At 48.7% G+C, this 57671-nt stretch carries 53 protein-coding genes (2 of these 53 cut by a window edge); 41 read left to right on the top strand and 12 right to left on the bottom strand.

What is annotated here, in order from left to right; translation table 11 throughout:
- Positions 1-238, bottom strand: partial view of a helix-turn-helix domain-containing protein gene (locus AC0YNZ_RS19615; RefSeq protein ID WP_475828257.1) — the start only. The gene continues 1016 nt to the left of window position 1, outside the view; the window shows 238 of its 1254 coding nt (coding positions 1-238); it begins with the start codon at positions 236-238; its stop codon lies beyond the left edge, outside the window.
- 124 nt (positions 239-362) lie between these two features.
- Here AC0YNZ_RS19615 and AC0YNZ_RS19610 point away from each other — a divergent pair, with 124 nt between their 5' ends.
- The 3 genes from AC0YNZ_RS19610 to AC0YNZ_RS19600 all read left to right on the top strand — a co-directional run bounded on the left by AC0YNZ_RS19610 (position 363) and on the right by AC0YNZ_RS19600 (position 4313).
- Positions 363-2636 carry a beta-glucosidase gene (locus tag AC0YNZ_RS19610; protein WP_475828208.1) on the top strand — a complete coding sequence of 758 codons (2274 nt, stop codon included), beginning with the start codon at positions 363-365 and terminating at the stop codon, positions 2634-2636.
- Between the two features lie 16 nt (positions 2637-2652).
- Entirely contained in the window at positions 2653-3990 is a 1338-nt protein-coding gene (locus AC0YNZ_RS19605) for an MFS transporter (protein ID WP_475828207.1), read from the top strand.
- 62 nt (positions 3991-4052) lie between these two features.
- Positions 4053-4313 carry an HPr family phosphocarrier protein gene (locus AC0YNZ_RS19600; protein WP_475828206.1) on the top strand — a complete coding sequence of 87 codons (261 nt, stop codon included), beginning with the start codon at positions 4053-4055 and terminating at the stop codon, positions 4311-4313.
- Between the two features lie 136 nt (positions 4314-4449).
- Here the strand turns inward: AC0YNZ_RS19600 and AC0YNZ_RS19595 are convergent, their stop codons facing one another.
- Both AC0YNZ_RS19595 and AC0YNZ_RS19590 read right to left on the bottom strand, forming a co-directional pair.
- Complete coding sequence (locus AC0YNZ_RS19595; RefSeq protein ID WP_475828205.1) at positions 4450-5619, bottom strand: Gfo/Idh/MocA family protein; 1170 nt, start codon at positions 5617-5619, stop codon at positions 4450-4452.
- A gap of 105 nt (positions 5620-5724) precedes the next feature.
- Positions 5725-5868 carry a hypothetical protein gene (locus tag AC0YNZ_RS19590; RefSeq protein WP_475828204.1) on the bottom strand — a complete coding sequence of 48 codons (144 nt, stop codon included), beginning with the start codon at positions 5866-5868 and terminating at the stop codon, positions 5725-5727.
- A 241-nt stretch (positions 5869-6109) separates the two neighbouring features.
- On the opposite strand from AC0YNZ_RS19590, the gene nikA reads away from it, so the two are divergent.
- From nikA to AC0YNZ_RS19530, 12 genes are all read left to right on the top strand, one after another.
- The gene (gene nikA / locus AC0YNZ_RS19585; protein ID WP_475828203.1) at positions 6110-7726 is read left to right on the top strand and encodes a nickel ABC transporter substrate-binding protein; all 1617 of its coding nucleotides are present in this window, start codon (positions 6110-6112) and stop codon (positions 7724-7726) included.
- 19 nt (positions 7727-7745) lie between these two features.
- Positions 7746-8690, top strand: a complete 945-nt coding sequence (gene nikB, locus AC0YNZ_RS19580) for a nickel ABC transporter permease subunit NikB (RefSeq protein WP_475828202.1) — start codon at positions 7746-7748, stop codon at positions 8688-8690.
- A complete protein-coding gene (nikC, locus tag AC0YNZ_RS19575; RefSeq protein ID WP_475828201.1) occupies positions 8687-9520 on the top strand; it encodes a nickel ABC transporter permease subunit NikC in 834 nt (277 codons plus the stop codon). Before nikB ends, nikC begins: the two co-directional genes overlap by 4 nt.
- 15 nt (positions 9521-9535) lie before the next feature.
- Entirely contained in the window at positions 9536-10369 is an 834-nt protein-coding gene (gene nikD / locus AC0YNZ_RS19570; protein WP_475828200.1) for a nickel import ATP-binding protein NikD, read from the top strand.
- The gene (gene cntE / locus AC0YNZ_RS19565) at positions 10366-11571 is read left to right on the top strand and encodes a staphylopine family metallophore export MFS transporter CntE (protein WP_475828199.1); all 1206 of its coding nucleotides are present in this window, start codon (positions 10366-10368) and stop codon (positions 11569-11571) included. The genes nikD and cntE overlap by 4 nt, the downstream gene beginning before the upstream one ends.
- Complete coding sequence (gene nikE, locus AC0YNZ_RS19560) at positions 11568-12386, top strand: nickel import ATP-binding protein NikE (protein WP_475828198.1); 819 nt, start codon at positions 11568-11570, stop codon at positions 12384-12386. The genes cntE and nikE overlap by 4 nt, the downstream gene beginning before the upstream one ends.
- A gap of 202 nt (positions 12387-12588) precedes the next feature.
- The gene (locus tag AC0YNZ_RS19555; RefSeq protein WP_475828197.1) at positions 12589-12768 is read left to right on the top strand and encodes a small acid-soluble spore protein H; all 180 of its coding nucleotides are present in this window, start codon (positions 12589-12591) and stop codon (positions 12766-12768) included.
- Positions 12769-12778: 10 nt separating this feature from the next.
- Positions 12779-13231 (top strand): DUF421 domain-containing protein, encoded by a 453-nt coding sequence (locus tag AC0YNZ_RS19550; RefSeq protein WP_475828196.1) that lies wholly within the window; start codon positions 12779-12781, stop codon positions 13229-13231.
- 253 nt (positions 13232-13484) lie between these two features.
- On the top strand, positions 13485-14297 hold the full coding sequence (locus tag AC0YNZ_RS19545) for a putative bifunctional diguanylate cyclase/phosphodiesterase (RefSeq protein ID WP_475828195.1): 813 nt from the start codon (positions 13485-13487) through the stop codon (positions 14295-14297).
- 34 nt (positions 14298-14331) lie between these two features.
- Positions 14332-16470 (top strand): methyl-accepting chemotaxis protein, encoded by a 2139-nt coding sequence (locus tag AC0YNZ_RS19540; RefSeq protein WP_475828194.1) that lies wholly within the window; start codon positions 14332-14334, stop codon positions 16468-16470.
- 258 nt (positions 16471-16728) lie between these two features.
- Complete coding sequence (locus AC0YNZ_RS19535) at positions 16729-17406, top strand: peptide-methionine (S)-S-oxide reductase MsrA (protein WP_475828193.1); 678 nt, start codon at positions 16729-16731, stop codon at positions 17404-17406.
- A 106-nt stretch (positions 17407-17512) separates the two neighbouring features.
- Complete coding sequence (locus AC0YNZ_RS19530) at positions 17513-18433, top strand: aldo/keto reductase (protein WP_475828192.1); 921 nt, start codon at positions 17513-17515, stop codon at positions 18431-18433.
- 99 nt (positions 18434-18532) lie between these two features.
- Here AC0YNZ_RS19530 and hflX read toward each other — a convergent pair whose 3' ends face one another.
- Positions 18533-19798, bottom strand: a complete 1266-nt coding sequence (gene hflX / locus AC0YNZ_RS19525; RefSeq protein ID WP_475828191.1) for a GTPase HflX — start codon at positions 19796-19798, stop codon at positions 18533-18535.
- Positions 19799-20592: 794 nt separating this feature from the next.
- On the opposite strand from hflX, the gene AC0YNZ_RS19520 reads away from it, so the two are divergent.
- The 8 genes from AC0YNZ_RS19520 to garR all read left to right on the top strand — a co-directional run bounded on the left by AC0YNZ_RS19520 (position 20593) and on the right by garR (position 31428).
- Positions 20593-22965, top strand: a complete 2373-nt coding sequence (locus AC0YNZ_RS19520) for a helix-turn-helix domain-containing protein (protein WP_475828256.1) — start codon at positions 20593-20595, stop codon at positions 22963-22965.
- Positions 22966-23268: 303 nt separating this feature from the next.
- Positions 23269-24897, top strand: a complete 1629-nt coding sequence (locus tag AC0YNZ_RS19515; RefSeq protein ID WP_475828190.1) for an extracellular solute-binding protein — start codon at positions 23269-23271, stop codon at positions 24895-24897.
- Positions 24898-24963: 66 nt separating this feature from the next.
- A complete protein-coding gene (locus AC0YNZ_RS19510; protein ID WP_475828189.1) occupies positions 24964-25926 on the top strand; it encodes an ABC transporter permease in 963 nt (320 codons plus the stop codon).
- An 18-nt stretch (positions 25927-25944) separates the two neighbouring features.
- Entirely contained in the window at positions 25945-26826 is an 882-nt protein-coding gene (locus AC0YNZ_RS19505) for a carbohydrate ABC transporter permease (RefSeq protein ID WP_475828188.1), read from the top strand.
- 126 nt (positions 26827-26952) lie between these two features.
- Positions 26953-28116 carry a glycoside hydrolase family 88 protein gene (locus tag AC0YNZ_RS19500; protein WP_475828187.1) on the top strand — a complete coding sequence of 388 codons (1164 nt, stop codon included), beginning with the start codon at positions 26953-26955 and terminating at the stop codon, positions 28114-28116.
- A gap of 110 nt (positions 28117-28226) precedes the next feature.
- Complete coding sequence (gene gudD, locus AC0YNZ_RS19495; protein WP_475828186.1) at positions 28227-29582, top strand: glucarate dehydratase; 1356 nt, start codon at positions 28227-28229, stop codon at positions 29580-29582.
- A gap of 38 nt (positions 29583-29620) precedes the next feature.
- Positions 29621-30520 (top strand): dihydrodipicolinate synthase family protein, encoded by a 900-nt coding sequence (locus AC0YNZ_RS19490; RefSeq protein ID WP_475828185.1) that lies wholly within the window; start codon positions 29621-29623, stop codon positions 30518-30520.
- On the top strand, positions 30451-31428 hold the full coding sequence (gene garR / locus AC0YNZ_RS19485; protein WP_475828184.1) for a 2-hydroxy-3-oxopropionate reductase: 978 nt from the start codon (positions 30451-30453) through the stop codon (positions 31426-31428). The genes AC0YNZ_RS19490 and garR overlap by 70 nt, the downstream gene beginning before the upstream one ends.
- 89 nt (positions 31429-31517) lie before the next feature.
- Here the strand turns inward: garR and AC0YNZ_RS19480 are convergent, their stop codons facing one another.
- The 3 genes from AC0YNZ_RS19480 to AC0YNZ_RS19470 form a co-directional block, all read right to left on the bottom strand.
- Positions 31518-33023, bottom strand: a complete 1506-nt coding sequence (locus AC0YNZ_RS19480; RefSeq protein WP_475828183.1) for an S-layer homology domain-containing protein — start codon at positions 33021-33023, stop codon at positions 31518-31520.
- Positions 33024-33160: 137 nt separating this feature from the next.
- Positions 33161-33853, bottom strand: a complete 693-nt coding sequence (locus AC0YNZ_RS19475) for a response regulator transcription factor (RefSeq protein WP_475828182.1) — start codon at positions 33851-33853, stop codon at positions 33161-33163.
- 6 nt (positions 33854-33859) lie between these two features.
- The gene (locus tag AC0YNZ_RS19470) at positions 33860-35335 is read right to left on the bottom strand and encodes a sensor histidine kinase (protein ID WP_475828181.1); all 1476 of its coding nucleotides are present in this window, start codon (positions 35333-35335) and stop codon (positions 33860-33862) included.
- 245 nt (positions 35336-35580) lie between these two features.
- On the opposite strand from AC0YNZ_RS19470, the gene AC0YNZ_RS19465 reads away from it, so the two are divergent.
- Positions 35581-36804, top strand: a complete 1224-nt coding sequence (locus AC0YNZ_RS19465; RefSeq protein WP_475828180.1) for an amidohydrolase — start codon at positions 35581-35583, stop codon at positions 36802-36804.
- Positions 36805-36861: 57 nt separating this feature from the next.
- Here AC0YNZ_RS19465 and AC0YNZ_RS19460 read toward each other — a convergent pair whose 3' ends face one another.
- Positions 36862-39792, bottom strand: a complete 2931-nt coding sequence (locus AC0YNZ_RS19460; protein WP_475828179.1) for a DEAD/DEAH box helicase — start codon at positions 39790-39792, stop codon at positions 36862-36864.
- A complete protein-coding gene (locus AC0YNZ_RS19455; protein WP_475828178.1) occupies positions 39789-41003 on the bottom strand; it encodes an SWIM zinc finger family protein in 1215 nt (404 codons plus the stop codon). The genes AC0YNZ_RS19460 and AC0YNZ_RS19455 overlap by 4 nt, the downstream gene beginning before the upstream one ends.
- Before the next feature lie 176 nt (positions 41004-41179).
- On the opposite strand from AC0YNZ_RS19455, the gene AC0YNZ_RS19450 reads away from it, so the two are divergent.
- The 14 genes from AC0YNZ_RS19450 (at position 41180) to AC0YNZ_RS19385 (ending at position 52701) form a co-directional block, all read left to right on the top strand.
- A complete protein-coding gene (locus AC0YNZ_RS19450) occupies positions 41180-41497 on the top strand; it encodes a thioredoxin family protein (RefSeq protein WP_110770912.1) in 318 nt (105 codons plus the stop codon).
- 171 nt (positions 41498-41668) lie between these two features.
- Complete coding sequence (locus AC0YNZ_RS19445; RefSeq protein ID WP_475828177.1) at positions 41669-42934, top strand: ATP-binding protein; 1266 nt, start codon at positions 41669-41671, stop codon at positions 42932-42934.
- Positions 42935-43258: 324 nt separating this feature from the next.
- The gene (locus tag AC0YNZ_RS19440) at positions 43259-43894 is read left to right on the top strand and encodes an FMN-dependent NADH-azoreductase (protein ID WP_475828176.1); all 636 of its coding nucleotides are present in this window, start codon (positions 43259-43261) and stop codon (positions 43892-43894) included.
- Between the two features lie 281 nt (positions 43895-44175).
- On the top strand, positions 44176-44964 hold the full coding sequence (locus AC0YNZ_RS19435; RefSeq protein ID WP_475828175.1) for a DeoR/GlpR family DNA-binding transcription regulator: 789 nt from the start codon (positions 44176-44178) through the stop codon (positions 44962-44964).
- A complete protein-coding gene (gene pfkB / locus AC0YNZ_RS19430) occupies positions 44961-45905 on the top strand; it encodes a 1-phosphofructokinase (RefSeq protein WP_475828174.1) in 945 nt (314 codons plus the stop codon). The genes AC0YNZ_RS19435 and pfkB overlap by 4 nt, the downstream gene beginning before the upstream one ends.
- Positions 45906-45942: 37 nt before the next feature.
- Entirely contained in the window at positions 45943-47328 is a 1386-nt protein-coding gene (locus AC0YNZ_RS19425; RefSeq protein WP_475828173.1) for a PTS fructose transporter subunit IIC, read from the top strand.
- A gap of 80 nt (positions 47329-47408) precedes the next feature.
- Positions 47409-47864 carry a PTS sugar transporter subunit IIA gene (locus AC0YNZ_RS19420; protein ID WP_475828172.1) on the top strand — a complete coding sequence of 152 codons (456 nt, stop codon included), beginning with the start codon at positions 47409-47411 and terminating at the stop codon, positions 47862-47864.
- A gap of 19 nt (positions 47865-47883) precedes the next feature.
- Positions 47884-48156, top strand: a complete 273-nt coding sequence (locus tag AC0YNZ_RS19415; RefSeq protein WP_475828171.1) for an HPr family phosphocarrier protein — start codon at positions 47884-47886, stop codon at positions 48154-48156.
- A 38-nt stretch (positions 48157-48194) separates the two neighbouring features.
- The gene (gene ptsP, locus AC0YNZ_RS19410; protein ID WP_475828170.1) at positions 48195-49937 is read left to right on the top strand and encodes a phosphoenolpyruvate--protein phosphotransferase; all 1743 of its coding nucleotides are present in this window, start codon (positions 48195-48197) and stop codon (positions 49935-49937) included.
- 161 nt (positions 49938-50098) lie between these two features.
- Positions 50099-50329, top strand: a complete 231-nt coding sequence (locus AC0YNZ_RS19405) for a DNA-binding protein (RefSeq protein WP_475828169.1) — start codon at positions 50099-50101, stop codon at positions 50327-50329.
- A gap of 146 nt (positions 50330-50475) precedes the next feature.
- The gene (locus AC0YNZ_RS19400; protein WP_475828168.1) at positions 50476-50736 is read left to right on the top strand and encodes a hypothetical protein; all 261 of its coding nucleotides are present in this window, start codon (positions 50476-50478) and stop codon (positions 50734-50736) included.
- A gap of 100 nt (positions 50737-50836) precedes the next feature.
- A complete protein-coding gene (locus AC0YNZ_RS19395) occupies positions 50837-51145 on the top strand; it encodes a hypothetical protein (protein WP_475828167.1) in 309 nt (102 codons plus the stop codon).
- Positions 51081-51854, top strand: a complete 774-nt coding sequence (locus tag AC0YNZ_RS19390; RefSeq protein WP_475828166.1) for a Ger(x)C family spore germination C-terminal domain-containing protein — start codon at positions 51081-51083, stop codon at positions 51852-51854. Before AC0YNZ_RS19395 ends, AC0YNZ_RS19390 begins: the two co-directional genes overlap by 65 nt.
- A 175-nt stretch (positions 51855-52029) precedes the next feature.
- The gene (locus AC0YNZ_RS19385) at positions 52030-52701 is read left to right on the top strand and encodes a polysaccharide deacetylase family protein (RefSeq protein WP_475828165.1); all 672 of its coding nucleotides are present in this window, start codon (positions 52030-52032) and stop codon (positions 52699-52701) included.
- A 99-nt stretch (positions 52702-52800) separates the two neighbouring features.
- On the opposite strand, the gene AC0YNZ_RS19380 is transcribed toward AC0YNZ_RS19385, so the two are convergent.
- Both AC0YNZ_RS19380 and AC0YNZ_RS19375 read right to left on the bottom strand, forming a co-directional pair.
- Positions 52801-53811: a GtrA family protein gene (locus tag AC0YNZ_RS19380; RefSeq protein WP_475828164.1), complete on the bottom strand. Its 1011-nt coding sequence runs from the start codon at positions 53809-53811 to the stop codon at positions 52801-52803.
- Between the two features lie 38 nt (positions 53812-53849).
- Positions 53850-54797 (bottom strand): phosphodiester glycosidase family protein, encoded by a 948-nt coding sequence (locus tag AC0YNZ_RS19375; RefSeq protein WP_475828163.1) that lies wholly within the window; start codon positions 54795-54797, stop codon positions 53850-53852.
- A 271-nt stretch (positions 54798-55068) separates the two neighbouring features.
- On the opposite strand from AC0YNZ_RS19375, the gene AC0YNZ_RS19370 reads away from it, so the two are divergent.
- The 3 genes from AC0YNZ_RS19370 (at position 55069) to AC0YNZ_RS19360 (ending at position 57438) form a co-directional block, all read left to right on the top strand.
- Positions 55069-55458 carry a hypothetical protein gene (locus tag AC0YNZ_RS19370; protein WP_475828162.1) on the top strand — a complete coding sequence of 130 codons (390 nt, stop codon included), beginning with the start codon at positions 55069-55071 and terminating at the stop codon, positions 55456-55458.
- 131 nt (positions 55459-55589) lie between these two features.
- A complete protein-coding gene (locus AC0YNZ_RS19365) occupies positions 55590-56015 on the top strand; it encodes a MerR family transcriptional regulator (protein ID WP_475828161.1) in 426 nt (141 codons plus the stop codon).
- A 4-nt stretch (positions 56016-56019) separates the two neighbouring features.
- On the top strand, positions 56020-57438 hold the full coding sequence (locus AC0YNZ_RS19360) for a DHA2 family efflux MFS transporter permease subunit (protein ID WP_475828160.1): 1419 nt from the start codon (positions 56020-56022) through the stop codon (positions 57436-57438).
- Positions 57439-57480: 42 nt separating this feature from the next.
- On the opposite strand, the gene AC0YNZ_RS19355 is transcribed toward AC0YNZ_RS19360, so the two are convergent.
- On the bottom strand, positions 57481-57671 hold the 3' portion of the coding sequence (locus AC0YNZ_RS19355; RefSeq protein ID WP_475828159.1) for a hypothetical protein. Its footprint extends 184 nt past the window's final position; only the last 191 of its 375 coding nucleotides appear in the window; its start codon lies beyond the right edge, outside the window — the gene reads right to left on this strand; its stop codon occupies positions 57481-57483.

Below are 57671 nucleotides of genomic sequence, written 5' to 3'. Positions count from 1 at the left end.
CGAAATTTTCTAAATGATTGGTGGAGCGAATGATAGGAACATGATGATGATGTGCATCGCCGATCAGCGCACGCATCAGCTCTTCATAATCGGAAAATAACGGGCTTGTTTGAAAGGCTGACGACAATTGAATGCCGATTTCATGGTTGGGTTTCACATATATCACGGGAATTTGAATGCTTTCAAAAATGAGCTTGCAGATGTATTCAAATTCTTCTTTAGAAGCCAGTGAGGCCACGACCAAATGTCACCACCTAAGATAAGTACAAGTTTTCTTAAAATAATACCATAACCAGGCTCTTTTGTGCATTATGATGTTGTTATTAAACGATGGAAATAAATCATGCAGGAGGAATACAAGGATGAAACGCGATATTCAAGCACTTATTTCCCAAATGACGCTGGAAGAGAAGGCAGGTATGTGCTCAGGACTTGATTTTTGGCATTTAAAAGGGGTGGAGCGTCTCGGCATTCCATCGGTTATGGTAACGGACGGACCGCACGGGCTGCGCAAGCAAAGAGCGGACGCCGACCATTTGGGACTATTCGACAGCGTTCCCGCAACCTGTTTCCCGTCGGCCGCGGGACTTGCCTGTTCCTGGGACCGGGAGTTGATCGGTAAGGTTGGCGTCGCATTAGGTGAGGAATGCCAAACGGAAGATGTGGCGGTGCTGCTCGGACCAGGAGCGAACATTAAGCGTTCGCCGCTTTGCGGAAGAAACTTTGAGTATTTCTCGGAAGATCCTTATCAGTCCTCGGAAATGGCAGCAAGTCATATTCAAGGGGTGCAAAGCCAAGGGGTCGGAACGTCGCTGAAGCACTTTGCGGTCAACAATCAAGAGCATCGTCGCATGTCGGTTGACGCGGTTGTAGATGAGCGCACACTGCGGGAGATTTACCTGGCGAGCTTTGAAGGTGCGGTGAAAAAAGCGCAGCCTTGGACGGTGATGTGTTCTTATAACCGGGTGAATGGAACCTATGCATCTGAAAACGAATTGCTGCTGACCGATATTTTGAAAAACGAATGGGGTCATGAAGGATTTGTTGTTTCCGATTGGGGCGCTGTCAATGAAAGAGCTGACGCTCTTGCAGCCGGTCTGGAACTCGAGATGCCCGCAAGCAACGGCGATGGGGAACAGAAAGTGATCGAAGCTGTAAAAAACGGAGACCTGTCTGTAGAAGCGCTGGACAAAGCGGTAGAACGACTGCTCAACATTATTTTCATGGCTGTCGATCAGAAGAAAGAACATGCTTCCTATGACAAGGAGGCCCATCACTTTCTGGCCAGAGAAGTTGCGCGTGAAAGCATGGTGCTCTTGAAGAACGAAAATGGCATCCTGCCGCTCAAGAAGGAAAGCAAAATCGCCGTTATCGGTGCTTTTGCCCAAAAACCGAGATATCAGGGCGGCGGAAGCTCCCACATTGTGCCGACGAAGCTGGATATTCCAATAGATGAAATCAAGGCGCTAGCCACAGACTCAGCAGCGGTTGCTTATGCAGAGGGGTACCGGCTGGAAAACGACGCAATTGACGAAGCGCTGCTTGAGGAAGCGAAGCGGGCGGCAAGTGAAGCTCAGGTGGCGGTCATTTTCGCAGGACTCCCGGATCGTTACGAATCGGAAGGATATGACCGGACCCATCTTCATCTGCCGGAAAATCAAAGTAAGCTGATCGAGGCAATAGCTGAAGTACAAAGCCATATTGTTGTCGTTCTGCTCAATGGTTCCGCTGTGGAAATGCCATGGATCGGTAAAGTAAGCGGCGTGCTGGAAGGTTATTTGGGCGGACAGGCGGTTGGCGGGGCAATTGCTGATCTGTTGTACGGAGAATCGAATCCGTGCGGAAAGCTTGCCGAGACGTTTCCAGTTCAGCTGAGCGATAATCCGTCTTATCTGTTCTTCCCAGGCGAAGGCGACCGGGTTGAATACAGAGAGGGCATTTACGTAGGATACAGATACTATGATGCTAAGAAGGTGAATCCGTTATTCCCGTTCGGGTACGGACTGAGCTATACATCGTTCGAATATACGGGCATGAAGATCGATAAGAAGGAAATCAAAGATACAGATACGGTAAATGTCCATGTAACCGTTAAAAACACCGGCACACGCGCGGGCAAAGAAATTGTCCAGCTATATGTCAAAGATGTCGAGAGCGGGGTTGCCCGTCCTGAAAAAGAACTGAAAGGTTTTGCGAAGGTAGAGCTGCAGCCTAATGAAGAACAAACGGTTACATTCGTTCTGGATAAACGTTCCTTTGCTTACTATAACACCGAACTAAAAGACTGGCATGTTGAAAGTGGGGATTTCGCGGTTCTGATCGGCAAATCGTCGCAGGACATCGTATTGCAGGACACCCTGTATGTTCAATCGACAGTCGCTCTGAAACGCACGTACAATCGGAACACCACACTTGGGGACTTGCTCAGCGATCCGGCAAGCGCGCCAAAGGTGCAGCTTTTACTAAAGCAATTTCAGGAAGCGAGCGGAATGGTAGCATCCCCGGAAGATGACCACGCTGATATGATGGCTGCCATGATGCAGTATATGCCTTTGCGGGGCATCGCCGCCTTCAGCGGCGGAGCGGTTACAGAACAGATGATAAACGAGTTTTTAAAGCAGCTAGACATACAATAGGCAGGGAGAAAAGACGATGAACGCAATTAAGCTCAGATTTAAGGAGAAGCTTGGATATGGCTCTGGGGATTTTGCAAGTAACTTGGTTTGGACTGCAGCATCTGCCTTTCTGACGTTTTTCTATACCGACATTGTTGGTCTATCGGCTGCTGCGGTAGGCACCTTGCTGTTAATAGCCCGCGTTTTCGATGGCGTAGTCGATATCGGAGTCGGGGCACTTGTCGACAAGACTAAAAGCAAATACGGAAAAGCCCGGCCGTGGCTGCTTTGGTTGTCGATACCGTTCGGAATTGCCGGCATTCTATTGTTTTTATCGCCGAATCTTGGGACGACAGGCGCTTTGATTTATGCCTATGTGACCTATTTGCTAATGAACGTCATTTATTCCGGAATTAATGTTCCTTACGGCGTTCTAAATTCACTCATTACGCAGGATCCGTACGAAAGATCGCTACTTAACATATTCCGGATGGTCATGGCCCTGACGGGGGCCGTTGCCGTTACCTTCTTTACTATGCCTTTGGTAGGCGCGTTCGGGGGCGGGAAAACCGGTTGGGCCTTGACGTTTACCGTCTTTGGTGTATTATCTTCGATTCTGTTTATGATTACCTTCATGACGACGAAAGAGAGGGTAAAACCATCGGTCGTTCAAAAAGATATTCCGCTTGGCAGAAGTGTGAAAGCATTATTTAGAAACAAGTTCTGGGCTATGATGGTCGGATTTATGCTGATTACTTATATTGGTAACACGGTAAGCAGCGCAGTGAATGTATATTATGCGCAATATTTGCTTAAGGATGCTGCTTTGGTGGGAATTCTCGGTTTAATCAGTCTGGCTCCTCTGCTTCTCGGATTATTCTTTGTAGCTCCGATCATCAAAAAATTCGGAAAACGGAACGCATCGTTCGGAGGGCTTATCGTTACGATTCTTGGTTCGTTATTTTTGCTAGTGGATCATACTAATTTAACGATTATTTTGATTGGAACGGTTATTAAAGCGTTAGGAACGGTTCCTCTTGCCGCAACTATGTTTGCTATGCTGGCCGACACGGTGGATTACGGGGAATGGAAGACGGGGATGCGCACGGAGGGCTTGGTCTACAGCGCAGGCAGTTTCGGGGCCAAAGCCGGCAGCGGCTTAGGAGCGGCGCTTGTCGGTTGGCTGCTCGCTTGGGGAGGCTATGTTGGCGGACAAGCTACGATCAGTGATTCGGCACAGTCATCGATTGTATTTATGTTTATCTACCTTCCGATAATCGTATCCGTAATACAGTTGATTATTTTGTGGTTCTACACGCTGGATAAACAGTATCCGCAAATCATTAAAGAGCTTAACGAGGTTAAGAATATGTAGTCATAGAGTGGCGATCGACTATAAAGGTACGAGATAGGGACAATGCGGATTGGAGGAAAAAAATGAATACAAAAAAGGTCATCATGCAAAGCGATGGTTTCCAAGTGCTCCTTGCCAAGAAGTTTAGCAATACAGCGGCTTTATTCGAATCGGAAATTCGGGTCCACTGGGTGGAAAAGAATATTATTTCGGATGGTAAAAGTATATTGGGACTGATGGCGCTGGAGTTAAAGAAAGGAACGGCTATCATGCTGATGGCCGAAGGCTCTGATGAGGAACGCGCCGTTGAGGAATTGGCTAGTATAATAGAAACTGGCATATAAACGTATAGCGGTGAATTGTGGTTTTGCATATCCACAGTTCGCCTCCGCCATTTAAAGGGCTGTCTCAAAAGGTCAAAAACCTGAGAGATAGCCCTTTTTTGTTTTTGAATTTCTGCATAAAAGTTAAACGATAACATTAAGTTGAGAGCGCTTCTACTTTTACCCATTTGTTCGTAACGTGACTTTCCCATATCGCATCGACGATGCACATCGACCGGTGCCCGTCTTCGAACGTCGCAAACGGTGCCTGATCCTTGTTCGGATCCTTGCCGTCGCGTATGAACGAATAAAAGTTCAGCATCATATTTTTTAGTGCGTCCGGCCATCCTTCATTATGACCTCCGGGATGATGAATGCATCCGCGCACTTCTTCCGTGAACAAACACGGGTCCGCGAGCAGAATTTCGTTTGCTCTGTCCCGATGCCCGATCCAGAGCTTCTCCGGCTCCTCTTGATTCCAAAAGGCGGATTGCCTGCTGCCGTTCAGCTCGAAGCTGAGACGGTTTTTGCGGCCGGCGCTCACTTGGGAAACCGTAAAGACGCCTTTCGCACCGTCATCGAACCGGATAAGCACCGTTGCAAAATCTTCAGTGTCGACCGGTAGATGCTCATACGCCTGAATGCTGCTAGTGTCAGCTCCAAACGTGTGGGGCGTTCGGGTCGCTTTCTTTCTGAGAGGATAGGCCGTCGTCAGGTCGGCGAATACTTCGGAAATTATTTTTCCGGTTACGTATTGAACCGTATCACACCAGTGGGACCCGATATCGGCAACCGCGCGCGTCTTGCCTCCCAGCTTGGAATCCAGCCGCCAGCTGTAGTCTGTATCGTACAGCAGCCAGTCCTGCAAGTAGCTTCCGTGAACGAGATTTATGATACCGAATTCATCTTTCCGGATCAGGCTGGCCAGCTGCTTTACGATAGGAAATTGCCGGTAGTTAAAGTTAACCCCGTGAACGATTCCGCATTCCTTCGCAAGCTTCAACAATTCCGCCGACTCTGCGCTGTTCATGGCAAGAGGCTTCTCGGATAAGACATGCTTGCCGGCTAAGATGATATCCTTGTTGATTTGAAAATGAGTATGGTTAGGCGTGCAAATATGAACGGCTTGGATAGTTGGATTGTCCAGCATCTCTTTGTAATCCCCATAATAGTTCGGTACATTCAAGGCTGCGGCTTTCTTTTCGGCATTTTCCCGGGTTCTCTCGGCTATAGCTACGACCTCTACAAATCCGAGCCGTCGAATGGCTTCGATATGCGCCGGGCCGATAAAACCGTTTCCAATAACACCTACTTTAATTTTATTCATCGGAATCGCTCCTTTTATTCCCTTCCGTCGTCAACCAGACTATTTCTGTTTATGCTGATTGTTGCGGAACGTTATACTTTCTCCGTTAATGCCTCCGTACATTTTTTATCCGATTGGAAGAAGAGTATTTCGCCTAAGTCTTCCAATCGCCAGCTCATTTTCCTTTAACGAGAAAGCGTTTTCTTTTCTTATTAAACGTTTTCCATGTCCGATAAAACCTACATATAATATATTTTGTTCGATGGTCACTTTCTCCTCCTCTTTGTTATGTACCGGAAAAAATTTTTCTGGAGCTCATCCGGCAGTGTGAATAATTGCAATCCTATTTAAATGAAGTGCTCTAAAATCATCTGTAAATATGCCGTGAATACGCTGACTACTTGCTCAAATGGTACTCATTTAGTTGACAGGAGGGACATTTTACTGTATCCTTCTGAAAGACAGTGATAATCATTATCACTAACAGGTTCGAGAGGGGAAAACTATTCAAATGTTTGCATCAAGAGTCAAGACGCTGCTTCTTATGTTGCTTATCCTAACTACTGCACTAGTGGGTTGTTCCACAAAGAATACGGAAGAGAATTCCGAAACAGAAACGGGCAAAGCTGAGAAAACGATTACTGTATCATGGCCAAGAGATATTGGGCCGATGAACCCGCATGTTTACAATCCTTCACAATTGATAGCGCAATCGATGATTTACGAGCCGTTGGTCAGCTACAAAGACGGAGGCAAGCTTGAGTCTCATTTGGCAGAATCGTGGACCATATCGGAGGACGGTAAAGAATATACCTTTAAGCTCCGCCAAAATATAAAGTTTTCGGACGGAACAGCTTTTAACGCTGCGATTGTCAAAAAGAACTTCGATGCCGTTATGAAAAACTTCGAGAATCATAGCTGGCTTGGTTTTATCAGTGTTCTCGACAAGACCGAGGCAGTAGACGAGTTTACGTTTAAACTAACATTGAAACAGCCTTATTACCCGACCTTGCAGGAGTTGTCGGTCGTCCGTCCTGTGCGCATTCTGGGTGAAGCCGGATTCCCGGATGACGGAGACACGTCCAAAGGCGTGAAGCAGCCGGTCGGGACTGGGCCATGGATGCTGACGGATTACAAAACTGATGAATACGCGGAGTTTTCCCGTAATCCGAATTACTGGGGAGAACAACCGAAAGTCGATAAGATCGTCATCAAAATTATTCCGGACGGAGAGACGCGCGTGCTCGCCTTTGAGAAAGGGGAGCTGGACATCATCTACGGAGAAGGCATCATCAGCATGGATGCATATAAGCAGTTGGAAGCCTCCGGAGAATATGAAACCCGTGTCTCTGAGCCTGTCGCAACTAGACAATTGGTGTTGAATACGACAAATGCGGCTCTTTCGGACCTGTTGGTGCGCCAGGCTCTGCAGCATGGTTTTAACAAACAGGCGATGGTTGAAGGCGTTACATTAGGCTTGGAAGAGAAGGCGGACAGCCTCTTGTCCCAAAACTTCCCTTATGCCCAAACTAGCGCAACACCGGTCGAATACGACGTGGAGAAAGCGAAAGCTTATTTGGAGGAAGCGGGCTGGAAGCTGCCGGACGGTAAAACGGTTCGGGAGAAGGACGGCAAGCCGCTGGAGCTGGAATTGATCTATGAAAAGGCGGAACAAATTCAAAAACCGATGGCGGAAACGCTGCAAGCCGAATGGGCTGCGATCGGCGTTAAGCTGAATATTACCGGTCTTGAGCTCACTGAACAAATCAAACGGTTCCGTGCAAACGACTTTGATTTGTACTTCTTTAGCAACTATGGCGCACCGTATGATCCGCACTCGTTCATTCACATCGTTGCCGAGAAAGGTTTTGGCATTTCGGATGCGCTGTCGAAGCTGCCAATGAAGCAGGAGCTGGATCAGCAAGTGCAGGATGCCCTTCTCTCAACGGATGAGAACAAGCGAAAGGAACTATACAATGCCATCCAGACGACACTGCATGAGCAGGCTGCGCTGCTGCCGATCTCTTATATTAAGAAGACGGTCGTCTATAATAAAAACGTAAGCGGCTTTGAGTTCCCGGCGAATCGGGACGACAATCCATTCTCTAGTATCGACATCGAACAGTAAAACGCAGGGGAGGCTTAACATGGGCAGCTATATTGGGAAACGGCTTCTCGCCGTCATACCTATTTTTCTCTTTGCCACGCTTCTCACGTTTTTACTGATCCATGTCTCGCCGGTCGACCCCGCAGAAGCTTATTTGACTGCGGCGCATATCCAACCGACCGACGAGCTGCTCGCTCAGAAAAGACATGAATTCGGCTTAGACCAGCCGCTGCTTGTTCAATATGCCCAAACCCTAATGAAGATGTGCCGACTTGATTTCGGCACATCTTATGTTTCTAATGAACCGGTTTGGCAGGAAGTCGTTCTCCGGATGCCGGCAACGATTCAGCTCGCATTCAGCAGCATTTGTCTGGCCATACTTATCAGCGTACCGGTTGGTTTTTTGGCGGCGGTGTATAAAAATAGCGTATTCGATCATCTGAGCCGGCTGCTTGCTTATTTTGGCGCTTCCATACCGCAGTTTTGGCTCGGATATTTATTGATATTTTTCTTTTCCGTCAAGCTCGATCTGTTTCCTGTGCAAGGAAGAGGTTCTTTGGCGCATCTCGTCCTTCCGTCGATAACGCTCGCGTTGGGATTGATTGCCATTTATTCCCGTTTACTGCGCACCAGCGTTCTGGAACAATTGCAGGAGCCGTATGTGTTATACGCCAGGACGAGAGGCATTAAAGAGAAGCTGCTTATGAGCAAGCATGTGCTGAAAATCGCGATTTCGCCGATGCTTACCGGTCTCGGCATGAATTTGGGCAAATTGCTTGCGGGGACGATCATTGTGGAGGAGGTTTTTTCTTGGCCGGGCTTTGGACGTTACTTTATCGAAGCAATCTTTAATCGGGATATTCCGGTCATCCAAAGCTATGTGTTCCTCGCCGCTTGTCTGTTTATCGTATGCAACCTGATCGTGGATCTCTTGCAAATGTACATGGATCCCCGAATTTCCTGGAAAGGAAGAACCGACCATTGATCGCGAGTATACGGACCGGCCTTAAAAGTCAGAAGACCGTAGCGGTATGCTCGGTCATTTTATTCGTTCTTTTTTCACTTACCATTTTGGCTCCGTGGATCTCTCCGCACGACCCGGTTGAAGTGAATTTGGCGCTCAAGCTGCAGTCTCCAACGTGGGAATATCCGCTCGGCACCGACCATTTGGGACGCTGCAACCTGTCTCGCCTTTTACACGGCGCCCGGGTTTCTTTAGGCTTTGCGTCATTGATTTTTATCTCATCTTTATTGATCGGCTTGCTGATCGGTACTTTTTCCGGTTACAAAGGCGGTGTAATTGACCTTGTGCTGATGCGTTTTTGCGAAGGGGTGATGGCATTTCCGTCTCTTGTGCTTATTCTTGGACTTGTCGGTATATTCGGTCCCGGACTCCCGCAGGTCGTTTTGGCCATGGTGTTGGTGCAGTGGGTGTATTATGCCCGTATGTTCCGCGGCATGGTTCTCGGCTTGAAGGAACGGAATTTTATTACTGCCGCCAGAATAAGCGGATCATCGCAATGGACGATCATCAGACGCCATTTGATCCCTAACGTGCTTCCTCCAATCATCGTGATGGGAACGCTGGAAATAGGATGGGCGATCATGGACATCGCCGCCATGTCGTTTCTTGGACTCGGCATTCAGCCGCCAGCGCCGGAGTGGGGCTCGATGATCCACGAAGGAAAATCATATATACGAAGCAATCCCGAATTAATGCTGTACCCGGGAATCATGATTCTTATAGTTGTCATTACATTTAATGTATTGGGCGAAGCTTTGTCGGACCGGTTCGGCGTAAAACGACGTTTTTGAAAAGGAATGAGGCCATTGATTATAGATCCACGATATGTTTTGCAGGTGAGCGGCCTACACGTAACGGTAAATACGGCTCAGGGGAAGATTTCTCTGGTTCAGGATATCAATTTCGAGTTGAAGCCGGGTTGCGTGCTCGGGCTTGTAGGAGAAAGCGGCAGCGGAAAAACGATTACCAGTCTGTCTCTGCTGCAGCTTCTGGACCGTAAAAAAACCATCGTGGAAGGCAGCATCCGGTTAAACGGCCGTGAGCTGAACGGTCTGAGAGCGGATACGATGAGGAGCATTCGCGGGAAAGAGATCGCCCTCATCATGCAGAATCCGATGAATGCCTTCACTCCCGTTATTAAGATCGGCGACCAATTCATTGAAACGATCCGTACGCATACCGCGCTCACCAAAAAACAAGCGTATGAGCTGGCAGTGGCCTCTTTGCACGATGTGAATTTGCCTGATCCTGCAGGAATCATGAAGCAGTACCCGTTTCAACTGAGCGGGGGGATGCTGCAGCGGGTTATGATTGCCATTACCATATGCCTTCGGCCATCCGTCATTATTGCCGATGAGCCGACCACCGCTCTGGATGTGACCAACCAATTGCAGGTTCTGCGGCAGCTGGAGCGCATCCGTTCGGAATACGGCACATCCATTTTATTGATTTCCCATGATTTAGGGGTAATAGCGGAAATGGCTGACGAGGTTGCCGTTATGCAGCATGGCCGGATAGTCGAAAAAGCGGATGTCTACCAGCTGTTCGATCATCCGCAGCATGAGTATACGAAAAAACTGCTGAATGCCAGACCTGTATTACAAATCAACCAGCCGGCTAAGGAGTTTGTCAAGTCATGAATGCCATAAGACCGCCGGAGACGGTTTTGCAGGACCGTCCCTTTGGACCGAAAGCGATACAGATTTACCTCGTTGCGATATTATTTTATACGACCAGCCATATCCTTCTGATTCTGCTTCCGCTGAGCTCGCACAAGCTGGGAGCAAGCCCGGCGCAGATCGGTCTAATTATGGGCGCCTATATGTTTACTTCGATGTTCTTACGGCCTGTTGCCGGTAAAATAGTCGACAAGTTCGGGACAAAACGGATTTTTGCCGCGGCGCTGATACTAAATGCGCTTGTCGTATCCTTGTACCTTTTTCAAGAGCTGTGGGTATTCGCTCTGCTCCGAATATTGCAGGGCGTGATCCTTTCCTTCTTTTCCATGGTGTCGCATCTCATGATCATTGAAGTTTTGCCCACGAAAGCCCGCGGGCAAGGCTTATCCCTTTTCTCGCTTTCATCGATGCTGCCTTACACTTACGGCCCTTTTCTCGCTCTGTATTTTGCGGATAAGGTACCTATGACGTATATTTTTATAGGGTTGATCCCGCTCAGCTTGATGACGCTCCTCATCGGAATGAATCTAAGATTGCCTGAGCTTCGCAGGCAGGGAAATTTGCAAACGGACAATCTTCACGACAGCCGTGATACCTATAAAGGGTGGAAAGACCGGAAACTGCTGCTTCCTTCATTAATCATGCTTCTAGCTTCGGCAATCATAGGAACGGTGGCGGCCTTTCTTCCGCTTTATCTGGAGAAGCGCGGACTGCCTTTTGCCGGATTGTATTTCTTGACCGAAACCGCGGTTCTTATAACCTTGCGCTTCTTCGGCAGAAAAATGATTCCGACAGACGGACGGTTCCCTTTTAAAATAGTCTTTATGCTTATATTTCTCATGACAACGGCTGCCTTTTTGGTTCGGATGGCCGAATCGCTGCCGGTTGTGCTGCTAGCCGCCGTTTGCAACGGGATTGCCTTGTCGATGCTGTATCCGACACTGCTCACTTATGTTTCGTTTATCATACCGGAACGGTTTAGAGGCAGAGGAATCGGTCTGTTCATTGCTGCCGCCGACTTTGGAACATCCGTAGGTATTTGGGGACTGAGCCTGGTGGCGAGCTCGTACTCATACGAAGTTATGTTTTCCTGCTGTATCGTCATTGGAGCGGCTGCCCTGCTGCTTATCCTATTTTTTAAGAAACCGGGGGTGAGCAAGTGAGTTTGCTGCAGGTGAAGAACGTTACTCATGGATACGGCGCAACCAATCTGTTCAGAAAGGCGAAGCGGGCAACCGTTCTAGCCGATATTTCCCTCACCATTGAACATGGCCAGTGCCTGGGGCTTCTCGGAACGAGCGGAGCAGGGAAGAGCACGCTTGGCAAGGTGATCCTGGGTTTGGAAAAACCGCAGAAGGGGCAGATTCTTTTCCAAGGAATCGATCTCTATGACACGAACGCAGCTACCCGGAGAGGGCTTCGCCGCGATCTGCAAGTTGTGTTTCAAGATTGCTATTCTTCCGTAAATCCGCGAATGACCACTGAGCAAATTATCGGGGAGCCGCTGCAAAATTACGAGAGCCTGTCCCCTAACGAGCAGAAGCGAACGATAGGAGAGCTGCTGGAGACAGTCGGGCTGAGCCCGGAAGATATGAGGAAGTACCCTCATCAATTTAGCGGAGGGCAGCTGCAAAGGATCAATATCGCGAGAGCGATCGCCTTAAAACCGAAGCTGCTTGTATTGGACGAGGCGGTTAGCAGTTTGGACATGGTGACTCAAGCCAATATATTGACCTTGTTAAAAGACTTAAAGTCGACATTCGGCCTATCTTACCTGTTTATCACGCATGATATTAAGGCTGCATACACCATTTCCGATGCTTTAGCCGTCATGGAAAAAGGGGAATTGGCTGCACATTGCGAGGATAAGATACAGTTTTTACAGCTGCCGCACCCGAGCGTACAGAGGCTGGTGCAGTCGATTCTTTCGGAGCACCCGCGTTCTCGTTCCCTCTCACATCAAATCAAAGGCAGCTGAGCCTTTAACATTAGTGCCAATTCAAAAGCAGATTGTAAATAATTCATGCGCATATCCCGAGCCCAGCCTCACGCAAGGCTGAGCAATGTCCGGTAAATGGACGCCCCCCACAGAATAGTGTTGGGGGCTTTGTTGTTTAAGAGGAATATTTTCATGAAAATTGTGTAGAATACGGGTTGAATAAACAAAGGGAGGAAATGAAATGAACAAACAAAGAGCACAAGAAATCGCAGAATCTCCGGTAATGGCTAATGTAACTTACGAAGGAAACGCTATCTATATTCAGCATGTCGACCATGATAAAGAAACAGCGAGGATTTATCCCCTTCATGATGCGGAGCAAGAGCTTGAGGTGCCCATACATAGCCTGATAGAACATTAGGCCAAGTGGTATGGATTATGTATTCTCGGTTCTAAGAGCGATTGGGTTGTTCGCGGTTGGATTAGCAGCTTTTCGGATCATGGGAAACCAAACGGTGGGGAGATTAACGGATTTTGATCTCGTCGTCGTGATAGCGATTGGAGCGATAATTGGTGACGGATTAGCTGATCCCGAACTAAATCCTTTCATTCTTATTGCAGCCATTGCCGGGCTGGTGCTGATGCAATTACTAGCCAGCGTGCTTGCCATGAAGAGCAATTTTATAGAAAAATTAGTAATCGGCAGCCCAATCAAGCTGATCGAAAACGGAAAAATTCTGATGAGCGGGCTGCGTAGGGCGAGAATTACGAAAAACAATTTAGATCAGGAATTGCGTGTTAAAGGCTTAACGAGCTTTGAACAGATTGAACAAGCATTTATGGAACCGAACGGAAAGCTTAGTGTCATTGAAAAAACCAACTAATGAAAGGACACCGATCTCATGATCGGTGTCCTTTTCAAGTGGATCCTGTTATTTATCGATGACTTCGGGTACGGTTCAGTTTAACTGCCGCAACGATCAGGTTTTTCAAATTGCCGTTTTTTCATGTTTTACAATAGTTGACATAAGAAAAGGTGCGTGCTAGAATTTAAAACCTAGTTATCAAATAGGAATTATATACTATTATTAGTTATTTGGAATCACTTTATGGATCGGTATAGAAAAGAAGGTGGAAATGATTATAAGTACGCCCATTGTTCCATGCGATTTGGAAAAAAATTTGGAGAGAGCGATCGAATCGGATCAGATGAGTCTCTACTATCAGCCGCAAATCGATATAAACAATCAGCAGATTGTAGGCGTCGAAGCGCTGGTGCGCTGGATTCATCCGGAATGGGGGGGGGTACCGCCATCTTCCTTCATCCCAATAGCCGAAGAGAACGGGCTTATCGTTCAGCTTGGTTTATGGGTTTTGCGTGAAGGGTGTATGGCAAACCATCGCTTTACGGCACTTGGGCTCCCGCCGCTGCCCGTCTCCATCAACGTATCGCCGATACAGTTGAACAGTCCGGTATTTCTAAGCGACTTGTATCGCATCATCAAAGAGACGAAAGTGAACACCCGGCTGCTTGAGCTCGAAATTACCGAGTCAGCGGCAATTGAGCGGGTTAACGTAATCAGCCGCAAGCTTCGTGAGGTTCGGGAGATGGGAATTAGAGTGGCCATTGACGATTTTGGCGCCGGATTAAGCAATTATCACCGGCTGCGCCAGCTGCCAGTCGATCGGCTAAAGATTGACAGGTCGTTTATCCGGGACATTCATACCGACCATAATCAGCGCTTTATAGTATCAGCTATTATTCGGCTTGCAAAAAGAAGCGGTATGGATGTTATCGTTGAAGGCGTCGAACTAGCCGCACAGGAGAGGGCGCTGCTGGAAATCGGCTGCTGCTATGCCCAAGGGTTCCGTTACGGGCATCCGATGACGCGATCGCAATGGGCAGAGTATTATTCCCGTCATCTCGGGCTGAATTTGTATTCCCTTTAACTTATTGGACATGTGAGGGAGATTGGTGAACGTTATGAAACGATTTATTTTTCCGATACGATGGTGGCGGTCAATCGGATCGGACACTTTAAGGCCGGGGATCTTATTGTTAAACCAATTATCCTTTCTGGGTAAGTTTGTGTTAATTGGTATTGTAGTGCTCGTTCCATTGCTCGTGTTGGCCGGCCAATCCGTGATCGACTCCCGTACGTCGTTATCTGAAGTTCGGAATCAGATCGACGGCTTAGCGGCCGTTCGCACATCCGGCGAGCTGCTGCGCCTGCTGGAATTACATCGGACGCTTCAAGAAAGCGCCCGTATAAACCCTTCGGATGCTGAGCGCTGGAAGGCTGTTGAAACCGAAGCGGATCGTGAGATCAAAGCGCTTGGAAAGTACCTGACAGTGAAAGGTGGAGAGAAATCACTGCAGGAGATAGGGAGCGGCATTTTGAGCCGCTGGAACCAATTAAAGGCGCAAGGGCCGGAGCTGAAACGTATTGAAAGCTCGAAAGCCCATACGGAGCTGTTCGACCAACTAACGAGGTTAATCGACCGGTTGGGCAAGGTGAAGGGTCTGCTGGCGGATTCCCAGCCTGAATTATTTCAAACCAAGGACGAAGCGGTTCGGCAATTTCCTGCGCTCCTGCGCAATCTCGGCAACCTTCAGGTCGATGTCCTGTGGGCATCAACGCAAACAACAATCGGCGCGGACGATAAAAGCAGGATTGTGGCTGAAGCGGAAGCGGTTCATGCGGAATGGACGGCTATCTCCGAGGCTTCTGCAGACTCCGTTCAAGCTTCCGCAATTAATGGAACTGACGGTAACGCGAAAGCTAATGAATCCGTTGCGAGTATGCTGGAAGGGGTGCAGTCGAAGGTTGTATTCCCGCTAAGAGTTTCAATGGAGGCGCAGGAATGGCTGAAGCTATCGGGCGATGCGGCGGACGCCCTCTACGAGCAATGGAGCGGACGAATCGATTGGATCGATCAGAGACTGGATGAACAAGCTGCAGCTGGAATCAAGGAAACTCTTCTTATACAACTGATTTGCGCCGCAGCGGTTTTGGCTTCCGTGTATTTGTTCTTGGCGCTTTATCGTTCGATCACTCAAGTTGTTTTCGGTATGGAGAAGGCTGCTGTCCGGCTTGCCGATGGCGATTTGACGGCCAGCTTTCAAATCTCGACCAAGGACGAGCTTCGAGTCGTCGCGAACAGCTTTAACCGCATCGGAGAATCGTTTTGTTCCGTCTTAATTGAAGTCATCGATTCATCCAATCAATTGGCTGCTTCTTCGGACCAGTTATCGGCAAGCGCCGAGCAAACCGCTGATGCCACCAAACATATTGCAGGGGTTGCTGAGCAGATGGCAGACGGAGCTGATCAGCAGGTTCGGACGGTTGAGGAGAGCGCTCAAACGATCCATGACCTGACGGCAAAAATACAGCAAATTGCAGCGAGTGCCCAGTCGGTTGCCGTCACGACGACAAATGCTTCGGAAAAATCGTCGGAAGGCGGACGCGCCATTCAGACTGCTGTAGGACAAATGAGTTCGATCAGCGGTTCCGTCGACGTACTGGCACAAGCGATTACACGGCTGGCTGACACCTCTCAAGAGATTGGTCAGATTACGGAGGCGATCACCCAAATATCGCAGCAAACGAACTTGCTCTCACTGAATGCTTCCATCGAAGCGGCAAGAGCGGGCGAACATGGGCGCGGTTTTGCCGTGGTAGCAGGTGAAGTGAAGAAGCTTGCCGAACAATCCGCCCAATCGGCGGAACAAATTGCATGCTTAATTCACAGCATCCGCAATGAGATTGGTAAAGCGCAGGAATCGATGCAATCGGCAGCAAAAGAAGTAAGTGTGGGAATCGAGGTTGTTCATGCAGCAGGCAGCTTATTTTCCGAGATTGAACATTTTGTTGATGAGGTCAACAGTGAGGTGAGGGAAGTTTCGACAGCTGCTAAGCAGATTTCGGTAGGAACAACGCAGGTTGTACAATCCATTGAAGCAATCGCCGGTGTAGCGCAATCAGCTGCATCCGGCACGCAGAATGTGTCTGCAGCTACAGAGGAGCAACTGGCTTCTATGGAAGAAATATCGTCCTCTGCAGCTCACCTTACATATATGGCGGGGGAACTGCAATCATTAGTAGGCAAGTTCAAGCTGTAGGCAGCTCCCTCATAGTGGTTAAACCCGTCCGCATGCGGACGGGTTTTTCTGTTCAAATAATACGGTCGGCTGTCAAATATTTTTCGGTAGCACATGGGTCCTTCGAGAATAACGATATGCAATCTCATTATTGTAGCACAGCATTATTTTTTCATCTCAGCTTTACGATTAAACTTAAATCGGGCAGACTGATAGAGCTGATAGTTGCAAGGACAAGGTAACGCAAGCTATATATCCGGGTGCTATGGAGGGAACCATTTGAACTTACAGGACATGCAAGCCAGCGGTAGTGAACCGTTTTTCCCCATGAGTAATGTCGAGACCGCAACGCTTGGTATGGGTTGTTTTTGGAGTCCTGAATCCTTGTTTGGCCATCTGCCAGGCGTTATCAGAACGCGCACAGGCTATGCGGGGGGCACTTCTATGCATCCTGCTTACAGGCAAATGGGGGATCACACCGAGACGGTCCAACTGGATTTCAGCTCGGGCATCATTACTTTTGAAGAGATCTTGGAAGTGTTTTGGAACAACCACAATCCGATTAATATCAATAATTATAAAGGGCGTCAATATTTATCGCTGTTGTTTTATTCAGATGATAAGCAAAAAGAAACGATACAGCATGTTTTGAAGAAGTGGAAAGAGCAAGGCAGGGGCGAACCTGAAACGGAGATTGCTCCTTATTCCGGATTTCACCTTGCCGAGGCTAAGCATCAAAAATATTATTTAAAACGGTTTCCAAACGCTATGGAAAAGCTGAATCAATGGTTTTCGTCGCAGGATGAATTGAACAACTCGACCTTAGCGGCCCGTTTGAACGGCTTGGCTAAAGGGTATACAAACTTGGAGCGCATCTTGAACGAAATTGGACAATGGCCGATCCGCTCAGAGCATCAGAAGCTGATGGTTGACCTTGTCAAGCAAATTCGTTGGTAGGCTATGCGTTATTGTTAAAGAAGGCTTTGGTTCTATTTCTTGCGTATGGGACAAAATGGTAGAATAAAGCGGACAAGTATCAGATCTTTCGGAGGGAGTGTCGAGCTTGAAGTATAGGCGTCTGGGAAGAACGGATTTAAATGTATCGGTAATCGGTATCGGAACATGGCAGTTTGGAGGAGAATGGGGCCAGGAATATTCGCAGCAGGAAGTGGATATGATTCTCGACAAAGGTCATGAGCTGGGCATTAATCTGATTGATACCGCAGAATGCTATGGCGATCATCTTTCGGAGTCTCTCATTGGAGATTATATCAGCCGCCGCAAACGCGAGGATTGGATTATTGCTACGAAGTTCGGACATCATTTCCATGAGCGCTTTACGCGTACGGACGAATTTAACGCTGATGGGGTTATTACGCAGCTCGATGCTTCGCTGAAGGCTTTGAAGGTTGACTATATTGACCTGTACCAATTCCATTCCGGGCCGGATCAAGCGTTCGATAACGATGAACTATGGACTGCGCTGGATAAGCAAGTGTTGGCGGGGAAGATTCGTTTTCTTGGGACATCGATTGGCAGCAACGATAACCTTCATCAAACGGAAGCATCATCGAAAGTGAACGCCCGCGCTATTCAAGTCGTTTATAATAGGCTCGATCGCACGCCTGAAGAGCGGGTGTTCCCGTCCTGCCAGCAGCAGGATTTGGGCGTGCTTGCCCGTGTTCCTTTGGCGAGCGGTTACTTAAGCGGTAAATATAGGCCTGGTGCTGTCTTCGGAGCTACCGATGTTCGGCACAGGCATGATGCAGAGAGCACACGGCTTAAGCTGCTGGAAGTAGAGCACATCCAGCGTGAAGAAGTGCCCAGTGGCGTTTTGATGGCCAGTTGGGCACTGGCTTGGTGCTTGAAGCATCCGGCGGTTACCGCCGTCATTCCCGGTTGTAAGGACCCTGAGCAGGTTGCCGCAAATGCCAAAGCTGTTGAGCTTGTCTCAGACCCGCATCCGCAGGATATTAGCCTCTAGCTTGGCAAACGCATAGCGTATTGTGCTTTGCGAATCGGTATCTTCCATAAGATCTAAGCAAGAGACCCCCGACCTGCACTGGTCGGGGGTCTCTTGCTGTTAAAGCACGATTACTTCATTTCGATACCTTTCGAAATCAGCTACGCGGCACTCCAGCTTCATTCGCGTGCCTTCCGGTTCGTAATCCGTGGATTGTACGTGAGCATGCTCATTGAAGTATGCGACCAGCCGCCCTTGGCTGAATGGAATCAGCAGTTCGCACTCCATGTAGTCATCGAAGATATGGTCGCGAACGAGCGAGATAAGCTCATCTAAACCGCTCTTTTTCTTCGCCGAGAGGAAGACCTTATCGTCTTGCACGGCCGGGTAGGCATGCTCCGTCAAATCACATTTGTTGTACGCGAAAATGGTTGGAATTTCATGAGCGCCCAGCTCCCTCAGCGTATCATTCGTGACGGAGACCAGCTGCTCGTAGTCTTCATGGGAGTAGTCGACAACATGCACCAGCAAATCGGCCTCGGCTACTTCTTCTAATGTTGAACGGAAAGCTTTCACGAGGTGATGGGGAAGCTGGCTGACGAAGCCGACCGTATCCGTCAGCAGGAATGATTTATTGTCCTGCAGCTCTATGCTTCTAACCGATGTCTCCAGCGTGGCGAACAGCATATCTTGAGCAAAGACCAGCTTATCGGTCCCGGGATTGTGCTTTTCCAGCAAAGCGTTCATCAAGCTGGATTTCCCCGTATTCGTGTAGCCGACGAGACAGACGACAGGCACCTCGTTCTTTTGCCGCTGTTTCCGCTGAATTTGACGTCTGGCTACGAGCTTTTCCAGCTCAGCCTGCAGGGCGGTTATTCTCTCCTCGATGCGCCTCCGGTCGAGCTCGAGCTTCGTCTCACCGGCGCCCCTGTTTTTGAGACCGGCCCCGCCGCCTTGCCGGCCTAAAGATGCACGGAGACCGACCAGTCGGGGAAGCATATATTGGAGCCGGGCAACTTCCACCTGCAGCTGGGCTTCTCTGGTTTTGGCGCGCTCCGCAAAAATATCGAGGATGAGGATCGTCCGGTCGATAACCGTTCGCTCCAAAGCAGCCTCCAGATTGCGAATTTGGGAAGGAGACAGCTCATCGTTAAAAATGACGACTTGCGCGTCATGTGCCTCGAGCAGCGCCAGCAGCTCCTGTATTTTACCAGTCCCGATGTAGTGTGAAGGATTTATGCGGGCTGCCTTCTGACTGAGCTCATCGACCACCTCAATATAACAGGCGGCAGCCAGATTACGGAGCTCCTCCATAGAGTAAGCAAAGTCTGTTTGATTCTGAAGCTGAACGCCGACGATAATCGCTTTTTGCTGCGGTTGTTCCATTATTCATCATCCTCTAAAGGTTATTTGTAAAACAAAAAAACACAGGCTGCTCTGCCTGTGTTCACAGTTAAGTGGAAGAGGATATCAGAAAAAAAGGTCTTCCATAGGCAATGAACAGCGGAGCCGTCCCGGAGAGACGGGAAAAGCCCGGCTATTGTAAGAGCTGATGTGCTTCGCTCCACGTATGCATATGGAATTTCCGTTCCAAAGGCGAATACGCCGAAGAGGGCTGATCCCTCAACGTTTCGACGTATTCTATTTATGGGTTACCTTCAAAATGGCAGACCTATCCTGAGTCCTCTGCGCACAGGCAGAGCTTGGGCGCTATTCAATTAGCAGCTGCGCAAAGACCTAACTCGGATAAAGTCTATCACACGTAACCCTCCGTTCCTTTAAATTAGCATCAGTGTAGCACAAAACGGCGGAGAATTCATCCATTGATTATTGTGACGAGTTGTGACTCTCGTTAAGAATCATTGTTTTCACAATGGGAATAAGCGGCCATATTTAAAAGAGAATGCTATAGAGGAGTAATGCACTTGTTTTGATCGGCAACTCGTTCTTTGAATGAAACAAGCAGTTGCCGCAAGGTTTTCTCTGTGACGACTGCTTTTTTCTATATGGCTCAGACGTCTCATTATTTTCAATAGAAACCAAGGAGGTTTTTAATATAAATATATCGAATTACAGTGTCATAGTTTATCTATAGCGTAACCGAGAGATCGAAATCGATCTTTCATGTATCTGAATATTGACAAAATGCACTTGGACTATCTCTGGGAGGTTATCGCTTGATGCTCCGCAATAAGCTCGGTTTTAACCGAAGAAGCATTATGTTAACATGGCTCTTGTCCTATCTTTCAATCCTTCTGCTGCCGGTGGTGATGAGCGTCATTGTATATTTTCAATCGAGCGAGACGCTGGAGAATGAAATCCATCAAGCCAACAGCTCCTTACTGAAGCAATTGCGTGAAGTCATGGATAACCAGTTTCAGTCGATGGAAAGGCTAGACTTCGAGTTGACTTGGAACGTAGCCATCCAGGAGTTGCTTTATTCGAATAAATATAAGCTTTACCCGAAGGAATTTCAGTACGATGTATACCAAATTACAAAGGATTTGACTTTGTATCAGACCTCGTATTCCTCGGTCGACAGCTTTTATATTTACTTGGCGGCCCATAATTCCGTTCTTCTTCCAGGTACCTACAGGGACGCTTCATTGGCTTATAATCTGTATCATAAGGATGATGCCTTAACCTACAATCAATGGCTTGCCCTCCTGGGCCGCAAACCATTCAAGGGCTTCGTGCCGATGATTCGCTTGGATGAAGACGGCAGCCGGCGCAAAACCATTGCTTATTTAAGTAATTACAAGGCGGAAGGTGACACCAGCGTCGGAACGAAAGTCATTATGATCGATCAATCGAGAATTTTGGGCGCCATCGAGAATATGGAAGTGTTCAATAAAGGACATGTATTGATATTGAATGAAGAGAATCAGGTTCTTGCATCCAGCTCGGAGGCGGATTTGGCCGTCGATTTGCCCTATGATCAGATGCTCTCTGACAAGAATCTGTTTATATGGAACAATAACGGTGAGCAATTTGAGGTTTCTTATATCCGGTCTTCTCATTCTAAGCTGAAATATGTGTCCATAACGCCAAGCCGGGTTTTCTGGGAAAAGGCGGAGCAGGTGCGCAAGCTGACCTACATGAGCGTAGCCTTCAGTTTGATTGGCGGCGGATTGCTCACTTACTTCTTTCTGCGCATCAATTACAATCCGGTCCGGAGGCTAATGAAAGCGTTTACTGATAAGAAGGGAATTCATCACGGTAAAGGCAAGAACGAATTCCACTTTATCCAGCAAGCCGTTGATACCACATTATCCGAAATGGACCAGATGATTCTGAAAATGAAGCAGCAGCAGAACATTGTACGCTCCAACTTCATTAACCGTCTGCTCAAAGGCAGGCTGGACAGACATATTCCGGTCGACGAGTCGCTGGCCGCTTTCAACATGCGGTTCGTATCCGATGATTTTGCAGTCATGCTGTTGTACCTGGAAGACAAGGAGCCTTTCTTCGATAGTATTCAAGGCACTCATGAATCGGATAAACTGAAGCTGCTGCATTTCATCGTTACGAATGTCCTAGAGGAGTTAGCCGGACAACTTCATAACGGTTATGTAACGGAAATCGACGAATCCTTGGCATGTCTGATTAATTTTAACGGTAAGCCGGAAGGGGAACGGGCGGCCGAGCTTCGGCATATTGCCCATGAAGCCAAGACATTCCTAGCTGCGAAATACCGCATTCATCTTACCTTATCGGTCAGCGGTGTTCACAACTCGATTATGGGGATTTCCCAAGCGTATATGGAAGCCCTGGACGCAATGGAATACAAGCTGGTCATTGGAAGCAAGGAAGTTTTGTCGTACGAGGAAATCTATAAAGGTCAACAAGCGGAGGCGGACACCGGCTATTATTATCCTCTTCAGGTTGAGCAGCAGCTTATAAATTATGTGAAAATAGGCGATTTTACCAAGGCCAAAGATACGTTGGATGAAATCATCGCACGCAATTTTCGCCATCCCGTCATGTCCGTACCGATCGCCAGATGTCTGATGCTGGATCTGGTCAGTACGTTGATCAAAACGATCAGTGAAATTACGGATATTCAGGACAGCTTTTTCATCCAAAATCCGAAACGCATCGAACGGTTGACCGCTTGCGAAACGATTCTGGATATGCAGCAGCAAATGACGGAGCTTCTTGGAAGCGTTTGCGAATATACGGCGGCGAAGCGGCAGGCCAATATTCAGCAGTCTCGCCAGCGGGTGCTTCATGATCTGATTGCGAAGGTTACCTCCTTTATTGAGGAACGATACAACGATCCCAATCTGAACATTTCGATGATCGGCAGTCAATTCGATATGAAGCCGGGATATATATCCAAGCTGTTCAAGGATCAGATTGGAGAAGGTATGTTGGATTTTATTAACAAGCTAAGAATAAGTAAAGCTAAAGAAGAGATCGCCGAAGGCAACAAGAGCATCAATGAAATATCCTGCAGCACAGGTTTTAATGATGTAAATGTGTTCATTCGAAGCTTCAAGAAATACGAAGGCATCACACCGGGCAAATATAAAGAAACGATAGAGGAATAGCCGCTGCTTATGCGGCTTTTTTTTGTCCAAATATAAGAATTTATATGTTTCACATTTATAAATACGCTTATATTTCACCGCGAAACGAGCTGTTGCCGCCAAAGGACGGCGACAGCCGTTTACGCTTGCTTTTGGTGGTTTGATCGATGCAATTGGATGTTTGGTATATCGGAATAACGTTTCCGGCGATCGGGTTGGAACTATGATCGATATCCATTTGAGCAAGCTTAATTTAAGATGAAGACATGAGAGGCGCACTCAGATTAAACCCGGATGGTCCAGATCAACAAGGAGGTTATTCTATTGAAAAGTCTTAAACTCATCACAACTATTGTTGCAATTGGAACGATGCTGGCGGCTTGTTCCGACAAGGAACCGGCGAAGTCCCCTTCAGCCGGAGCGGGCTCTCCGGACGCTTCGCAAAGCAGTACGACATCTTACCCCATCCAGACGGATCAAGCATTAAGTTATTGGACTGAAATGACCGGTAACCTGACGGGGGTCAAATCGAAGCTGGACGAGGTTCCTTTCTATCAGGAATGGCAGAAGAAAACCGGAGTGAACGTTGCCTTCACCTCGCCTCCGGCCAACCAGGTCAAAGAGAACTTTAATGTCATGCTGGCATCGGGCGAACTGCCTGATTTGATCGAATTCAACTTCCTCAAAGAGTTTCCCGGAGGCCCTGAAAAAGCGATCAAAGACGGCTATATTTTGGAGCTGAACGATTTGATCGACAAGCATGCCCCTAACTTGAAGAAGTTTTTGAAAGAAAATCCTCAAATCGACAAGATGGTGAAAACGGACAAAGGCAGCTACTACGCCTTCCCGTTCATTCGCGGCGACGATTATCTGACGGTCTACCAAGGTCCGATCATCCGGAAGGACTGGTTGGATGAGATGGGGCTTCCGGTTCCGGCAACGATCGATGAATGGACCACGGTGCTGAAAGCCTTTAAAGAAAAGAAAGGTGTGGCTGCTCCCTTAACCTTCAAGAGCAAACCGACGAGAATATTCAACGAGCTTGATAATGGAGGGTTCGTCGGCGCATTCGGCGTCACACGCGACTTCTATCTGGAGAACGGACAAATCAAGTTCGGTCCGATGGAGAAAGGATTTATAGATTTCCTTGCCCTGTTCCGCAGTTGGTATGCCGACGGTTTGCTGGATAAGAATGTGGCCACCGCAGACGTTAAAGCGTTGGATGCCGCAATGACGTCGGGCGCCTCCGGAGCTACGATCGGAAACACCGGAGGGGGCATCGGTAAATGGCAGCCTATTCTGGCGGAGAAAAACCCGAAAGCGCAGCTTGTTGCAGCTCCGTATCCGGTTCTGAATGAAGGAGACATTCCCAAATTCGGCCAAAAAGATTTTCCTTATAGCGGCCAACAATCGGTGGCGATTTCAGGCAATTCGAAGAACGCCGAACTGGCGGTTAAAATGCTCGACTACGGTTATAGCGAAGAGGGCCGGATGCTCCATAACTTCGGCATTCCTGGCGTAAGCTATAATCTGGAAAATGGATATCCGAAATATACCGATCTGCTGATGAAAAATCCCGATAAGCTGGCTCCTGCCCAGGCTATGTCCTTGTATATCCGCGGCAACTACGGCGGCCCATTCATTCAGGACAAACGCTATATTGAGCAATATGCCGCTTTGCCGGCGCAACGCGAAGCAATTACCACATGGGCGAAGACAGACGTGTCCAAGTATAAGCTTCCGCCGGTTACCCCGACTCCGGAGGAAAGCTCGGAATATGCCAAGATTATGACGGACGTCAACACGCTGGTGGACGAAATGACGCTCAAGATCATTTTGGGTACGGAACCTTTAGATAGCTTCCAAAAATATGTGGATAAAATGAAGTCGCTGAAGATTGACCGTGCGATTGAAATCCAGAAAGCGGCTCTGGACCGCTACAACCAACGATAAGAGGCATGGCGGGGAGGGAGTTGTTCGCCCTCCCCGGTTTCTTAACCCGAGAAGGAGAGGATACAGATGGCCGAATCTGTCGTTCTGGAAGCCGGCGTCCGGCAAACCAGACGTAAGTCGGAATTTATGAAACGATTTACCAGAGATTTTTTGCTGAATAAATATTTGTATGTGATGATGCTCCCTGTGCTTGCCTATTATGCCGTTTTCCATTATGCCCCGATGTACGGCGCCATGATTGCTTTTAAAGAATATTCCCCTGTGAAGGGAATCGTGGGCAGCGAATGGGTAGGATTCAGTCATTTCCAGGATTTTTTCAGCAGCTATTATTTTTGGAGGATTTTGAAAAATACAATTATCCTCAGCTTATATAACTTAATCTTTGAGTTTCCCGCGCCGATCCTTCTGGCTCTTATGATCAATGAAGTACGAAGCCGGTTTTTTAAGAAGTTCGTGCAATCGGTAACCTACATGCCTTACTTCATTTCGATGGTCGTCATTTGCGGAATGATCACGGACTTTACCAATCCGGGCGGGATTGTGAATACGCTGCTTACGTTTTTTGGCTATGACGGCAATGCCATGCTTCAGAAGCCGGAGTTGTTCCGGCCCATCTATATCATTTCTGAAATTTGGCAAAAAATCGGCTGGGAGTCGATTATCTATATTGCCGCTCTTATGAGCATAGACCAAGAGCAGTATGAAGCTGCACGCATGGACGGAGCCGGCCGCTTGAAGCAAATTTTCTATATTACGCTGCCGGGCATTATCCCGACCATTATGATTATGTTGATCTTAAGGATAGGCAACATGATGAACGTAGGCTTCGAGAAAATTATCCTACTCTACAATCCGGGCACCTACGAGACGGCCGATATCATCTCTTCCTTCGTATACCGCAAGGGGCTGCTGGAGTTCGGTTGGAGCTACAGCTCGGCAGTAGGATTGTTCAACTCCATGATTAGCCTGATTCTGCTTATTTCGGCCAACTATATCAGCCGCAAGGTGAATGAAAACAGTCTATGGTAGTTTAGGAGGTGAAACCAGATGAAACAAACAAACGGTTTTTATGACAATTTATTTGATATTGCGGTCTATGTCGTGCTGAGCGTAATGGCGGTCATTGCCTTGTATCCCCTTCTGTATGTAGCGTTTGCATCCTTCAGTGACCCCGGCCAACTGATCAGCCATAAAGGACTCCTGTTTAAATCTCTCGGCTTTAATCTGGAGGCGTACAAGAGTGTGTTTACCAATTCAGCAGTCTGGACCGGCTACGGAAATACGTTATTTGTTATCGTTTTCGGCGTAGCTTTGAACCTGTTCATGAGTGCGCTAGGCGCTTACGTGCTATCCCGCAAGAACATCATGTGGAATAAAACGTTCACTTTCCTCATCGTTTTTACGATGTTTTTCCACGGCGGATTAATCCCGTTCTACCTTGTCGTGAAAAATGTCGGTCTGATCGATTCGATCTGGTCTCTGATCTTACCGTTTACCATCAGTACCTTTAATCTGATCATTTTGCGGACCGCCTTCCAAGCTGTGCCCGATACCCTGGAGGAGTCTGCGAAAATCGACGGGGCCAATCATCTTACGATATTGTTCCGGATTATTCTGCCGTTGTCCATGCCGGTGATAGCAGTCATGATTTTATATTATGCGGTGGATAAATGGAACGGCTGGTTTTATGCTTCGATCTTTCTCAAAAATCGCGATTTGTTCCCATTGCAGCTTGTTCTGCGCGAAATCCTGCTTGCGAACTCGACGGATAGCATGTCCTCGGGAGCGTCGCAAAGCGATATGTTCCAAATCGGGGAAACCATTAAATACGCGACGATTATGGTCGGTACGGTTCCTATTTTGTGCATCTATCCGTTCGTGCAAAAATATTTCGTGAAAGGCGTAATGGTCGGTGCATTGAAAGGATAATTCGGCATAATGATCGGGAAGGTCTAGGCATCTGGACCATATGATCGACAACTTTCAGGAATGGTTACATCCGGCTTCGCAGGTGATCAAAGCAATGGTGAATCTGGATTGATAGGAGCGATGAGAATGGAGGAACGGAAACATATGAAGACTCAGGAACTGATGCCAACCGATTTGGAAGGGCTCTGGACGAAGATTGAAGATAAGGTCGACCGCATGATGGAACGGATCGGGGACAAGATTCCCCATGTGGCCAAAGCCGATGGAGTTTATGATCATACCCGCAGCGATGCCTGGACATCCGGATTTTGGCCGGGGATCTTATGGCTGATGTACGATGTCACAGGCAAGGAGCAGTATAAGACCGCAGCATGGGATTGGGACAGAAGGATCGAGGAAAATTTCATCAAGGCATCTAATCTTCATCATGATGTGGGGTTTCAATTTTTGCCGACCGCGGTGATCAAATATAAACTGACGGGAGATGCTGATGCGCGCAGAATCGGTTTGGAAGCCGCTAACTTTCTGGCCGGCCGATTTAACCTGGCCGGCAAATTCATTCGTGCCTGGAACAATAGCGTCCGGGCGTGGCAGGAAGGCAATGCAGGATGGGCCATTATTGACTGTATGATGAATCTTCCTTTATTGATGTGGGCTTCGGAAGAGCTGGATGATCCGAGATTCAGACACATCGCCCTTGCCCATGCGGAGACGGCGCTTACGAACTTTATACGTGAGGATAGCTCGGTGCGGCATATTTGCTGCTTTAATCCGGATACAGGGGAGTTCTCGCATGAATTGGGCGGACAGGGCTTTGCTCCGGGATCGGCCTGGAGCCGAGGGACGGCCTGGGCCCTCTACGGTTTCTCGACCATGTACCGGCTTACGGGACAAACACGTTTTCTGGACGCCTCCAAGAGAGTCGCCCACTTCTTTATGGCGGGCGTGGAAGAGGATCTGATTCCGCTCTGGGATTTCCGGGTGGATGAAAGGGGCAAGGCTCCGCGGGATTCTTCGGCAGCGGCCATAGCCGCATCCGGTTTGATCGATCTTTCCAAGCATGTACCGGCTTCCGAATCCAGCCTGTATCTAGGGGCAGCGAAACGCACCGTGCAATCGTTGACGCAGCATTACGCAACGTGGGAACAGCCTGGGCATGAGGCCATTTTGCTCCATGGCACGGGAAATCTGCCTCATGGCGAGAATATCGATGTATCGTTAATTTACGGAGACTATTATTATGTGGAAGCCGTTGCTAAATTGAAAGGCTGGAGCAACGCCGTCTTTTAATCTGAGGCATGTACGATTGACGCCGGGACCGACGCCGTTTCAGAACAATCCGGAATTCGTTTGGGTGGAAATGTAAATAACAAAACATTTTATCCGTGGGGGGCATCATCATGGAAAGCAAACGTGAAACGATATCACATGAAAGCACGCCAATAATTACCGAGATGAAGGTTGTTCCCGTGGCTGGACACGACAGCATGCTCTTGAATCTAAGCGGGGCGCACAGCCCTTATTTTACCCGAAACATCGTCATCCTAAAGGATTCCAGCGGAAACACGGGGGTAGGCGAGGTGCCCGGCGGTGAAGGGATAAGGCAAACGTTGGAAGACGCCAAACCGATTGTCGTTGGCCAATCGGTCGGTTTTTATCATCGGATTTTAAAAAAGGTTCGCGTCCAGTTCGCCGGGCGCGATTCCGCCGGAAGAGGGCTGCAGACGTTTGATCTGCGGATCACGATACATGCGGTAACGGCATTAGAAGCAGCGCTTTTAGATTTGGCAGGGCAATATCTCGGCGTTCCCGTTTCGGAACTCCTGGGTGAAGGCAAGCAGAGGGATAGAGTAAAAATGCTCGGGTATTTGTTTTACATCGGGGATCGTACCGTTACCGGCCTTCCTTACTTAAGTGACCCCGAAGCGGATAACGATTGGTTCCGGCTGCGCCATGAGAAGGCGATGACCGCGGAAGCCATCGTACGTTTAGCGGAAGCGGCTCAAGCGAGGTACGGTTTTAACGACTTTAAACTTAAGGGCGGCGTCCTTCGGGGAGACGAGGAGATGGAGGCGGTGATCGCGCTTTCCGAACGGTTCCCGGAAGCGCGGATTACGCTCGATCCGAACGGCGCTTGGTCGCTTAAGGAAGCGATCCGCCTTTGCCGCGATAAGCATGGCATACTGGCTTATGCCGAAGATCCGTGCGGAGCGGAGAACGGCTACTCCGGAAGGGAGATCATGACCGAGTTCCGCAGGGCAACCGGCTTGCCGACCGCAACGAATATGATCGCGACCGACTGGCGCCAAATGGGGCATACGATCATGCTGCAGTCCGTCGACATTCCCCTTGCCGACCCTCATTTCTGGACGATGCAAGGCTCGGTTCGGGTCGCTCAGCTTTGCCATGAATGGGGGCTGACGTGGGGCTCCCACTCGAATAATCACTTTGACATTTCTTTAGCGATGTTTACGCACGTCGCCGCAGCGGCGCCGGGGACCATCACGGCGATCGACACGCACTGGATTTGGCAGGACGGTCAACGGTTGACGAAAGAACCTTTCCGGATTGTTGAGGGCCACGTTACAGTGCCGGATAAGCCCGGGTTAGGTATCGAGCTCGATATGGAGCAAGTGGAGAAGGCGCACCGGTTGTACAAGAACATGGGCGCAGGCGAACGGAACGATGCCGCTGGAATGCAGTATTTAATTCCGAATTGGAAGTTTGACAATAAATGCCCTTGTTTGGTTCGGTAAACGAAATAAATTTCAGGAACAGAAGGGAGAACCCCAAAATGGAGACCAGTTTTATTAGTGGTGTTGTGCCTCCGATCGTCACGCCGGTGGATGAGGAGGAGCGAGTTGACGAGGAAGGCTTGCGGCGGGTAGTCGAACATGTGATAGCTGGCGGAGTTCACGGGATACTCGTTCTTGGGACGAACGGCGAATTTTTCGGATTGGGCGAAGATGAGCAGCGCCGGGCGGTCAGCGTTGCCGTCGATCAAGCCCGAGGCCGCATTCCCGTGTACATGGGGATCGGCGGAATTACGACAAAATCATGTATTCAATCAGCGCGTACAGCCGAGGAATTGAAAGCTCAGGCGATCACCGTGCTCCCCCCGATGTTTCTCACATTAACCGAGGATGAGATGTACCGGCATTTCGCGGCGATCGCCGAATCTACCGAGCTGCCGCTGCTGCTGTATAACAGCCCTGAACGCGTTGGAAATAACATTTCGGCCGCATTGTTGGAACGATTGGCAGATATCCCGAACATTGTTGGCATTAAAGACAGCAGCGGCGACTTCTCGTTAACCGCGGAGTATATCCGCAGGACGCGCGGCAAAGGGTTCCAAGTGATGGCAGGGCGCGACATGATGATTCTTGCTTCTCTCGTGTACGGGGCGGTCGGCTGCGTGGCGTCCACGGCGAATATTGTGCCGAAGCTCGTGGTCGATATTTATAACAAGTTCAAATCCGGCGATTTGGAAGGAGCGTTGGAGGCGCAGTATAAGCTGAATCCTCTTCGTCTTGCATACAATCTGGGAAGCTTCCCGGTCGTATCCAAAGATGCTATGAACCTTCTTGGACTTCAGGTCGGAAATTCGATCAAGCCGCTCGCCGGATGCACCGAGCAAAACCTCGGGAAATTAAAACGGATTATGGAAGAGAGCGGCGCTTTCGAAGGATTGTAAACTATAGTGTTGGAGGAGCTTCCATGAGAATCGGATTTATCGGTCTTGGCATAATGGGCAAGCCGATGTGCAAGAACGTTATGAAAGCAGGTTACCAGGTCGTAATTTTGGATCGCCGTGCGGAAATAACCGCGGAATTTACGGCAGCCGGCGCGGAAGCGGCGAGAACGCCGAAAGAGGTTGCCGAACGGTCGGATGTCATTATTACAATGCTTCCGAATTCGCCGCAGGTGAAAGAGGTCGTACTGGCGGAAAACGGAATTATTGACGGAGCGAAACCGGGAACGGTCGTCATCGATATGAGCTCGATCGCTCCGCTCGTCAGCCAGGATATCGCACGAAAATTAGCAGACAAAGCGATCGATATGCTGGATGCGCCGGTGAGCGGCGGAGAGCCCAAGGCGATCGAGGGAACTTTATCCGTTATGGTTGGCGGTAAGCAGGAAGTTTACGACAAGTGTTACGATGTGATGAAATCGATGGCCGCGTCTGTCGTACGCACTGGCGACATCGGAGCCGGCAATGTAACAAAACTGGCGAATCAAGTTATAGTTGCTCTTAATATCGCGGCGATGTCTGAGGCCTTGGTATTAGCCAGCAAGGCCGGCGTGGAACCGAACTTGGTCTATCAGGCGATCCGCGGAGGACTCGCTGGCAGCACCGTGCTCGATGCGAAGGCGCCTCTAGTCATGGATCGCAACTTCGATCCGGGCTTCCGCATCAACCTTCATATCAAGGACTTGTTGAATGTGCTGGAAACTTCGCATGAGATCGGGGTGCCCCTGCCTCTTACTTCGGCGGTGATGGAGATCATGCAGGCGCTGAAGATCGACGATATGGGAGAAAATGATCACGGAAGCATTGTTAGGTATTACGAAAAGCTGGCCAAGATAGAGGTTACAAGATAGATAAGGAAGACCCTCAGGATAAAAAATGAAGCTAGGAGATCCATTAAGGATAACCTAGCTTCTTGTTCTTTCATTCTATTCCGCGTCGTTTAATTCGAGCTAAGTGTCACTTGATTGGCAACTGCCCAGTTCCCTACCGGTGTAATCTCGTAATCAACACCTTCTGCAAGCTTGCCGCCGTTTTGCAATTCAAACACGCCGACCGCACCCTTGCGAGTCTGTACTTTGTATTGCGCAGTCAGCGTCGTTCCGTCTGTGCCCTTCAGTTGAATGGAACGGTATGCGAACAACTCATCCCCAGGATCCTCAGTCAGCGTGACATTAAGCGTAACAGGATCGACTTTCGAAACGGATGCGATGGTCAGCGGCGGAATGGCCTGTGCGGTGAACGTATTATTTTCCAGCTCGAACCAGTTCGAGGTTACCGTGTATTTCACGCCCGGCTGCAGGGATGTGCCTGCCGGCAGACGGAATTTCGGCTCTTGCTTGCCATCCGTCGACTGCGTGAATCCTACATAACTAACCGTGATCGGCTGTCCGCCTTCCGGTGTGAGGGTTGCCTGTCTCGTAGCAAGAGACGAAATCATCTGCATCGTTTGTCCATTATATTTGTTATTCTCATCCAATACGATCGCGTTTGCTCCGCGGCCGCCAGCATAAGCGGAGATGAGGTAACCGTAATCCATTACGCCTTCAGCGCGTAAGGAATCCACTTCGAAAGTATCGGAAGTAACTTGACGCACATCGTTAAGACGGATCATTTCATCGCTTGCTGTTACGGAATGCATTTTTTTGCCTTTATAGTTTGTTGTATAGGTCGTTCCTGGCGTCATGGTTTGCACCGGGACGATATAAGTGGCGATTGCTCCCGTTTTCAGACGAGGCTGGTTAACGAGCTTCAATTCATGGTCGAAAGCGAAATTAGCATTCGCTGCTGCCGTTGTTTCATCTTCTAGAGTAAGCGGCACAGTGAAAGTCACTTCAAAAGTGATTTTATTCAACGCTTTAATCGATACGATCTCAGCCGATGCCGAACGAATAGCCTTCTCGGACAGCACGAGAAGCTGCGCTGTTTCACCGCGAGTTATTTTATCATCGCCGATGTTGAAGCCTTCCATCCAATATTGTACGGATTTCACATCACGCTGCAATGCTTTCGCGATCATTGGAGCGACATCAGCGCTTGCTGCCGGCTTTTTCGGTTGGAATGTATCCGCGTTGTCGAGATCGATAAGACCGTTAGCTGCTGCTATATCCACATAAGACGTATACCATTTGTCTTTCTTGCCTTCATTCTGCTGTGCCACATCGCTTTGATCCAAATCAAGCGCGAGTACGATCATTTTGATAAGCTCAGCATTCGTCACATGCTTGTCTGCTTTCATTTTTCCGTCTTCGTAGCCTTTAAGAACACCTTGGTTTACTAATTGTTGAATGGCTTGTTCTGCCAGTTGATTGAAATTCGTGACAGCCGTTTGTTGAATATTGGCTGCCGGCGCCAATGATGCCGCCTGTGCTTGAAACGGGAGTAATGCGCCTCCGCCTATAAGTGCAGTTAGAGCTGCGATAGCCGCTTTCTGATTTATCTTTTTCATTATTTATTTTCCTCTCCGTTTAAAGTGGTGTTTCATCCATAAATTCATCTTAAACGACCACTCTAAATCGGCTGATAAGAAAATATAAACAATTTCTAAACAGAAGGATAACTTTTTTCGAAGATGTCTAAAGGCCGTTAAATGGTGAACCGATAACCAGCACCCCAGACGGTCTCAATGAACTGCGGGTTGGATGGATCAGCCTCGATCTTCTCCCGGATTCGCGAAATATGAACGGTCACTGTCGCGATTTCCCCATTCGATTCCATGCCCCAAATTCTCTCGAACAGCTGATCTTTATTGAACACTCGATTGGGGTTCGCAACCAAGAATACGAGCACCTCGAATTCTTTTACAGTAAGCATCACTTCTTTGCCGTGAACGAATACCCGACGAGAGGACTTGTTGATCGTTAGCTCCCGAATATCGATGGTTTCCGATTCTTTGACCTTATTGCCTCCCGTAAAACGTTCGTATCGTGCCAAATGCGCTTTCGCTCTGGCTACCAGCTCATTTGGACTAAACGGCTTCGTCACGAAGTCGTCGGCACCGAGACCAAAGCCCCGAATTTTATCGATTTCCTCTTTCTTGGCCGACACAATCAAGATAGGCAGGTCCAGCTGTTCGCGAATCTGCTTGCATATCTCGAACCCGTCCGCCCCCGGCAGCTGAAGATCGAGAATAATGAGGTCATATCCTCCGCTGAGCGCTTTAGTAAGTCCATCTTGTCCATCGTGGCTTAATTCGACTCCGAAGTCATGCAGCATGAAATAATCTCTTTGCAGCTCCGCAATGTACAGGTCATCTTCAATAATTAAGATTCGTTTCATCAATGATCACCGACGATCCACAAATATTTTTAATGTAAAAAAGACGCTTGTTCCTTGACCCGGTTCACTAACTGCCCAGATCGTTCCGCCATGTCCTTCGATAATTTGCTTGGCGATCGCAAGTCCAAGACCGCTTCCTCCCGCAGCTTGGCTCCGGGAAGGCTCCTCCCGGTAAAACCGCTCAAAGATATGTGGAAGGGAATCTGGGTGAATGCCAGGACCGTTATCCGCAATCTTAATGATTGCAAGTTCATCTTGGCGCTCTATCCCGATTGTTAACTGCTTAGGATCCTGATTCATATATTTGAGACAGTTGTCGAGCAGATTCATGATTACGCGCTTCAGCTTCTCACGATCAGCTAGAACGAATAGCGGACTCTGAAGAAATTCCTCTTCCCACTTCACTTCAACGGAATGGTTATCGAATTCGATGACCAATTCGTCCGCAATTCGATGAAGAAAGGGACTCAGGTCCACCTGTCCGAATGAAAACGGCTCCTTCTTTAAATCGAGCTTCGAATAGAACAGCAGTTCATCCACGAGACGCTCCATGTCTGCCGCTCTCGTATGGATCGCTCCTATATACTTGTCCAGTTTCTCCCGCGTATCGGTCACGCCGTCCCGAATGCCTTCCGCATAACCTTTAATCGTCGTAATCGGGGTCCTTAAATCATGCGAAATATTCGACAGCAGCTGCTTGCGGTTTTCTTCATAATGAAGCTGAAGCTGAATGGAATCGTATAATTGCTGACGCATTTGATCGAAGGTTTGAACTAGCTTTCCCACCTCATCCCGAGATGCTGCTTGCAGCTCAAACGTCAAATCCCCATCCTTAATATGCTCTGCGGATTGTCTAAGCCTATCAAGGGGGTGAATGATTTTACGGGTAACAAACCGATAAAGCAAGAACCCGGTTAAAGATAAGATAGCAACGAATAGGAGTATTAAGATAGGAAGCAGCGTTCGCACCAGCTCGGCGAACGGGCTTCTCTCTCGAATGACAAAGATACTTCCCTTCTCACCCGTCTCGGACGAGAAGAAGAAATCGAATTTTGCGTAGGAAAAAAATCGGCTTCCCGCGTTCATTGTATTGCGGATAGAATTATTGCTCATATCATAGGCGGGCAGGCTCGATGTGAGATCTAAACCATTTAATGTCGGCGCAGCGTAAATAATTTTATTATTTTCGCGGACAACGAGCCCGGCTTGCACCATCTTCAATTGAAAATCATATTCCTTCAGCAGAAGCTGATCCTTTAATCGTTCCGGTTCGTGCTTGGCCAAATATTTCATATCAATAAACAGGTTTTCCTCTTCCTCAGAGAGAGGATGAAGGGAATAGTGAATATTGTAGAAGCTCCTAATACTACGGAAATCGCCTGTTACTGCGACGGACAGCAGATAGGCTGTCAGCACGAACAGAATAACGGAGACAACGACCACCGAAGTGAAAGAAAGCAGCAGCCTGAATCGAATCGACATCTTTCCATCCCTCCCCGTGACTCATTACACCAACCGGCGAATTCGTTTTATTGTGCGCTTTAATTTAGAATTGTATTTTATTTTGTCATTCCTAGCAACAGCCCGTTCAAGTCATATTAAAGCTGGACCGCTCATGAGCAGAAGTATGTAAAATGGACGTATGATATCATAGAAGTAGATTCGGAAGAAAGAGGTCTCCTTATTACGTGGTATTACGTGGATGTTTCGGGAAAGGAAGGGATGACATGTTGAACACTTCATATTGGTTAACGAATGTAAGAATCGAACAGGGTTATGTCATGGAAGATGGACAGGTGGCTGGTACGGATACGGAGATTTGCCATATTCGCATTGAGAAGGGTGCTATTGCTGAAATTATTAGGACGGAATTGGAGCTTCAGAGTAATCTTCCTAAATACGACTGTAAAGAGTTATTGATGCTGCCTTCTTTCGAGGAGGCGCATATTCATTTGGACAAAACGTATTGGGGCGGACCGTGGAAAGCGGTAAAGCAAGTATCAAGCATCTTCGAGAGAATTGAGGAAGAGAAGATATTATTGCCTAAGCTCCTTCCAATGGCAGCGCAACAAGCCGAGAGTATTTTGACGCTTATACAAGGATATGGCGTTACACATGTCCGCAGCCATTGTAATATCGAGCCTGTTAGCGGATTGCACAGATTAGAGGCAACCAAGAAAGCCCTGGACAATTTTCCCGGTAAAATGTCATCTGAAATTGTAGCTTTTCCGCAGCATGGACTGCTTCGATCGGATTCTGTCCAACTCGTAAAGCAATCTTTGGCAGAGGGGGCAACACATGTAGGCGGAGTAGATCCATTCACTGTGGATGGTGATATTGAGAAGTCGCTGCAGACCATGGTAGAAATGGCGGTTCTGCATAATGCCGGCATCGATATTCACTTGCATGATAAAAACGAAGCAGGAAAGCAAACTCTGATGCGTCTAGCTGATCTGACCGAAGAAGCGGGATTGCAAGGAAAGGTAACCGTCAGTCATGCGTTCTGGTTTGCAGGCGCTCAGCCGCAAGAGGCAGAAGAAGCAGCTAAACGGATGGCATCGCTTGGTATGTCCATTGCATCGACGGTTCCGATTGGGAAATTAATGATGCCGCTTCCGATGCTGTCAAATCAAGGTGTAACGGTAAAATTGGCCACTGACAGCCTTACGGATCACTGGTCTCCTTTTGGAAATGGAGATCAATTAGAGAAGGCAGGGCGGTTCGCAGAATTGTACGGGCTTAATGATGAATGGTCGCTATCGCAATCCCTCGGGTTTATTACAGGAGGGATAACGCCGCTTGATCAAAATGGTGAGCAGGTATGGCCTAAGGCCGGAGACACCGCAAGCTTTGTACTGCTTCATGCAAGCTGTTCGGCGGAAGCGGTAGCGCGAAGAGCGAAGCGTCAAGCGGTGTGGTACGAGGGAAACCTCGTGAGCGGTTCGTTGTAAGCTAGGGTTATTCATTTACCTGAAATGAAAGCCGATAGGCAAAGTTGAAGCGGATCGTTATGATCCGCTCCAATCCTTCCGCAAAGTAAAAAGCTCCTGAAGCGCTTCGTTAGACAGCTCGGTAATCCATCCTTCGGAACTGGAGATGACATTTTCGCTAAGCTGAAACTTGTTATCCAGCATTTCATCGATTCGCTCCTCCAGCGTGCCGAGCGAGATGAACTTGTGCACCTGCACATCGCGGGTTTGGCCCATACGGTACGCACGGTCGGTAGCTTGGTTTTCCACAGCGGGATTCCACCAGCGGTCGAAATGGAACACGTGGTTGGCCGCTGTGAGGTTAAGTCCGACGCCCCCGGCTTTAATGGATAAAATAAAGACGTTCGGCTGTTCGGCAGCCGGTAAGCTGCTCGATTGAAACTTCTCAATCATCCGGTCGCGCGCTAATTTGGACGTGCTTCCATTTAAATAGAGAACGGGCTCTTGGAGCTCTTGCGCAAGCACCAGCTGCAGCAGCTGTCCCATGCCGATATACTGCGTGAAAATAAGACAGCGTTCACCCTCGTCCCGCAGCTCCTTCACCATTGCGAGCAGTCGCTCCAGCTTGGAAGAACGGTTGATGATCGATTCGGCATCGACTCCGCTTTCAGCGTCCGTAGAAATTTCAGGTACAGGCTCCTTCGTCAAAAGCATAGGGTGGTCGCAAATCTGCTTCAGCTGCATAATGGCCGACAGAATAGCGCCTTTGCGCTCAATGCCTTCAAGCTTCTGCATACGATCCATTAGCTGATTGACGGTCTGATTATATAATGCGCCCTGTTCAGCGGTAAGATGAATATAGGTTTTCATTTCGTTCTTGTCGGGAAAATCAAGCTGAATGGCCGGGTCTTTTTTCTTCCGGCGAAGCATAAACGGCTTCACCAGCTTTTGCAAATCAGCGGTGCGCTGTGCGTCATGCTCCTTTTCAATCGCATGGCTGAACCTTTTTTGAAACCCGTGGGAGCTGCCCAGAAATCCCGGATTGATGAAGTCATAGATGGACCACAGCTCGGACAGCCGATTCTCAATAGGCGTTCCGGTTAGCGCAATGCGATGCTTGGCAGAAAAGCTGCGAACAGCGGCAGACTGCTTAGTTTGAGCATTTTTAATATTTTGTGCTTCGTCCAGGCAAATGGCCGCCCAGATGCATCCCTTAAGCAGCTCCTGATCCAGCGTTGAAGTCGCATAAGAGGTTAGAATAACATCGGCGTGAGCGGCTGCCGCATGAAAGGCATCCCCTTCCAGCCGTCCGCTTCCATAGTGGAGCATGACCTTTAGCGACGGGGCAAAACGGCTGATTTCCTTCTGCCAGTTGCCGAGAACAGAAGTTGGGCAAATGATGAGGGAGGGCCGTTTCTCCCCTTTATCCGTTTCTTTGAGATGCATTAAATAAGCAATAAGCTGTACGGTTTTGCCTAGCCCCATGTCATCCGCGAGACAAGCCCCGAGCCCGAACCGGCGCAAAAAGGCAAGCCATGCATATCCGTCCTGCTGATAGGAGCGCAGGTTAGCCTGCAATCCGTCCGGCACCGCGAGCGCCGGCATTTCCGCCTGCTGGCCGAGCCGGCTCATAAGCTTAAGGAGATGCCGGTTCAGCTCTACCTCAAGCTGGATGCGCGCTTCATTCTCCGGTGATTGTTCCGCTGTGTCGTTACCGGCATCATCGCTGCTTCCCAGCAGATGCAGCTGGAGTACGTCTTGAAACGATAATCCCTGAGTGCTGTCCACGCTAGCCATGACTTTGCGTATTTGGGTGAGCAGGGCCGGATCGAGTGTGATCCACTTCCCCCGAAAGCGGACTAACCGTTCATTGCGGGCAACCAGCTCAGTAAACTCTGCCTCGGTGAGATCCGTATCTCCAATGGCAACGCGCCAATCAAAGTCAATAAGTGAGTCCAGCCCGAACAGCGAATCGCCTTTGCTCCCGGCCTCGGAGCTAACCTTGGCGCGCAGCCGCGGCTTCTTCCGGCTAGCCGTCTCCCACCAAGCGGGAAGAAGCACTTGCCACCCGGCTTCTAACAACCGGTGGCTATCCGCGGTTAAAAATTGCCAAGCGGCATCATTTTCCAAGGGGCCGCTTAACAGATCATCGCGTCTGCCGGACAAACGCTCCTTGGGAAGACAGGCTCGCAAATGATCAAGCCATCCGGCAGAGCGCTCGCGCACAGCCATTGACCATGAGTCCGGCCAAGCGCCGAAAGCCTCGCCTTCATCGGATAGACGCACCGGCACAAGCACTGTCTGATCAAGCTTATCCTGAAGAATGAGCCTGAGCTGCCAAGAGATCTCGGCATCGCCTGGCTCTAGCAGTTGCAGAACGGGACGGAACGGGGCATGGTCGGCTTTCCAGCCAACCGCAACAAGCCATGCCTCTGCGTTCAGACCGGATAAGGCTGCATGGCCCCTCGCAAACAGCAGCGGATATTCTCGCCGTAAATCTGCGGCAGCCGTTTCCGATCCGTAATGACGGCTGAATACAGCGGCAGAGAACGCTGCCCGTAATCCGTCCACCAACTCCATGTCCGCTTGCTTGAGCGTTTTTTGTATATCTAATGCAGCCTCGTCCCATGACCATTGGAGCTTGCCCATCTGAAAGGCAGAGAAGCCGGGCATATATTTTTTTGCCTCTATGCTTGCATTCAGGGAGGGAGCCAGCTTGACGATTTGCACCGCTTGCTCTTCCCATGCCCATTCAATGTGCTCGAGCAGCTGATTTTCCGCAAAGAAGGGGATAACCTGCTCGGCAGGAAGGAGAATAAGCTCCGCTCCTTGAATCTGTTCCAGTTCCAGCCCGGTACCGTAGAAGGAAGCAGCGTGCCAGGCGAATAAGCTTTGTTTTAAGCTGAGGCCGGATAAGTAGTCACCCGTGTTGTTGTATCCGTATATGAGGGCATCGCCATATGTTGTTAAATTAACATGCACCGTGAACGATTTCGTAAACTTGCTCATGATATTAATTTACCTTTCCGCAGCTCTTCCTGCAGTGCGCGAAGCCGGCTATGCCGTGAGGAGAAAGCGGTTATGAAATGCTCCCACTGCGCGTCGTTCTTCATTTTTTTGTAGAGCTTTGCCAACCGCTTAAGCAGCTTTACCGCTGATTTGTAACCGTCTCTATTTTTGAGCAGCACATATCTCTCCACGGCTTGATGGTAGAAGGGAAGCAGTACCTCCGGCGCATTTTTCTCAATAGGCGTGAAGACGCCGGCGCGGTAATCGAAAGGATCGCTTCCGGTACTAAGCTGATAATCGATCCACTGCTTCCATTTGCCATATTTAAGCAGCTTCTCTTCATAGATAGAGCTCGTGAGAGGCAGCATTTGGACGAGCAGCTCCCACATTTGCTGTTCCTCACGAGGGATATGCTGGATAACCTCGTCCCAATATTGGAAATAACGCTCAAGGCTGTCCGTGCGGTGATTTTGCAGCAGCGATGCGCTTTCGACTAACCATTTGAGCAGCCGCTGCCATTCCGCCGTTTCCGACATAGCGGATAACAGTTGAAACAGGCCGTATGGACGGATGTTGAAGCTTTTGTTTATTTCCATGAATAGCGCCAGCGCTTCCTGATCGCGAGCAAGAAAGAAGCTCATCCAGCTCTGGGCGAGCAGCCACGGATAGCGGGAAAGAGAAGCGCCGAGCGCTTTCTGCGCGGCTTCCAGATGCTGCAGCTCCTCCAGGCACAGGCTCCTGCCGTTCTGATGAGGATAAATCCAGTTGTACCAGAGCCGATAATAAGAACTGGAGAAATAAGACTGCACACCGGCTTCCGTCAGCATGAGTTTTCTCAGATGGGGGATCGTTTCGGTGATGCGCTGCCAAAACTCCGGCTCTTCAGCATGCGGCAGCTCCTTGGCGAAAATGTCTTCGATGCTCTTCTGCATATCGGAAATAGCGGCTTGGGTGTTATAGCCAATGAAGGTTCCGAGCTGGAGCGATTGGTTCGGCGTTCGGTTTAACAGCATCTCCAGCACAAAGAGATGCGCATGCAGCTCGAACATGCTGTTCATTGCAGGTGTCAGCGGAGCGGGCTTTAACTCGCCTATGGACGCTAACGCATTTTGCATAAAGGCAAGGTTGCGGGTATGATCAGCCAAGGAGGCCGTGCAGTGCGTAAACAGCCCGTGCCATTCCGTGCAAGTCATGCTATGAATGGTTTTCATTATTGAATATCTCCTGAGCGAATAAGGTCATCTTACGAATACATTGATTATAACATTTATCATGATTAAACTTCGCTGCATAAAGCGGCAGTCTGTTCGGCTGCCGCTTTTCTAAATTAGAAAAGCATTTTACAATGTACTTATAAGGATGCGCGGAAAGGAAAGGGAAATGGCATATGGCGATTCAAGAAATACAAGAGGCCGATTGGCTCAAATTGAACCGGATCGGAAACGGGAACGATGCGTTATTATTTTCATCCCCTTTTTGCGGAACCTGCAAAGTGGCCGAGCGCATGCTGGAGATAGTGGATGCCGCTCAGGTTCCTGTAACGCTGTACAAAATGAATATCAACTACTCGTCCAAACTGCGCGAGGCTTGGAAAATATCGAGCGTTCCTTGTTTGGTATTGCTTAAAAACGGTGAGCCGTTCCGGTTCGAGTATGCGATGCGATCGGTGGATTATTTGTACAACTTGATGAAAAGTATGGATTAACAATAATTAAGTTGCTTTAAATTGTTTTTTTATTATATTATTCCCAAATAATTCTATGAAAAAGAGCGCCGAAAGGTGCTCTTTTTGCTGCTACAATTCACTCTTTTATGATATATTAAGGGGGTATAAAGTAATAGACAGCGCTTTCATGCGAGAAACTGGGGGGATTTTGTGATAGGGTATTTCAAAGATTTTTTATTGAATATTTTTATTATTTTCTCCCCGCTTGCTTTCTATCCTTACATTTATAAAGCCAAAAGCAAGCCGCTGCTGTACCGCTTTCTCATGTACATCTTTTTTGCACTCGCGATTATAACCACGATGTCTTTTCCGGTAACGATTAACGGGCTGCTTTATGATTTTCGTTCGATTCCTTTAGCGCTCGGCTCGCTTTATGGCGGCGTGCAGGTTTCCATCCTGCTCTATTTGACTCTTATGCTCTATCGTAGTTTTCTTGGAAACCCGCATGTATGGATCTATATGTTGGCCGTGCTGCCTGGCTTTATCATTTTTCTTTTTTTGTATAAAAGCTTCCAATCATTAAAGCTGGCTCAAAAAATAGCGGTATCGGTCTTTTTATGCAGCCTTATTAAGCTGCTGACATTTACCGTGTATTTATCGTCGACCGGTCAGATCGAGCTGCTATTGAATAAACCAATTTCAACTGTACAAACGCTATTGCTGCAAGGAGCCATTGTTGGGCTATGCGTATATGCCATTGAATTTTTAAATAAATATTTTATTATGCAGGAAGAGATTGTGAGAAGCGAGAAGATGAAGATCGTTGAAGACATGGCTGCTTCGGTAGCTCATGAGATCCGGAATCCGCTTACGACGGTACGGGGATTTATTCATTTGTTCGGGACGGCCTCTATCGAAAACGGCAAGAAGGAATTTTACAAGAAAATATGCTTTGAGGAGCTAGACCGCGCGGAGCTTATTATTAATGACTATCTTTCGCTTGCTAAGCCCGACCCTGAAAATATCGAAATACTGGATGTAAAGGCGGAGATTTATTATTTGTCGAAAGTCCTGCTAACGTATACCAACTACAATAATATACAGATTAATGTTCTGACGGGCACAGAGAAACCGATCTGCATAACCGGCGACCGGTTTAAATTTCGCCAAGCTTTAATCAATATCGGCAAAAATGCGATTGAGGCGATGCAGGATGGGGGGATTTTAACGCTTAAGACCTATTATCGAAATGATCAGGTGTTAGTTGTTCTGGGCGATAATGGAATTGGGATGACCCCTGAGCAAATAAATAGGCTCGGAACGCCTTATTATTCGATTAAGGAGAAGGGGACTGGCCTCGGGACGATGGTTTCATTCAGCTTGATCAAAAAAATGAATGGAAAAATCGATGTGAAGAGCGAAATAGGAAAAGGTACGGAATTTCTGCTTGCTTTTCCAGCGACAAATAGACCTTAAACAACCATAACGCTCATAGCCCGCTAGGCGTAATTACTAATTTACGCTGCTGCGCCCTCGCGCCCTCTACATGTAACGATTGAAAATACACCGGATCGGTGTATTTTTTTTGTAATTTCAAATTGCGGGAGCAGGTAATTGACACTTTTGATTCGAATTAAAAAATGCAGGCCGGGGAATAATGAAGCTGGCATGAAGGACTGCAGTACTTGTTTATTTGCGCCTTATAAAGTATAGTAAGTAAATAATGATTTGAAATAAGCTTTAAATAAGTTATAATGAAATGGTCAATAACAGTTCAAAAAAGAAGGGAAGTTTTCCGAAATGGCAACAGTATTGTATATTACAGCTCATCCGCATGATCACCAAACTTCATTTAGTATGGCAGTAGGCAAAGAGTTTATTGATGCATACCGTGAAGCAAATCCATCGGACGAAGTTACTCGCGTAGATTTGTATGCGTCAGATATCCCGCAAATTGATGCTGATGTATTCAGCGGATGGGGTAAACTAAGATCAGGATCTTCTTTCGATGAGCTTTCCGATTCCGAAAGAGCGAAAGTAGCTCGTCTGAACGAGATCGTGGATCAATACGTAGCTGCTGACAAATACGTATTTGTTTCCCCAATGTGGAACTTCTCTTTCCCGCCTGTTTTGAAGGCGTACATTGATGCGGTATGTATCGCGGGCAAAACCTTCAAATATACTGAAAAAGGTCCTGTTGGCCTGCTGACAGACAAAAAAGCTCTTCATATTCAAGCAAGCGGCGGAGTATACTCCGAAGGTCCTGCTGCCGGCTTTGAGAGCGGCCACAGTTATATCGGGAAAATCATGCAATTCCATGGCATTCCGTCCTTCCAAGGAATCTTTGTTGAAGGCGTGGCTGCTGCTCCTGATAAAGCGCCGGAAATTAAAGAAAAAGCGATTGCTCAAGCTAAGGAAGTTGCAAAAACGTTCTAATTAATTAGAATAAGCGAGTACAAGTAAGGCCCGCGATTTGTCGCGGGTCTTTTTTGTATGTCTTCTGCTTTAAGGAAAGGTTAACTCGTTGATTTGAAAGATCATGCTCATTTGGTCATAATTATCCATGAAGAAAGCGCTTTACAATTTTGAAATAGTCATATATAATCATAAACAAGATCAAATGAGCAACTTAATGTAATTAATCTTTTAACTCATTCACAAATGAGCATACTATACCAAGCAAGCTGCATGAGTTTTGCAGAAGGAGGAAGAGCTGTATGTTGTTTGAAGAAGAGCGTAAGCGGCACATCGCGGATTACGTTCATCAGAATAGCCGGGCATCGGTCCAGGAACTGGCGAATCATTTTCAAGTGTCGGAATCGACAGTACGGCGGGATCTGAGAGATCTGGAGGAGCAGGAGCTGCTGCGGCGCACGCACGGCGGTGCGGTGGCAGTCATGCAAAATGATAATAACGAGCCATCTTTCCTGGAGAAGGAGGATCGCTTTCAGCAGCAGAAGCAGGATATTGCAAGAGCGGCACTGTCGCTTATCCGCGAAGGCGATACGATCATGCTTGACTCGGGTACGACGACTTACCACTTGGCTAAGCTGCTGAAAAACTTCCAGCGGTTGACCGTCGTGACTAACTCGGTCATGGTCGCGCAGGAGCTCGCGAATGAGAAGCATATTGACCTTCTGCTCACGGGAGGATCGCTCCGTCCAGAGACGCAAGCTATGGTCGGGCCATTCGCGGAGCGCGCCATTGCATCCGTACATGTTGACAAGCTGTTTCTGGCTACGAACAGCTTTGATCCCGAAACCGGATTAACGACGCCAAACCTGATTGAAGCCGCAACGAAGAAACGAATGATACGATCAGCCGAGCAGGTTATACTGCTCGCGGACCATAGCAAGTTCGGAAAAGTATCCTTTTCCCGGTTCGGAGATCCCGAGGATATCACGACGCTGATTACTGATTCGCATGCGTCACCGGCCATTTTGAAGGCTTTCGAGGAATTTGGGATCGTGGTTGTATTAGCTGATCATGGAGGTGCTGTACAATGAAGCCGGCTTCACCGGTCATCACCGTTACTCTAAATCCGGCATTGGACAAAACGGTCACCATAGAGCAGTTCGAGTACGGGGGCTTAAACCGTATCAAGGAGATGCGGACCGATGCAGGAGGTAAAGGCATTAATGTTGCCAAAGTATTGAAGCAGTTCGATGCCGCTGTTAAGGCGCTTGGTCTCACAGCGGGCTATCAGGGACAGGTTATTCGAGACCAACTGGAGAAGATGGGCATCGATTCGGCCATGATTGAAGCTGCGGGGGAAACGCGGGTTAATTTGAAAATGGTCGACGAATCGACGAAGCAGACGACCGAGCTCAACGAGCCGGGATTCACGGTTGACGACGCGCTGCTAGAGCAATTCCGGGACATGTTCAAATCGAAAGCTGCCGAAGCGTCGATTATCGTTCTGGCCGGCAGTCTTCCACCCGGTACGCCTCCCGATTATTACCGGTCGCTAATCGAAAGTGCGCGGACGCAAGGAGTAAGAACGATACTTGATGCGGACGGCGAGGCGCTTGCACTCGGCGTAGAAGCGGCCCCATTCGCAATCAAGCCCAATATTCATGAGCTCGAAGCGCTCCTTGGCGAGACGTTCGACAACATGGAGCAAATCATTGGGGCGGCAAGAACGTTAATTGAACGGGGTATTGAATACGTGCTCGTATCCATGGGCGCAGAGGGCTCGCTTCTCGTTAGCAAGTCGGAAGCGGTGAGAGCAAGCCCGTTCCCGATTACGCCGGTCAGCACGGTAGGGGCAGGCGATTCCATGGTTGCCGCAATGGTATACAGCTTCCTTGAAGGCAAATCAGTTGAAGAAATAGCCAGATGGACATCTGCTGCGGGCACCATTACGGCTTCCAAGCCGGGCACGCAGGTATGTACGATTCACGAGGTTAAGCAATCGCTCCAATTGGTTACACTCACACATTATTAAAGGGTCATACGATCATTCTAAGGAGGATTATCGAACCATGAAAAAAATACTCGCTGTAACTGCATGTCCAACCGGCGTCGCTCACACGTATATGGCTGCTGAATCTTTGATTAAAGCGGCTAAGGAAAAAAATATTCCGCTTAAAGTGGAAACCAGAGGCGCTGTCGGCGTCGAAAACGAATTTACCGAGCAGGAAATTGCCGAAGCGCATGCCATTATCGTCGCTGCCGATACCGATGTGCTGGAATCCAGGTTCGCAGGCAAGCCGGTCGTCAAGGTCGCTGTTGCCCAAGCGATTAAAAATCCGGCAGGATTGCTGGAAGAAGCGTTAGCTAAGCAAGCGTCCGTTCCGAATGACTATGCGAAGCAGGTGGAGCAGTCGAAGTCCGAGCGCAGCTCAGCGCGCTCCGGCCCTTATAAGCATCTGATGACTGGTGTATCGCATATGCTTCCCCTTGTGGTAGCAGGCGGTTTGCTTATCGCATTATCGTTTATTTTCGGAATTGAAGCGTTCAAGGTAGAAGGTACATTCGCAGCAGCACTGATGAAAATTGGCGGCGGCTCGGCTTTCGCCTTGATGGTTCCTGTTCTTGCAGGCTTTATCTCCTTCTCTATCGCTGAGAAGCCAGGCCTCGCACCGGGACTCATCGGGGGTATGCTGGCATCAAGCATAGGAGCAGGTTTCCTTGGCGGTATTCTCGCAGGCTTCCTGGCGGGATACACGGCACTTTTCTTAAAGAAAAACATTAAGCTTCCACGCAATCTTGAAGGCTTGAAGCCAATCCTGCTCATACCGCTTCTTGCGTCAGCGTTTACAGGCCTGATGATGATTTATGTAATCGGCGAGCCGGTTAAAGCGATTATGGATGGTCTTACGGCTTGGCTTACAGGACTAGGCACGACAAACGCTGTACTGCTTGGCTTGCTGCTCGGCGCAATGATGGCGTTCGATATGGGCGGTCCGGTGAACAAAGCCGCATATACGTTTGCGGTGGGTCTTCTTGGAAGTGAAGTATACGGTCCAATGGCAGCGGTAATGGCAGCGGGCATGACGCCTCCGCTTGGTCTCTTCCTTGCTACGCTGCTGGCGAAAAATAAATTTACGAAAGAAGAGAGGGATGCGGGCAAATCGGCCTCCGTACTCGGCATTTCATTCATTACGGAAGGTGCGATTCCTTTCGCTGCCGGAGATCCGTTCCGCGTCATCCCTTCTATTATGGTAGGCTCGGCTATAACCGGGGCATTGTCGATGGCATTCGGCGCAACGCTGCGCGCTCCGCATGGCGGTATCTTTGTCCTCCCGATTCCGAACGCGGTTAACCATGTCGGGCTGTATGCGCTGGCCATCGTAATCGGCACGGTTGTAACAGCGGTGATGCTGAGCTTGCTCAAAAAACCGGTGGAACAGCGTAATCAAGCTTAAACGGGTATAATCAAATAATTGGATAGGGGGACATCTCCCCCTATTGTCTATATCACATTTATTTTCTGGAGGTATTCACAATGAACATTAACGCGCTGCTAGACGAAAAATCCATTTTTATTCCGCTAACGTCGACTGATAAGAACAGCATTATAGCTAGTATGATTGACGGGCTTGCAGCATCCGGCTCCGTATCGAATAAGGAAACGTACATGGACGCGGTGCTCACGCGCGAGAGCACGGGCTCAACAGGCATCGGCTTCAGCGTAGCGATTCCGCATGGCAAATCGAGCGGCGTCGCTGCACCAGGTCTGGCATTTGCTAAGCTGTCAACGCCTACAGATTGGCAGTCGCTCGATGGCGAGCCGGTTAAGGTTGTATTTATGATTGCCGTACCGGAAGCTGCCGAGGGCAATGAACATTTGAAAATTTTAATTGCTTTATCCCGTAAGCTCATTGATTCCGAATTCCGTGAGAAGCTAATGGCAGTCGAGCACTCGGACCAGCTAAAAAGCTTGCTTGCAACGATCGAATAGGAAGGGAAGGCGTAACCAAATGCATTCACAAAAAGTAGTCATTCAGAACACTGCCGGCTTTCATATCCGTCCGGCGCAGCTATTTACCGAGAAGGCGGTACAATTTCAATCGACGATTCTGATTAAGCCGGAAGGCACAGCAACAGTGGCTGATGGCAAAAGCATTCTAAACCTGATGACGCTCGGTTTGGATAAAGGCTCGGTTATTACGATTGAAGCCGAAGGACCGGATGAGGCGGCAGCGGTCGCGGAGCTGTCTGAGCTCGTAGAAAGCGGATTCGGTGAAGAATAATGACCGGCCTATAAAGCCGCAGCAAGGAGGAACGATTGATGATGACAGAAACAATCGAGCAGCGACTGACAGGACTGGGCGTATCTGAGGGTATCCGGATAGGCAGGGCTTTTGTCTATAAGCCGTTGAAGCTTGATGACATTAAGGAGAGCAAGACCGACCAGCCGGATCAAGAGCTGGCTCGCTTGGAGCAGGCTAAGGCGCAGTGCGCTCTGGAGCTCAGCGTGCTCATTGAACGCGCCAAGCTGACGCTTGGCGAAGAGAAAGCCGCGATATTGAAAGGGCAAATTAGCTTCTTGAACGATCCGGCCTTTTACCCGCCGATGCAGAAGCTCATCCAAAATGAGCAATGGTCAGCCGAAACCGCGGTGCGCCGCACGGTAAATCAGGTTGCCGGGCTGTTTGAAGCTATGGCTAGCGAATACATGCGTGAGAGGGCGGCAGACATCCGGGATGTCGGAGGCAGGCTGATGACGCTGCTTGTGGGACATCAAGGCGCACGGCTGTCCGATATTACGAGTGAAGTCATCATTGTGGCAGACGACCTGACACCTTCCGATACGGTCCAACTGGATAAACAATTCGTGCTGGGTTTCGTAACGCGAATCGGAGGCAAGACATCTCATACCGCGATTCTTGCTAACTCGCTTGGTATTGCAGCCGTGCTCGGATTAGGCTCAGCGATTGAGCAGATTCAGCATGGCGAGGAGCTTATCATCAATGGCTCGACCGGCGATTGCGTGCTGTATCCGAAGGAGTCCACGAAGGAAGACTTTGCGGCTGCGCTTGCTGCGGAGCAGAAAGAGCAGGAAAGTTTGAAGGCCTATCGCGAGCTTGCTGCCGTAACGAAAGACGGCTTCAGCTTCGAGATTGCCGCAAATATCGGAACACCTCAGGAAGCAGCGGGTCTGCTTGAAAAAGGCTCAGAGGCAATCGGCCTGTACCGGACGGAGTTTTTGTTCATGAGCGCCTCCCAGATGCCATCGGAGGACATACAGTTTGAAGCCTACCGTCAAGCTGCGGAAGCCATGCAGGGACGCCCTGTCGTTATCCGGACGCTGGATATCGGAGGCGATAAGGAGCTGCCGTATCTCCAGCTGCCGGAAGAGCTGAACCCTTTTCTCGGCTATCGCGCCATCCGGCTTTGCCTTGATCAGAAGCAGCTGTTTATTACCCAGCTGCGCGCCATTATTCGGGCTGGAGCGTATGGAAACGTCAAGATTATGTTCCCGATGATTTCGGGAATGGATGAGTGGCGCCAAGCCAAGGCTTTGTATGAAGAGGCGCGCCAGCAGTTAATTTCCGAGGGAGTGAACGTAGGAGAAGTCATCGAAATTGGCATTATGATCGAAATTCCTTCCGCTGCGCTTATGGCCGACCGCTTAGCCAAAGAGGTTGACTTCTTCAGTATCGGCACGAACGATTTGGTGCAGTATACGGTTGCGGTGGACCGGATGAACGAGAAGGTCTCTTATTTGTACGATTATTTCCATCCAGCGGTCCTCCAGCTTATTAAGAGCGTCATCGATGCATCGAATAAGCATGGCAAATGGACCGGCATGTGCGGCAGCATGGCAGGTGATCCGCTCGCTGCTCCGCTGCTTGTCGGACTTGGCCTGCATGAGTGGAGCATGTCGCCTTCGGCTATTCAACGGGTCAAGCAGACGGTTAGGAAGCTTGAGCGCAGCGCTTGCGAGCAGTTGACTGAACGTCTTCTTGACTTGGATACGCCGGCCGAGATCCGGTCGGAGCTTGAAGCTTTTCTGAAGCTGCAGCAGTAAGAACTATACGGGAGAAGACGCGGTAGCCCATGCCGCTCTTCTCCTGTTTTATTTTTATTTCCTATTATATTTTTATCGAGTTAAGATTACCGGGCTGCACGTGCTATAATTGAAAGGTGCGGTCAATAAAGATCATTGACTATGATAAAGGAGTCGGAAATATGCAGGTAGTATTTGAAGACTGGGATCAAAAAATAAAGAAGACGTTTAATGCCACCAGCAAGCAGGTTGTTTTAACGGTTACAGAGGCCGGAGAGTTGTTAGGCCTTACTAAGGACCAGATGAAGGTTTATGTGCTTAAGCATAACCTGACGAAGGTTCCGATTAACCGCAGCGTTCACAGATATCTATTACTGAAAAGCGAAATAGATGAGATCGTAGCAAAAGCCTAACATTTGCGATAAAACCACAGCCTCCATGAGGTTGTGGTTTTTTTGTTAGGCAAAGCATTCCGATGAGAGCCTTTTTTACATAATTACAATTGAATCTGTGAAAAATGGAAAAGTAAATAAATGAGCGAGAAACGGGGCTGTTTTAAATGACGACTATGGGCGTTTTGGCAGTTGCTATTTTGGCTTCGCTGCTTCTTGCTCTGCTGGATATGAGTGTGTACCGTGAATCCTTTGGATCCGCTTTGGATAGGCAGACGCCAGCCTATATTGGATGGCAAACTTATTTCATGGTTGTAGCTGCCTTTATAGTCGCGCTGTTTCGGGATTTACGCATCCGGAAACGAGTACGAAGCAGAAGAAAGCCGAAGGCATCGAGCAGCGAACAGTACGGCAAGAGGATTAAGTGATGACGAAAAATTTAACCACCTTTCAAATTTATACGCTTATGCTTGTTTTATTATTAGGCACGTCAATTATCTTCGGGACGCCGAAGCTGGTTCCGGATGTATGGCTGGTTCAAATCACCTCCGTTATTCCAGCGCTGCTGTTGTTTCTGCTTTATACAGCTTTGGTTTCCTCGCAATCCCCGAGCTGGCAACTGTTTCTCTTTCTTTGACCGGATGCTGGGATAATATCGAGCTGAATAAAACATCGCTTGCGCTGGAGCCGGGGGACAGCGGCAAGCTGCGGCTGACCGTTGAGACGATGATCGCTGGACGGTCAGAGGAGGCGATGGAAACAGTGCCGTCCATTGTGCAATCGATGGAAGGGCATACATGCCTCATCGAAGATTGCTTCCCAAGTAAAAAATTATAAAGAAGCATGGGGAGGCATTCCCGAAAGCAGCTTGTTTGATGTATCGCAGGCTCTTCTTGCCGAAGGAAGGGAACTGACGCTCGGATCCATTACGCTGAAGGGACCGCTCAAGGATGCCAATAAGCTGGACAGCATCAAGTCGCTCACACCGAAGGCATCCATCGTAATAGCCGGGTCGGGCGTCTTCTCGGAGGACAAGCTGCTCGGGTTCATCTCTGTCGAGGACAGCCGAATGGTGCTTATGGCGAGGAATCAGGTCAGTGGAACGACGCTCTCTATTCCCTTTGATGATCATGAGCATGTAGCGGCAATCCGCCTAAATCATGTTCGATCCGATATTCAGGCTTTCATGGATAAGGGGAAAGTAAATATCGTGGTGAACATTGAGGGAGACGGCTTGATTGTAGGTTTGTATGATTCGATTAATATTACTAAGGTTGAGGGCTACGGTCAGCTGGAGAGGCTGGGAGCGGATTATTTGGAGCAGCAAATGAGCGGGTCTATTGGGCGCATACAGAAAAGATTTGGCGTGGATATTTTCGGCTTCGGAGAGCAGATGTACCGGAAGCACTACGCGCAATACATTCCGCTAGCGGGGAATTGGAATGAAGTATTCGCGAACACCCCTGTAAAGGTAAAAGCCAAAATTAAGCTTCGCCGCTCTGAATTGAAGACGAATCAAATTGTTAACGAGGGAGTAGGGTATTAGGCCTCCCTTTTTTTCTCGCCATATAAAAAGCGGCAGATGGCCATTCGATGACATTCGACCGCTTTTTTTGCTATAAAGGGAGCGCATTCCAATTCAGTCTGACCGATCGATATTTTTAAGGTATACTATATAGACAAATAGTTTTGAAGGAATAGATAAACGGAGGTTTCTTGTTATGTTAGCGGTTGAAAGAGCGGCGTATCTCATCATTGATGACGGTCCTGCCGATGATTTTATGGAAAAAGTAACTTATTTGAACGCAAAAGGGATTCGGGCGATTTGGTTTTGTTTAGGCGAAGCGCTGGAAAGGTTCTCGGAAGTGGCTGTCCGCGCCATAAAGGACGGTCATATGATCGGTAATCGCAGCTACGATGATGCAGATCTCTCAGCACTCAGCTTGAAGGAAGTGAGAGAGCAGCTTGAGCGGACCGACCGGATCGTGGACGGGCTGTATACGAGAGCGGGCGTTTCAAGACCGTCAAAGCTGTTTCGCTTTCCGTATGTTCACGATGAGACGAACGAAGGACATTTTGCAGGCATTCAGCGAGTGTTGGAGGAGCTTGGGTATGAGCAGCCGAAGTTTGAAAATATCCGCAGCAATGAGCGAAGCCAAGCTGCCCTGAATAAGGGGCTCCATGTGGAGTGTACGCGGGATACGTTTGATTTGGGTGCGGATGCAGCTCTAGGCGAAGAGGGCGGCTTACAAGCCTCTAGTGGAAGCGAGATCATTATGATCCATGACTGGGTCCCGGCGGCGCCGTTTAAGGCTATAATGGATAAGCTCATTATGAAGGGAATGGCCTTTCAGCTGCCGAAGGAAACGAGCGGGAATATCGTATCCATCTAACTTCTACATAGAAACGGAGAAGCCGGGCGCGGTAAGCAGCTATCGAATGATGGCTGCGTACTGCGCCCGGCTTTTATTTTGCAAGCATGCGGCCTCATCTCAATAAACGAACCTGCGCTGCGCCCAATAGCTGAACAGGAACAACGAAGCTTCTGTACATAGCTTGGCGATAAGCAAGGGGACGCCTAAGCGCTCATTAAAGACAAACATAAGCCCGTAGTTTAATGAAAATATGACGATGACAAGCGCAAAATATTTTGGCATGGAGGTTTGGATGGCTGAGCGCTTGCCCTTTGTGAATACAAACCTTTTATTCATTGTATAGTTAAAGCTGGAGCTTGTCAGTCTTGCCCCCATTACGGCGAGCAGCAGGCTGGAGCTAAAGAAATGAATCAGCGCAAGCAATAGAAAATCAATAGCCGCAGATAAGACGGAGGTCATGCTGAATTTGAACAACGGCGCATATATTCTGGCGGAATCGACAATCGGCCTGAAATGGGATGATTCATTATGGTCGAGATAAACGGTATCGATCGTAACCTCATGGAAGGAGAAGCCTGCAGCAGGCGCTTCAAGCAGCAGGTTCATCTCATATTCGAAGCGTTCCCCGGGAATGCTGCATAGCCAGCCCAGCATGTCGGCAGAATAGCCGCGCAGACCGGTCTGTGTATCGTAAATGCGTTTGCCGGTCGTCAAGGAATAGACGAGCCTTGTGGCGGCGTTTCCGAAGCGGCTGCGGAATGGCACCTTGCCTGTAAAGCGCCTGCTCCCGAGAATAATATGCTGGTTGTGCTCCTGAATGCTGCTTGCGATTTTCATAATATCCTGTGGAAGATGCTGTCCGTCGCTGTCGGCACAGACGATGCCGTCTGTTGTCCCTATTTGCATAAAATAGTGAAAGCCGGACTTCAAGGCATGGCCTTTGCCTTTATTGATGCTGTGTGTGATGACCGTGCAGCCCAGTTCTCTTACCGAGCGGAACAGCCCGCTGTAAGCCTCTCCGCTTCCGTCATCGACAACAACGATCGGAAATGAGCCGGTCGCTCTCAGCTGCTTGATGAGTAACAGCAGCCTTTCGTCGGGTTCATAAGAGGGAATCAATATATTCATGGCGGTCAGCCTCCTTTAATGGGTAGGAATGCGATTTGCTATTCTGAGATGTAAATGATGTCGCTGACGCCGCGCTCTTGCTGCTTGCCCTGTGGATTGTTCACGACCCTGCCCATGAAATACATCGTAGACGAGCCGCCGCCGTCGAGGTTGTAGGCTTCGGTTGCGCCCAGTTCCGTAAATACATTCGCAAATTCAGACAAGGTCATTCCTTTGCTGTAATTGTTTTTGCGTCCGTCAACTACGACGAATACATAATGATTAGGTGCGATCATACCAATGCCCGTCCGCGGATTCGAGCCTTGAATGGAGCGGTTTCCGAAATTGGTATCGATGACGACCTTGTCGAAATCGCCGGCGATTTCGCCGTCCTTCACGAGAACGGGACCGAACGAATACGTATTAGTTACGCCCTCGGCAAGCAGTTCAGAGGATGAGAGCTGCTCCTCGTTATAGGACTGCAGCGTGCCGTCCGCGAGTAGAGCCAAAGCGTCGCGTGCAGGCTCGTCCCGGTACAGCGTGCCGTTACGTATAATGACGCCGTCATCCCGGAAGCCGTAATAGTCGCCGTTGATCGCAAAAATCGCTTGGTTATCCGCTGCGATCGTCGATGTGTTTTCAGTGATATTGCGTCCGAACGCATTTTTGGCGAAGGCGGATTGCAGCAGGCTGGCCTTCTCCAGCTGTACATCCGCGACGAAATAAGTAATTTTGTCGCTTCCCGAGCCGGTTTCAACTTTTTCAATGTGAATGCTGGTGTCAGCGCTGCTGTAATTCCAATCATCCTGCTGCACTTGCACTTGCTCCGCTGTGGTTGTGGATTCCTCGTCAGCAGTTGGCGTTTTCTGAGCCGCTACGTTAACTTCCACATGCTCGATGAGATAACGGTCTGCAAGCAAGTAAAGCACGATGCCAATGGCAACAATGATTACGGTGATAAAAAGCCCTATTTTTTTCCTTCTAGTCAGATTGCTAATGCCGATCAACTCCTGATAAGTGATAAGGTGCCAGCTTCGAAAGCCTATGTGATGTCCTCATTCGAATACCGTTATTGTCGTATTGCAACGTTAAGACGATATGAAGCCGGACTGAACGTTTACTGAAAGTCAGTTAAGGCTGGGGAAACGGGAAATAAATGGCCAAGGCAAGTAATAGAATAAGAACGGGGAAGCTGGACTTAAGTGGAGAACGAAACAAAGTAAGCGCTTTACACGTTTAAATAAATAAGAACGTTTTAAAGGAGAGGGGTTATCTCAGATGCGCTGGATTCCCGCTGCAAGAAGCAGTCAATGGTGGCTATTTGCTGGAGTGTCCTCCTTGCTGATCAGCATTTTGTTGTGGATTATTCGCTTTCTGATCTTAGGCCAGCCATTTACAGGCATTCATGCTTTCCGCTTTATGATTCTTGCTGTCGTATTATCTTTTTTGTTCAGCTTTACCGGCTGGCTTGGGGCGAGGAGGCTGTGGCTGCTTTCTAATCTGGGTACAGTAATCGGTCTTATATTGATGGCCATTTATTCCCGGGATCTGACGGGCTGGGAGGATCTGATCAGCTTCATCGTTTTTTTAGAAGCGGTGGCGGCAGGCTTTATCCTCGGCTTGATCGTCGAAGGGGTTTTTCTCTTATTAAGGCAGAGCAGAAAATAATGATCGCTTTACGGTTTACCTCCGCGGAAAGCACGATAGCTGTGCTTTCTTTTTTTATAGCAAAAGTTAACGTTGACGTTAACTGTAACTATGGGTATGCTTAAAACAGAAGATGACGGAGGTGCGGCGCATTGGAATTACTGAAAATCGAAGAAGTGGCGAAGCGAACGGGATTAACGAAACGAGCCATTCGGTATTACGAGGATATAGGCCTGATCTCCGCTCCGGAGAGAACGCAAGGCGGTATTCGGATGTATTCGGAAGAGGATATAGAAAAAATTAATAAAATATTGCTCGTGAAAGAGGTGCTTGGCTTCTCGCTTGCGGAGATTCAGCAGTACCTTGCGTTTCAAACGCTTATCGAGCAGCAAAAGAGCGAATACCGCACGACAGAGGATCGCGAAGCACGCAGATTGAAGCTGACCGAAATATTGGAGGTGCTGCAAAAAGAAAAAACGATGATCGGTACGAAGATCATGCGGTTGGAGCAATTTAAAGAGGAATTAATCGAAAAGGAAAAACGCGTATTGAAAGCTATTGATCAACTACAAGAATAGGAGTATGAATGTGGAAACCTCACAGAAAGCAGCAGCGTCATTTTGGACGATTATGATAGCCGTATTTTTCGGTAATTTCATGGCTTCACTGAGTACAACCACGATAAATGTGGCATTGCCCATCTTTATGGATGATTTTCAGGCCAGCTTAAATACGGTCCAGTGGATGTTATCGGGCTTTATGATGGCTACGGGCATTATCGCCCCTGTTATCGGCTTTATGGGCGACAAGTGGAGCTACAAAAGACTCTATGTTACCGCGTTAGCGGGCTTTACTTTAGCTTCGCTGCTGTGTACCTTCGCATGGAGCATCGAATCGCTCATCGTTTTCCGGATTTTGCAGGGTCTCTTCAGCGGCATTATTATGCCCACAACGATGACAATCATTTATCAAACGATTGCGAAGCAGAAGCAGGCTGTTGCCGTCAGCTTCTGGAGTGTATCGGCGATGCTCGCCCCTGCGCTCGGCCCGACGATTGGCGGATGGCTCGCAGAAATATTCGGCTGGAAGTCCTTGTTTTTCATGAATATTCCAATCGGCATTATCGCCGTTATCGTGGCCGCCAAGTTCATCCCGAATTATCGCTTAAGCAGTGGTATTTCACTCGATTGGATCGGATTCGGCGCGGTGCTTGCCGGTACCAGCGCGCTATTAGTGGCGTTTAGCGAGGCCCATAACTTCGGCTGGGCAAGCTGGCAGACGCTGGGATTGATCGCAGGCGGCATACTCGTACTCACGTATTTCGTTCTGAGAACGCTGCGGGTCAGCAATCCCTTGCTCAATTTGCGCGTGTTGAAAATTCCGCGGTTTACGAACGGGCTTATTTTAAACTGTTGCATTACGATATCGCTGTACGCCGGCACTTTGCTGGTTCCGATCTTCATGCAAAATATTAAAGGAGAATCAAGCTTTGCAACCGGGATGGTGATGCTGCCAGGCACGCTGGCGATGGTATTGATATCGCTTGCGGCAGGCAGGCTGTACGGTAAGGTTGGGCCTTCGAGGTTGATCCTAATCGGTCTGCTTCTGATGGGAATATCGACATGGGAGCTCGGTCATGCGAATGTGGCTACAGGCGCACTATTCATTACGGTATGGGTTGCGATTCGTTATATTGGCATAGGCTTCAGCAATATGCCGGTGACGAATGCCGCGATGTCCGCCGTGCCTAGCGTCAACTCGGGCCATGCCTCTGCGGTCATGAACTGGATCAGGCAGGGGACATCGGCTTTGTCGATCAGCTTGTTCAGTTCAATATTATCCGCGCAGACGTTAGCTCACCTGGAGGCGGGGAAATTGTCCAAAACCGTTGCCCTCTCGCTTAGCGTTCAGGATGTGTTCCGTTTGGGGACGATCATTATTATCGCCTCTCTGCCGCTTATACTACTGCTGCGGAAACCGAAGCCGGCTGTCATGCAATAAGAAAGAGCGCCGATTGCGGCGCTCTTTCTTATTGCATCGTAATTAAAACATTTGTGCGCCCTCCAAGGCGACTTTGATTCTACCGTTACTCTCCAGCACCTTCACCTTAACTTTGCGGCCGGGCTGATACTGCGGAATATTAACCATATAAATAACGGTCTTAATGATTGCGCGGTAAGGCTCGGCATGCTCTCTGGGAATCGTTAAACCGATAAAAACTTCGGGATGCCCGT

The organism is Paenibacillus sp. J2L1-98 (genome assembly GCF_056269405.1).
This window is presented reverse-complemented; position numbering and strand designations above follow the sequence as displayed.

What these genes read in the sequence shown, in the direction of transcription:
- AC0YNZ_RS19610 (WP_475828208.1), top strand. Translation starts at nt 363, where the DNA reads ATGAAACGCGATATTCAAGCACTTATTTCCCAAATGACGCTGGAAGAG.
- AC0YNZ_RS19605 (WP_475828207.1), top strand. Translation starts at nt 2,653, where the DNA reads ATGAACGCAATTAAGCTCAGATTTAAGGAGAAGCTTGGATATGGCTCT.
- AC0YNZ_RS19600 (WP_475828206.1), top strand. Translation starts at nt 4,053, where the DNA reads ATGAATACAAAAAAGGTCATCATGCAAAGCGATGGTTTCCAAGTGCTC.
- AC0YNZ_RS19595 (WP_475828205.1), bottom strand. Translation starts at nt 5,619, where the DNA reads ATGAATAAAATTAAAGTAGGTGTTATTGGAAACGGTTTTATCGGCCCG.
- nikA (WP_475828203.1), top strand. Translation starts at nt 6,110, where the DNA reads ATGTTTGCATCAAGAGTCAAGACGCTGCTTCTTATGTTGCTTATCCTA.
- nikB (WP_475828202.1), top strand. Translation starts at nt 7,746, where the DNA reads ATGGGCAGCTATATTGGGAAACGGCTTCTCGCCGTCATACCTATTTTT.
- cntE (WP_475828199.1), top strand. Translation starts at nt 10,366, where the DNA reads ATGAATGCCATAAGACCGCCGGAGACGGTTTTGCAGGACCGTCCCTTT.
- AC0YNZ_RS19555 (WP_475828197.1), top strand. Translation starts at nt 12,589, where the DNA reads ATGAACAAACAAAGAGCACAAGAAATCGCAGAATCTCCGGTAATGGCT.
- AC0YNZ_RS19550 (WP_475828196.1), top strand. Translation starts at nt 12,779, where the DNA reads ATGGATTATGTATTCTCGGTTCTAAGAGCGATTGGGTTGTTCGCGGTT.
- AC0YNZ_RS19545 (WP_475828195.1), top strand. Translation starts at nt 13,485, where the DNA reads ATGATTATAAGTACGCCCATTGTTCCATGCGATTTGGAAAAAAATTTG.
- AC0YNZ_RS19540 (WP_475828194.1), top strand. Translation starts at nt 14,332, where the DNA reads ATGAAACGATTTATTTTTCCGATACGATGGTGGCGGTCAATCGGATCG.
- hflX (WP_475828191.1), bottom strand. Translation starts at nt 19,798, where the DNA reads ATGGAACAACCGCAGCAAAAAGCGATTATCGTCGGCGTTCAGCTTCAG.
- AC0YNZ_RS19520 (WP_475828256.1), top strand. Translation starts at nt 20,593, where the DNA reads ATGCTCCGCAATAAGCTCGGTTTTAACCGAAGAAGCATTATGTTAACA.
- AC0YNZ_RS19510 (WP_475828189.1), top strand. Translation starts at nt 24,964, where the DNA reads ATGGCCGAATCTGTCGTTCTGGAAGCCGGCGTCCGGCAAACCAGACGT.
- AC0YNZ_RS19505 (WP_475828188.1), top strand. Translation starts at nt 25,945, where the DNA reads ATGAAACAAACAAACGGTTTTTATGACAATTTATTTGATATTGCGGTC.
- AC0YNZ_RS19500 (WP_475828187.1), top strand. Translation starts at nt 26,953, where the DNA reads ATGGAGGAACGGAAACATATGAAGACTCAGGAACTGATGCCAACCGAT.
- gudD (WP_475828186.1), top strand. Translation starts at nt 28,227, where the DNA reads ATGGAAAGCAAACGTGAAACGATATCACATGAAAGCACGCCAATAATT.
- AC0YNZ_RS19490 (WP_475828185.1), top strand. Translation starts at nt 29,621, where the DNA reads ATGGAGACCAGTTTTATTAGTGGTGTTGTGCCTCCGATCGTCACGCCG.
- garR (WP_475828184.1), top strand. Translation starts at nt 30,451, where the DNA reads ATGCACCGAGCAAAACCTCGGGAAATTAAAACGGATTATGGAAGAGAG.
- AC0YNZ_RS19480 (WP_475828183.1), bottom strand. Translation starts at nt 33,023, where the DNA reads ATGAAAAAGATAAATCAGAAAGCGGCTATCGCAGCTCTAACTGCACTT.
- AC0YNZ_RS19475 (WP_475828182.1), bottom strand. Translation starts at nt 33,853, where the DNA reads ATGAAACGAATCTTAATTATTGAAGATGACCTGTACATTGCGGAGCTG.
- AC0YNZ_RS19470 (WP_475828181.1), bottom strand. Translation starts at nt 35,335, where the DNA reads ATGTCGATTCGATTCAGGCTGCTGCTTTCTTTCACTTCGGTGGTCGTT.
- AC0YNZ_RS19465 (WP_475828180.1), top strand. Translation starts at nt 35,581, where the DNA reads ATGTTGAACACTTCATATTGGTTAACGAATGTAAGAATCGAACAGGGT.
- AC0YNZ_RS19460 (WP_475828179.1), bottom strand. Translation starts at nt 39,792, where the DNA reads ATGAGCAAGTTTACGAAATCGTTCACGGTGCATGTTAATTTAACAACA.
- AC0YNZ_RS19455 (WP_475828178.1), bottom strand. Translation starts at nt 41,003, where the DNA reads ATGAAAACCATTCATAGCATGACTTGCACGGAATGGCACGGGCTGTTT.
- AC0YNZ_RS19450 (WP_110770912.1), top strand. Translation starts at nt 41,180, where the DNA reads ATGGCGATTCAAGAAATACAAGAGGCCGATTGGCTCAAATTGAACCGG.
- AC0YNZ_RS19440 (WP_475828176.1), top strand. Translation starts at nt 43,259, where the DNA reads ATGGCAACAGTATTGTATATTACAGCTCATCCGCATGATCACCAAACT.
- AC0YNZ_RS19435 (WP_475828175.1), top strand. Translation starts at nt 44,176, where the DNA reads ATGTTGTTTGAAGAAGAGCGTAAGCGGCACATCGCGGATTACGTTCAT.
- pfkB (WP_475828174.1), top strand. Translation starts at nt 44,961, where the DNA reads ATGAAGCCGGCTTCACCGGTCATCACCGTTACTCTAAATCCGGCATTG.
- AC0YNZ_RS19425 (WP_475828173.1), top strand. Translation starts at nt 45,943, where the DNA reads ATGAAAAAAATACTCGCTGTAACTGCATGTCCAACCGGCGTCGCTCAC.
- AC0YNZ_RS19420 (WP_475828172.1), top strand. Translation starts at nt 47,409, where the DNA reads ATGAACATTAACGCGCTGCTAGACGAAAAATCCATTTTTATTCCGCTA.
- AC0YNZ_RS19415 (WP_475828171.1), top strand. Translation starts at nt 47,884, where the DNA reads ATGCATTCACAAAAAGTAGTCATTCAGAACACTGCCGGCTTTCATATC.
- ptsP (WP_475828170.1), top strand. Translation starts at nt 48,195, where the DNA reads ATGATGACAGAAACAATCGAGCAGCGACTGACAGGACTGGGCGTATCT.
- AC0YNZ_RS19405 (WP_475828169.1), top strand. Translation starts at nt 50,099, where the DNA reads ATGCAGGTAGTATTTGAAGACTGGGATCAAAAAATAAAGAAGACGTTT.
- AC0YNZ_RS19400 (WP_475828168.1), top strand. Translation starts at nt 50,476, where the DNA reads ATGACGACTATGGGCGTTTTGGCAGTTGCTATTTTGGCTTCGCTGCTT.
- AC0YNZ_RS19395 (WP_475828167.1), top strand. Translation starts at nt 50,837, where the DNA reads ATGGCTGGTTCAAATCACCTCCGTTATTCCAGCGCTGCTGTTGTTTCT.
- AC0YNZ_RS19385 (WP_475828165.1), top strand. Translation starts at nt 52,030, where the DNA reads ATGTTAGCGGTTGAAAGAGCGGCGTATCTCATCATTGATGACGGTCCT.
- AC0YNZ_RS19380 (WP_475828164.1), bottom strand. Translation starts at nt 53,811, where the DNA reads ATGAATATATTGATTCCCTCTTATGAACCCGACGAAAGGCTGCTGTTA.
- AC0YNZ_RS19370 (WP_475828162.1), top strand. Translation starts at nt 55,069, where the DNA reads ATGCGCTGGATTCCCGCTGCAAGAAGCAGTCAATGGTGGCTATTTGCT.
- AC0YNZ_RS19360 (WP_475828160.1), top strand. Translation starts at nt 56,020, where the DNA reads ATGAATGTGGAAACCTCACAGAAAGCAGCAGCGTCATTTTGGACGATT.